This window comes from Micromonospora sp. NPDC049366 (genome assembly GCF_044466625.1).
GTDB lineage: Bacteria > Actinomycetota > Actinomycetes > Mycobacteriales > Micromonosporaceae > Micromonospora.
Window position 1 is genome coordinate 56,823 of the sequence record NZ_JBITMV010000005.1, and the last position, 57,294, is coordinate 114,116.

The window sequence follows — 57,294 nt, forward strand, 5'->3', positions numbered from 1 at the left end:
AGCTCCCGCCAGGCGGGCGGCGTCAGCGTCGCCGGGTCGATCGGCTCACCGGTGGCCACGGCCAGCAGGTGAGTCCACGCCCGGGGCACCGCCTCGACCAGCGCGTAGCCACCGCCGCCGGTGGCCACCCAGCGGCCCTCGCAGAGTTCGTCGGCGAGCGCCCGCAGCGCCAGGTAGGTGGCGCGCTGACCGTCCACGGAGAGGTGCAGGTCGGCGAGCGGGTCGAGCCGGTGCGCGTCCGCGCCGCACTGGCTGACCAGCACCTGCGGCCGGAACGCGCGCAGCACGGACGGCACGATCGCATGGAACGCGCGCTGCCAGCCGGCGTCGTCGGTGCCCGGCGGCAGCGCCACGTTGACGGCGCTGCCCTCGGCGCCGGGCCCACCGGTCTCGTCGGGGAAGCCGGTGCCCGGGAAGAGGGCGAGCGGCGTCTCGTGCACGCTGACCGTCAGCACCCGCGGGTCGTTCCAGAACACCTGCTGCACACCGTCGCCGTGGTGGACGTCCACGTCCACGTACGCGATCCGCTCGGCACCGAGGTCGAGCAGGCGGGCGATGGCCACGGCGGGGTCGTTGTAGACGCAGAACCCGGCGGCGCGGGCCGGCATGGCGTGGTGCAGCCCGCCGGCCACGTTGACCGCCCGTCGGGCGTCGCCCCGCCAGACCGCCTCGGCGGCGGCCACGGTCGCGCCGACGATCAGCGCGCTGGCCTCGTGCATGCCGGGGAACACCGGGTTGTCCGAGGTGCCCAGCCCGAAGCCGGCGAAGAGCGGATCACCGGGCGCGGCGCGGACGGCGTCGAGATAGCGCGGGTCGTGGACCCGGGTGAGCAGCGCGTCGTCGGCCGGCTCCGGCTTCACCAGGCGTACGCCCGGCCGGTCCAGGACACCGAGCTCGCGGGCGAGCGCGAAGGTCAGCTCCACCCGGACCGGGTCGAGCGGATGGTCACCCATGTCGTAGGCGAGCAGCGACTCGTCCCACACCACGACCGTCTCGTCGGACATGCGCCCATCGTCGCACGTGGACCGGGGGGCCACAGCGCAGGCGCTGGTCACGCCCCGGGTGTCGCCCCGGTGTCCACCGGTCGAGCGGGGTCGGCGACCCAGTTGCTCCACGACCCGACGTAGAGCGCCGCGTCCGGTCGACCCGCGAGGTGCAGGGCCAGCACCGCCTGCGCGGCCGTCACGCCGGACCCGCAGTACGCCCCGACCGGCGCGTCCTCGGCGACCCCGGCGGCGGTGAACCGCTCGCGCAGCGCCGCCGCGGCGGGGAAGCGGCCGTCGGTCACGTACTCCGGGGCGGGCAGGTTGACCGCGCCGGGAACGTGCCCGGCCACCGGGTCGACGGGCTCGGTCTCGCCCCGGTAGCGGGGAGCCGCGCGGACGTCCAGGAGCACCCCGGTCTCCGCCGCCGCCAGTCGGGCGGCCTCCCCGGCGTCCAGCACCGGCAGCCCACCCGGGCGGACCGTCACGTCGCCCGGCTCCGGCTCGGGCACGTCGACGGTCACCGGCAGGCCCGCCGCCACCCAGGCCGGGTAGCCACCGTGCAGCAGGCGGACCGCCCGGTGCCCGGCCCAGCGCAGCGTCCACCAGGCGCGGGCTGCGGCCATGCCGTCGCCACCGTCGTACACGACGACGGGGTGGCCGGCGCGGACGCCGGCGGCGCGCAGCGCGGCCTCCAGCGCGGCCGGCTCGGGGAGCGGGTGCCGGCCGGCGGCGCCGGGCGCCCCGCAGAGGGCGGTGTCCAGGTCGACGAAGATCGCGCCGGGCAGGTGACCCACGGCATAGTCGTCCCGGCCGGGCGGCCCGACCAGACGCCAGCGGACGTCGAGCAGCGTGGGCGGGACGGCGGTGTCGAGCTCGGCGGCGAGCCGGTGGGGCTCGACGAGCAGCTCCTCGGGACCGGACATGTCGTCCAGTCAACACCATCCGGGAAACAGCACCGCGGTTCGGCTTCGGTCGTTACGCCTGCGGCGCGGTAGCATCGATCACTGGAGGGCCGCTGATTTGAAACATGATCTTGTCGACACGACAGAGATGTACCTGCGCACCATCCTCGAGCTCGAGGAGGAGGGGGTGCCGCCGCTGCGTGCCCGGATCGCCGAGCGGCTGAAGCAGAGCGGCCCCACGGTGAGCCAGACGGTCGCGCGGATGGAGCGCGACGGGCTGCTCACGGTCGAGGGTGACCGGCACCTCACGCTGACCGCCGAGGGCCGGGCCGCCGCCGTCTCCGTGATGCGCAAGCACCGGCTCGCCGAGCTGCTGCTGGTGAACGTGATCGGCATGCCCTACGAGGAGGCCCACGACGAGGCCTGCCGGTGGGAGCACGTGATGAGCGACGCGGTCGAGAAGCGGGTCTACGACCTGCTCAACCGGCCGACCCGCTCGCCGTACGGCAACCCGATCCCGGGTCTCGAGGAGCTGGGCTCGCCCGCGACGGAGAGCGCCGCGGTGGTCGTCGAGGGTGAGCGCAACCTGGCGTTCCCCGGCCTCTCCGGCCCGGTCGTGGTCCGCCGGATCTGCGAGAGCGTGCAGACCAACGCCGACGTGCTGCGCCAACTGCACGCCGCGGGGGTTGACCCGGGCGCCACGGTGACCGTCGCCCAGGAGCGCGACGGCGTGTCGATCGACCGGTCGGGGGACCGGGTGCGGCTGCCCCGCGAGGTCGCCTCCCGGGTCTTCGTCGCCGCCGCCTGACCCGGCGGGCGCCCCGACGGGACCGCCACAACGACACGACGGCCGGCGCCACGATGGCGCCGGCCGTTTCGCGTACCCGCCCGACGCCGTGCTCAGAGCGCGCGGGTGTTGACCTTCTTGCCGAGCGCCGCCAACTCACCAGCCACCTTGTCGACGGCCGTCTTCGCGGTGCCCCGCGGGCTGGTCCACTCCAGCGTGGCCAACCGCCCCTCGGCGGTGAGCCACCCCACCTCGGCGACCGGGCCGTGCCCGGCCGAGGCGGCGACGGTCCGCCGGTACGCCTGCTGCCCCAGACCGGACACCTTGCTCGCCGAGTCCGGCACCACGTCGGCGGAGAACGTCGTCTTGTCCACCGACGCCTTCGTCACGGCGAGGGTCAACTCCGGCAGGATCGCGTCCCCGGCCCGCACCACGCAGGTGTGCGTCTCCCCCCGCTGGCTCGCGGCGGCCACGTCGAACCGGACCTTCAGGTGCTCCTCGATCACCGCGAAGTCCAGCAGCCGGCAGGCACCGCCCGAGGAGGCGGCGGCCACATCGACCGCGATCGGCGCCGGCGGCGGCACGGCCACCGGTTCCGGCTCCGCCGCGCATCCGGACACCGCCATCACGGCCAGCCCGGCGACCACGATCCGCCCGCGCACGCGCCCACCCTCCGCTCGTCGACGGCGGGGCGCCGCCCGCCGGAGATCCGTCGGACACCGTACGGGTAGGGCCACCCCCGACGGAAGCCCCTCAGTCGTCGCTTCGCTCCGCCGTCAGGTCGGCGCCGCCGGGCGGATCATCGACGTACGGGCAGTGCCGGCAGCCGCGACCGCAGCAGGTGCCGCGCCGGGCCAGGAAACCGGCACTGAGGACGAACAGACCGGTCGCCGGGTCGAGGTAGCCGGCCTCCCCCGCGGCCAGGGCGGCGGCGTGCGCGGCGAGGATCCGCTCCCGGTCGGGATGCTCGGAAGGCAGCCGCGACGGATGCGGCTCGGTGAGCGGCCGGCCCGCCAGTGGTCGTCGCTCCCCGGTCACCGACGCAGTCTAGGAACCCGCGTCGCGGGTCAGCGGAACCGGGCCAGTGCGGTGGCGAGCGCGTCACCGAGCCGATCGCCCCGTACGTCCGGGATAAATGCCGCGCCCGGCCGCCGGCCGCGCCGGTAGGGTCCCCGGGCCGGCGTCGGCGACCGCCCCGCCCCGCGATCCTCTCGCCGGACACACCAGGTCCCGCACAGACAGGCACGCACGTGAACCAGCACGTCGCCGCTCCCCCGGCAGCCACCACCGCCGCACCGTCGTCGCTGCTGCGGAGCCGGAACTTCCTGCTGCTGTTGAGCGGCCAGACGGTGAGCGAGTTGGGCACCCGGGTCGCCGGCGTCGCGGTCCCCCTGCTCGCCGCCGACACGCTGCGGGCCAGCGTTTTCCAGGTCTCGCTGCTCACCTTCCTGGCCTGGCTGCCGTACCTGCTGGTGTCGCTGCCGGCCGGCATCATCGCCGATCGGGTGGACCAGCGCCGCCTGATGATCGCGTGTGACCTGGGTCGGGCGGCGCTCATGCTGTCGCTACCGGTCGCGGCGCTGATGGGGCAGCTCACCCTCGGCTTCCTGTACGCGGTGGTCGGGCTCGCCGGTGTGCTCACCGTGCTCTTCACCGTGGCGTACAAGAGCATGCTGCCGCGGCTCATCCCCACCGGACAACTGGTCGACGGCAACGCCAAACTCACCATGAGCCAGGACGCCGCCGAACTCGTCGGCCCGACGGTCAGCGGCGTGCTCATCGGGCTGGTCGGCGCCGCCCGTACGTTCCTCGTCAACGGTCTGGCCTTCCTGCTCAGCGCGGTGACGCTGCTGCTGATCCGGGAGGCGCCACGGGCGGAGCCCGCACCTCGCGAGCGGGTGCCGCTGCGGGTGGAGATGACCGACGGGCTGCGCTTCATCCGCCGACAGCCGATCCTGGTCAGCATCCTGGCCTGCACGACGACCTCGAACTTCTTCGTCATGGCCGCCGGCTCGATCGAGGTCACCTTCATGCTGCGCGAGCTGCACGCCTCGTCCGTCCAGGTCGGTCTGGTCTTCTCGGTCAGCGCCGTCGGCGGCCTGGTGGTCGGCGCGCTGGCCGCCCGGCTGTCGGCCTGGATCGGCTCGGCCCGGGTGATCTGGATGGCGATGACCGTGCCCGGCCCGCTCTACCTGCTGATGCCGCTGGCCCGACCGGGCTGGGGGGTGCTGCTCTACGGTGTCGGGCTGGCCGCCTTCTCCGCCAACGCGGTGCTGTTCAACGTGGCGGCGATGACGTACCGGCAACGGATCACCCCGTCGGCGATCCTGGGCCGGGTCAACGCCGCCTTCCTCTGGATCTGCTTCGGGGTGATCCCGCTCGGCGCGCTGGTCGGCGGCGCCCTCGGTACGACGCTGGGACTGCGCCCGGCGCTCTGGATCTGCGTACTCGGCACCTGGAGCGCCTGCCTGTTCCTGCTCTTCTCGCCGCTGCGGACCATGAAGGACATGCCCGAAGCGGCGTCGTGACCGGTCAGCCGAACCAGGTCACCGCCTGACCGTGCCCGCGCGTCCAGGCCAGTGGCCGCCCGTCCAGCGCCAACACGTTGTACGACGCGTCCCCCGGGGGCTCCGGCAGGTCGGGGTGGGGCAGCACGTCCGGGTCCTCGTTGGCGAGCCAGTGGCCGGGCAGGTCGCGGACGAGGTCGACGAACGCCGCCCGCCGGGGCGCCGGCACCTGATACAGCACCGACGTGTGGAAGACCACCAGCGTCGCGTCGGCGGGGGCCTGCGCGGCCAGCGCCGGCAGGTCGTTCACCAGGTCGCCGCGGAGCAGCAGCGGCGGGTCGGCGGCGGCGACCGCGGCGGCGGCACGCAGCCGGGCACGACGGTGCGTGTGCTCCGGCCAGATGAGGGCGTCGAGCCAGGCGACGTCCGCCGGTTCGGTCACGTCCAACGGGTTGAGGTCCAGGCCGGCCCGCCAGACGACCCGCGGCAGGGAGGTCGGCAGCGGCGCCCCGGTCGCCGCGCAGTCCAGCACCGGCGCCCCGGTGCCGATCCGCCGGTCGCCGTAGCGGTAGGCGTACCGGTCGGGATAGAGGCAGAGCCCGGCGGACGCGCCCACCTCCAGCAGCGCGAGCGGCTGCGGCAGCGCGGCGAGCGCCGGCAGCAGCACGGCACAGCGCCCGGCCTCGTTGGTCTGCGTCGCCCGTACCCGCATCTCCGCCGCGACCGTCGGCCAGTGCGCCAGCGTGAAGTCGTGGAACTCGGCCGGGTCGTCGACCGGGCCGCCGAGCAGCCGAACCACGCCGAACAGCAGGTTCGGCTGCCGCTTGGTCGGGGGCAGGGTGTCGATCAGGTCGAGCAAGTCCCGGTCGTGGGACACCGCGAGCGACAGCCGCTCGTACGCCGGCGACAGGCCGCGCGTCTCGCGGATGGCGAACTCCCGGTACGCGGCGGCCGTCGTCATCCCCCGATGATCGCAGCGACCGCGGTGGATCGGCGGCCCCGGGGAACGTGACGGTCAGCACCTCCGGTCCGGTCCGCGCCGGTGCGCGAAGGGCGACGACGCTCGTCCACTGTTTGGGCCGACGCCACCCACCCGCCCCGGCCCGCCCGCACCGCCGCCTAGAGTGCTGCGTCGGCCGGGACCTGGAGCAACAGCTCAACCGGCCGTTGTCGACTGCGGAAGGAACTGGTCGTGCGAGGTGCGGGTCTGCGGGTCCTGATCGTCGGTGGTGGTGTCGCCGGGCTGGCGACGGCCGCCGCGTTGCGAAGCTGGGGTGCCACGCTGGACGTGGTCGAGCGCACGGCCGTCCCCGACGAGGCCGGCACCGGCATCTACCTGACCGGCAACGCGACCCGGATGCTCGACGTGCTGGGGGTGCGGGAGCCGGTCGCGGACCTGGCCGTGGAGATCAAGCAGCAGCGCAGCACCAACCGGCAGGGGCGTGCACTCTTCGACATCGACGTGGCCGGCCTCTGGGACGGCGTCGGCCCCTGCGTGTCCCTGCGCCGCCCCGACCTGCACCGGGCCCTGCTCGCCCACGTCGCGGACGTGCCGATCCGGTGGGGGCGCCGGCCGGTCACGCTCGCCCAGGAGGGCGAGCGGGTCGCCGTCGGCTTCGACGACGACACCACCGAGCGGTACGACCTGGTGGTCGGCGCGGACGGGGTCAACTCGACGGTGCGGCGAGTCGCCTTCGACGGTCACGCGGCCCGCACCCTCCCCCAGTACGCGTACCGCTGGCTGGCCCCCCGGCTCGACTCCGAGCCGGTCTGGTCGGTGCTGCTCGGGCGCGGCACCCAGTTCCTCACCATCCCGGTCAGCGACGAGCAGACGTACTGCTACTACAACGACGGCGCGGTCGCCGACCGGCCGGGTTGGCGCGACGAGCTGCGCGCCGGGTACCCGGAACGGGTCGGCACCCTCCTCGACGCCCTCGACGCGGATGGCGCCGCCCCGCACGCCGGCTGGAACCAGGAGGTCGACCTCCGCTCCTGGTCGCGGGGGCGGGTGCTGCTGATCGGCGACGCCGCGCACGCCACCTCGCCGAACATGGCCCAGGGCGCGGCGATGGCCCTGGAGGACGCCGTCGTGCTCGCCGAGTCGCTCACCGCCGCCGGGAGCGTCGGCGAGGCGCTGCGGGCGTACGAGACGCGCCGCCGCCCGCGCACCGACTGGGTGCTCGCCCAGACGCACCGTCGGGACAAGGCCCTGGGACTGCCGGCGGTGCTGCGCGACACGGTGATGCGGCGCCTCGGCGAGAAGATGTTCCGGTCGAACTACGGGCCGCTGTTCGCCCAGCCCTAGCCTCCTGCTCAGATCACTCGCGCGGTTTCCTGCGCCGGCTGATCTCCTCCAGATGCTGTCGCTGGTGCTGTCGCACCATCTCGTCCCAGGCTTCCTGGTCATAGTCAGGGCCCGGCGGGATCCACCGATGAGAGCCGTCGCTGTAGTGGAACCGCTCGTCGCCCCGGCGGATCACGCTCACCGGATCCAGCCCAGGAACCGGTGGTGCAACAGCCCAGCGGGCACCCAGGTCAGATCCTCGGCGGCCCACGCCAGGTAGGAGCCCATGTAGAGGGCCAACGACACGGGAGCGCCGTCGAACTCGGTGCGCCGGGTCCGGCACGGCCAGGGGCCGTTGCAGCCACCACAGGTCCAGAGCGGAAGGACCGGCCCGTGTGTGGTCATGCCCGTCCATCCAGGAACCGGCGGGTCGCCGCCCGGGCGTGCCAGCGACATGCCCATTCCGCCTGATAGCAGGGGTACGGCGACAACCGTCCCCACCACCACCGGCAACCGACGCAGAACCCGTCGCCGCCGGCCAGATGAACCGACAGGATCCGCTCGACCTGCTCCTGCCTCATCGTTCGTCCTCCCCTGGCCAGTGGCGTCGTCCGATTGGAATCCGGTGCCGGGTCCGACACGGCAGGTCGCCCCCGCAGCGACAGACCCGGCGCCACCGCCGCCACGACCAGACCGGCCGATGCCTGCGAGCGAGGGTCAGCGCCACCGCGAGCAGGTAGTCGTCGTACGCCAGGTGCTGACCCATACGCACCTCTCACAACTTGGGTTCCTGTTTCAGGAGTGCAAACAGGCTAAAAGTTGGACTCCTATTTTGGAAACCCCATAACGGCGTGTCGCCGCATCCCGCCCGGGTCAGGCGATAATCGGCCGATGGTCAACCCGACGATCCAACGGCGGCGGCTCGGACTCGCACTGAAGCGCGCCCGCGAGCGCGCGGGCAAGACTCAGGACGAGGCAGCCGTCGTGATCGACGCCGCCGCGAGCAAGATCAGCCGCATCGAGCTTGGACAGTCCGGTATCAAGCTGACAGATCTGGGCCTACTACTCGATCTCTACGGGGTGCGCAACGACGAGGCCGAGTCGCTGCGCGAACTCGCCCGCGCGGGGCGACAGCGGGGCCGTTGGAGCAGCTACCGGAACGCGGTCCCTGATTGGTTCCGTCAGTACCTCGACTTGGAGGGCGACGCGTCGGAGATCCGCTGGTATCAGCCAGAGGTCATCCCCGGCATCCTCCAGATCGAGCCGTACATACGAGCGATGAACGCAACTGCTCACGCCCGTTCGGCCACTGAGGACACAGATCGACAAGTCACCGTGCGCCTCGAACGGCAGTCCATCCTGCGAGACACCGGTCCTGAACTCGGGTTCATCCTCAGCGAGTCGGCGCTCCGACGGAACATCGGGGACCCTGACATCATGCGCAGCCAACTCATGCACTTGGCGGAGGTCGGCAAGCAGGCAAACGTGACAATCCAGGTTTACCCGTTCGGCGCGCAAACCTACGAGACCGCTTCCTTCAATTTCATCATCTTGCGTTTCGGTGAGGACTCTTCGTCAGACGTCATCTACGTCGAGACCTTCACTGACGCCGACTACCTTGACCGACCAGACGCCGTACGGGCCTACACTCGGCTGTGGGACCGACTCCGTGCAGCCGCCCTCGGACCGGTAGAGTCGCGCAGGCTCATCCTGCGGATGGCGGGCGACCTGAAACGGCAACAGACCTGAGAGAGCTGACCATGGACACCCCGGATCACGTGATCTGGCGCAAGTCGAGCTACAGCGACAACAACGGCGGCGCATGCGTCGAGCTGGCTACCAAGGGCGCCGACATCATGGTCCGGGACAGCAAGAACCCAGGCGGTGCCGTCCTGCGCTTTCACAGCAATGCCTGGAACGCGTTCGTCCGTGGCATCAAGTTCGACTGACTCTTCGCCGCGCCGCTTTCGCCCTGCGGGTCTGTCGCCCACCGACTCGGCCGGATTGACGATGCGCACTATCCGTCCAGCCCTGACCGGGACGGGCTCGTCGCTACCGCGGCACCTGTCGGATTGAGCCGTATGACTGAGCGTCATTAATATGCCGCTGAGTCATACCCGTTCCGCACCTTCCGGCCCCCGGGTGAGGGACAGGACGCCCGGGACGCCGCATACCCCGATACCGTCGCCCACGAATGGGGATGGCTCCGGGCTGCAACCACCGATCACCGCAACTCGACCTCGATCTGATCCTGGGCGAGCCATCGAAGGATCTGGTCGAACTCGGCAGTCAGATGAGTACGGGCGACCTCGGCGTGGTTCCAGACCAGACGGAACGGCCACTGGGCACCCCACCCGCCAGTCACACAGTCGTGGAGCGCGTCGCCGTTCCAGCCGAAGTAGCCGCCAGGACCATTGATGGCCTCACCGATGGCGCAGTAGAAGCCTTCGATGTCGGTGACGTGGCGCCCGTCGAGCTGGTAGGTGCTGCCGGCTGGCTTGTCAGCCGCATCGGCCCGGTGGTGAGCCAAGGCCGCTCCGGACCAGAGATGTCGGAGCTCACGTCTATAACCTGCCCAGAGGCCCGGTTCGGTCGGGCCGCCAGTCTGCCACAGCTCCCAGATGGGCCGCGCCGAGCTCGGCAAAGGCTCGGAGATCGCGCTGCCCAGGGTGACATCGACGAGGCCAGCAGCCAGGACCGAGGGACGGACTTCGGTCACTGATGCTCGCAGGTAGGAGCCGATCACGCGGTTGACTATGCCGTTCCGGTCCACGCTGTAGAGCGTCGCGTCGATCGACCGACGATGAAGAGCGCCACCTGGGTTGCCCGTCCCCGTGGCCAGTGCGTCCAGAGCACGGCGCAACGGCAGGTGGGGCATGCACCCGAGAAGCGTCGTCTCTCGCACCCTGGACGGCGAATCGATGAATAGTCCTTCGATGTCAGCGCACGCCGCGATCACGGCGTCCGATTCTCCCATGGCGGATTCATCGACCAATTGCCAGCGAAGCGGGACGTCCTCGTCCCAGTGCCATTGCTGGTCCTGCGGACTCGTCTCCTCACCGGGCACGTGGATCCTCCGCCAGCATGACTAATGCCGAGCCGAGGTCGAGTGGGTTGATGCCGACCGCCGGGTCGTACGGTGGGGTCGAGACTGAGATCTCCGACACGGTCACCGCTCCTCTCGTACCGCAAAAGTAGATGCCTCCCACCCGGAATCGGGTGGGAGGCATCCGTTGTAGGTCTTCACCAGGAGCGATGTCTACCAGCGATTCCTCTTAGGAGTCACGCAGGAGACATGCACCAACTTCCCGGTTTCAGCTGCAGCCGCTGGTGGAGCCGCAGCCCTCGCAGACGTAGCAGCTACCGGCGGGGCGCATCTTCGTGCCGCAGGTGAAGCAGAGCGGCGCGTCGGCGGCCTTGCCGATCACGGCCTCCAGCAGCTCGGTGCTGGAGCCGACGGACGGCGCCGGCTTGGCGGCGGCGACGTCGGCGACCTCCAGCGCGGGCTGGGCGACCGGCCCGGTCTTCGGCTCCTCCGGCTTGGTCTCGACCGGGGCGGAGGCGGCCATCGCGGCGAGGTCCGCGCCGCTCTCCGCCTCCGCCTCGGCCCGAAGCTGGGCGGCCCGCTCCGTGGCGGTGAAGATGCCCAGCTCCGCGCGGCGCTCGTACGGCAGGAAGTCCAGCGCCAACCGACGGAAGATGTAGTCCATCACCGAGGCGGCCATCCGCACGTCCGGGTCGTCGGTCATGCCGGCCGGCTCGAAGCGCATGTTGGTGAACTTGCTGACGTACGTCTCCAGCGGGACGCCGTACTGGAGACCGATGGAGATGGCCACCGAGAAGGCGTCCATCACGCCGGCGAGGGTCGAGCCCTGCTTCGACATCTTGAGGAAGACCTCGCCGAGGCCGTCGTCCGGGTAGGACGACGCGGTGAGGTAGCCCTCGGCGCCGCCGACGGAGAAGCTGACCGTCTGCGACGGGCGCTTCTTCGGCAGGCGCTTGCGCACCGGGCGGTACTCGACGACCTTCTCGACCACCTTCTCGACCTCGGCGGCCGGGGTCTCGGTGGCCTTGTTCGGCTTCGCCGCGGACAGCGGCTGACCGACCTTGCAGTTGTCGCGGTAGATCGCCAGCGCCTTGAGGCCGAGCTTCCAGCCCTCGAAGTAGATCTTCTCGACGTCCTCGACGGTGGCCTGCTCCGGCATGTTCACCGTCTTGGAGATGGCGCCGGAGATGAACGGCTGGACGGCCGCCATCATCCGCACGTGGCCCATCGGGGCGATGGACCGCTCGCCCATCGCGCAGTCGAAGACCGGGTAGTGCTCCGGCTTCAGGCCGGGGGCGTCGACGACGTGGCCGTGGTCGGCGATGTGCTCGACGATCGCCTCGACCTGCTCCTCCGGGTAGCCCAGGCTGCGCAGCGCCCGCGGGACCGTCTGGTTGACGATCTGCATCGAGCCGCCGCCGACCAGCTTCTTGAACTTGACCAGCGCCAGGTCCGGCTCCACACCGGTGGTGTCGCAGTCCATCATCAGGCCGATGGTGCCGGTCGGCGCGAGCACGCTGGCCTGCGAGTTCCGCCAGCCGTTCTTGTCACCGATCTTGTTGCCGAGGGTCCACTGCTTGGTGGCCTCCCGCTGGATGGCGGTGGCCACCGTGCCGGCGGGCTTGATCTCGTCGTTGGCGGCAGCGTGCTTGCGCATGACCCGCTTGTGCGGCTCGGCGTTGCGGGCGTAGCCGTCGTACGCGCCGACGATGCCGGCCAGCTCCGCGGAGCGGCGGTAGGCGGTGCCGGTCATCAGCGAGGTGATCGCCGCGGCGACCGAGCGGCCCTGCTCCGAGTCGTAGGGCAGACCGGAGGCCATCAGCAGGGCGCCGAGGTTGGCGTAGCCGATGCCCAGCTGCCGGTAGGCCCGGGTGGTCTCACCGATCTTCTCGGTCGGGAAGTCGGCGAAGCAGATCGAGATGTCCATCGCGGTGATGACGAACTCGACGGACTTGACGAACTTCTCCACCTCGAAGCCGCCGTCGGCGCGGAGGAACTTCATCAGGTTGAGCGAGGCCAGGTTGCACGAGGAGTTGTCCAGGTGCAGGTACTCCGAGCACGGGTTCGACGCGGTGATCCGCCCGGTCTCCGGGCAGGTGTGCCAGTCGTTGATCGTGTCGTCGTACTGGAGGCCGGGGTCGGCGCACTCCCAGGCGGCCTGGGAGATGGTGCGGAACAGCTTCTTGGCGTTGATCGTCTCGATCACCGCGCCGTCCAGCCGGCCACGCAGGTCGAACGGGCCGTCGGTCTCGACCGCACCCATGAACTCGTCCGAGACGCGGACCGAGTTGTTGGCGTTCTGGTACTGGACGCTGACGATGTCGGCGCCGCCGAGGTCCATGTCGAACCCGGCGTCGCGCAGCGCGCGGATCTTGTCCTCCTCGCGCGCCTTGGTGACCACGAACTCCTCGATGTCCGGGTGGTCGACGTCGAGGATGACCATCTTGGCCGCGCGCCGGGTGGCGCCGCCGGACTTGATGGTGCCGGCCGAGGCGTCGGCGCCGCGCATGAAGCTCACCGGGCCGGACGCGGTGCCGCCGGAGGAGAGCAGCTCCTTGGAGGAGCGGATCCGGGAGAGGTTCACCCCGGAGCCGGAGCCGCCCTTGAAGATCAGCCCCTCCTCCTTGTACCAGTCGAGGATCGAGTCCATCGAGTCGTCGACGGCGAGGATGAAGCACGCGCTGACCTGCTGGGGCGAGGGCGTGCCCACGTTGAACCAGACCGGCGAGTTGAAGCTGAACACCTGGTGCAGCAGCATCCAGGTCAGCTCGTGGGCGAAGATCTCCGCGTCCGCGGGGCTGGCGAAGTAGCCGTACTCCTCACCGGCGGTGCGGTAGGTGGTCACCACCCGGTCGATCAGCTGCTTGAGCGACCACTCGCGCTCCGGGGTCCCCACCGCGCCCCGGAAGTACTTGGTGGTCACGATGTTCGCCGCGTTGACGCTCCACGACTCGGGGTACTCCACCCCGCGCTGCTCGAAGTTGATCGAGCCGTCGCGCCAGTTCGTCATGACGACGTCCCGACGTTCCCAGGTGACCTCGTCGTACGGGTGGACCCCCTCCGTCGTCCAGACCCGCTCGACCTTCAGGCCCGCGCCCGCCTTGTTCCGTGAACGGCTCGTTGTCACGCCGTTGCCCCCCTCGTCTGCGCGGTCACCCACCGCGCGTCCAATCTTGCGAAAAACTGCGAAGTATCAGCTGGTGCGGCCGGCGGCCTCGACCGCGTCGGCCCCGCCGTGCTCCCGGGCACGGGCCGCGGCCCGCAACGTCTCGATCTCGCGCTCGAAGTCGGCGAGCGAGTCGAAGGACCGGTAGACGCTGGCGAACCGCAGGTAGGCGATCTCGTCCAGGTCGCGCAGCGGGCCCAGGATGGCCAGCCCCACCTCGTGGCTGGGGATCTCGGCGGCCCCCTTGGCCCGGACGGTCTCCTCGACCCGCTGCGCCAGCAGCGCGAGCGAGTCGTCGTCCACCGGCCGGCCCTGGCACGCCTTGCGCACCCCGCCGATGATCTTCGTCCGGCTGAACGGCTCGGTCACCCCGCTGCGCTTGACGACCGCGAGGACGGCCTCCTCCACCGTGGTGAACCGCTTGCCGCACTCCGGGCACGACCGCCGACGCCGGATGAGCTGGCCGTCGTCGGCCTCCCGCGAGTCGACCACGCGGGAGTCGGCGTGCCGGCAGTACGGACACCGCATCACTGACCTCCTCGATCGACCACGGCCGCCCCGGGCACTCCGGGCACGGCCAACCACGGCGGCACCATCGCCCGATGGCGGCCCGCCGGTTGACGGTACGGGAGTGCGGTCGGTAGTCGGACCCAACCTGTAGGCAACTTACGCCCATGTGACTACTACATCTAGGGGTCGACCGTATGCCGCCAGCCGACCGGGGTCAAGTTGGGCGGCGTGTCCGGCGCGTCACCTGCCTGCCCGGTCGTTTCGCCCCGCCCGACCCGACCGAGGCCGGCGACCGACTCGCCGGTGAGCCCAACGGGCGGACCCCGTCCGGGTTACCGCCCGAACCGGGGCGGGTCACCCGAGCGCCCGATCCTTCGAACACGCGTACCAACCGACGTACCATTTATCAGAACAGGCGTACGACCGACCAGCTTTTCGGCGCGACACGCCGGTGAGAGGTCGTACAGATGTTTGAAAATGACCGATCCCACCTATACGGTCAGGAACAACCGGTCGCGGTGGATCATCATCCGCACCGGCAGCGCACCACCATATCCACCGCACGCACCACGAGCCGCCAAGGCACCCCAGCGCCGACCAGGGAGGACGGACGTGACCGAGGACCGGGCCAGCCGGCCGAAGAACCCGCAGCAGATCGCCGAGGCGGGTCCACCGGCCGCTCGGCGTCGGGGCAGCGCCCGCAGCCGGACGGGTCAGCCCGCCGTGCGCGCCGTCACCCCGGTGGTCAGCACCTTCCCCGACCCGGCGTCGGTCGACCTGACCGCCCGCCAGCGGCGCATCCTGGAGTTCATCCGCACCTGGGTCGAGCGGCACGGCTACCCGCCGAGCGTCCGCGAGATCGGTGAGGCCGTCGGCCTGGTGTCGCCGTCCAGCGTCGCCTACCAGCTGAAGGAGTTGGAGAAGAAGGGCTTCCTGCGGCGCGACCCCAACCGCCCGCGCGCCGTCGACGTCCGCGCTCCGAGCGACGTGGTGGACGACGAGCTGAGCCGGGCCCAGCGCCCCACCCCGGCCTACGTGCCGATGCTGGGTCGGATCGCCGCCGGTGGCCCGATCCTCGCCGAGCAGGCCGTGGAGGACATCTTCCCGCTGCCCCGCGAGCTGGTCGGGGAGGGCGAGGTCTTCATGCTCCAGGTCAAGGGCGACTCGATGCTCGACGCGGCGATCTGCGACGGCGACTGGGTGGTGGTTCGCCAGCAGCCGACCGCTGAGTCCGGCGACATCGTCGCCGCCATGCTCGACGGCGAGGCGACGGTCAAGACCTACCGCCGGCGGGATGGGCACGTGTGGCTGATGCCGCAGAACCCGGCCTTCGACCCGATCCCCGGCGACGACGCGACCATCATGGGCCGGGTCGTCGCCGTCCTCCGCCGCATCTGACGGTGCCCGGGTGGCCGCCGTCTCCGACGGTCACCCGCTCACCCACCCGGCCGCTCGCGGTCAGCGTGTGCGCGCACTCAGCCCGCCCTCGTGCGCGGCGGCCCGGGGAACGACCCCGGGTTCAGTAACGGTCGCCGCGGTGGCCCCGGCCACCTGGGTACTGGCCGTACGGGTCGCCGTCGTCCTCGCGCCGACGACCGGCGAGCTGCCCCCGATAGTCCGGCTCCGGCCCGCCGCGCCGCGGAGGTTCCGCGCGCCCGCCGCCGTAGCCGCCGGCAGGCTGACCGCCCCCGTAGACACCGCCGCCCGGCCGTCCGCCGCCCGGTGGGCGACCTCCGCCACCACCGGCACCTCCGCCGCCACCGGGGCGTCCGCCACCCCCGTACACCCCGCCACCGGCGGGCCGGCCGCCACCGCCGCCGGGGGGCCGGGCACCGTAGACACCGGCGCTCGGGGCCGCGGCCGGCCGGCCACCGCCGTAGACGCCACCACCGGCCGGCTCCGCGCCGCCGCGTGCCGGGCCACCGTAGACCCCGCCACCGGCCGGCGCGCCGCCGTAGACGCCACCGCGCGGCCCCGGCGCCTCGTCGTCGGTGCGGCCGCCGGGCCGGGCGCCGTCCCGGCGTCCGTCCGCCTCGTCGTCGTCCACGACCGGGTTCCGCCGGGCGCGCAGGATGCCGAAGATGCCAGCGCCGACCAGCAGCGCACCGACGACGCCGACCGCGCCGATCAGGTACGTGATGTCGGTGAGGTCGAGCGAGTCGAACCAGGACGCCTTCGCCGCCGCCGGCTTCTCGGCCGTGTCGCCGGAGATCGGCGCGGCCGTCGAGGTGGAGGGCGTGTACGCGAGGATGTCGATCGGGTCGTCCTCGCTGAACTGCCCGCCGTCGGAGACGGTCAGAAAGGTCTTGCCGTCCGGCGTGTAGGTGATGGCCTCGCCGAACGGGTCGCTCAGCGGCGTCACCCGGGGCTTTCCGGTGGTGAGTGCCCCGACGATGTCACCGCCGGTGACGTCGAACTCGAAGGCGTCGGCGTACGTCCGCAGGACCACCCGGCTGCCGTCGGGTGAGCGCGCCGCCCCGGTGATCGCCACCCGGCCGAACGTGTTGAGCGGGTTCTCGGTCTCGGTCTTGGGCAGCGAGATCTCGCCGACCTTCTCCATCGGGACCGGCTCGGTGTCGCCGTTCTTCAGCCGCGCCGTCGGGCGGTAGATCTCCGCCTTGCCCGTCGTCACCTTCGTGATGATCAAGGGCAGGTTGTCGTCACCGATCAGCAGCGCCTCGGCGTCGTGCGGCTTCTTCTCCGGGTAGGAGAGGCGGTGCAGCAGCGGCTTGCTGGCGCCGGTGACCGGCATCGTCCAGACGGCCACCCGTTCCCGGCGGTCCTTGGCGGTGACGTTGTCGCCGATGTCGGCGATCCAGAGCGTCTTCCCGTCCTTGGACAGCGCCAGGTCCTCGGTGTCGTACGGGCCCGAGCCGCTGTAGGCCACCGGAGTCTTGGAGATCTTGCACTTGGTGTCGAGGAAGAAGACCCGCTTGCGGGCCTCACTCTCGGTGCTGTCGTTGATCACTACGTAGCCGTTGGCCGTGGCTACCAGGCCGGAGAGCTCACGGAGCCGCTCGTCGGTGACCGTGCACCGCTTCTTGCCCGGGACGGGGGCGGAGACGGCCGTGGCGGGACCCGAGGCCGCCGTGGCGGGACCCGACGCGGCCAAGGCGGGAGCCGCCGCGGCGACTCCGGTGAACGCCACGGTCGCCCCCAGCATTCCGAGGGCGACCGTGACCGAGGAAACAGCGCGGCGCATTGCGTCAGTGTCGCATGCCTCAGGTTTCGGCCGGGTGACGCCGGGACGGCTCACGCGCCGGCGGCGAACACCCGCTCCTGCGCGTACGGGGCCAGCTCGGCGGCGATCGCCTCGCTCACCCGCACGTGCAGCAGGGTGCCCTCCGGCAGGTGGGCGGTGCTGAGCACCTCACCGAGCCGGTGCACCCGGGCGACCAGGTCACCCCGGTCGTACGGCAGGACCGCCCGGCACTCCACCGCCGGCCGCGGCAGCCGCGCCTCGATGGTGGCGCGCAGGTCGTCGACGCCCCGACCCGAGTGGGCCGACACGAAGACCGCCTCCGGCCAGAGCCGCTTCAACCGCAGGAGCGTCTCCTCGTCGGTGGCGTCGGTCTTGTTGACCACCAGCAGCTCGGGCAGCCGGTCGGCGCCCACCTCCGCGAGCACCTCGCGGACGGCCCGCACCTGCTCCTCCGGGTCGGGGTGCGTGCCATCGACCACGTGCACCACCAGGTCGGCCTCGGCGACCTCCTCCAGCGTCGAGCGGAACGCCTCGACGATCTGGTGCGGCAGGTGCCGGACGAACCCGACCGTGTCGGAGAGCGTGTAGAGGCGACCGTCCGCGGCGGTGGCCCGCCGGGTCGTCGGGTCGAGGGTGGCGAACAGCGCGTCCTCCACCAGCACACCCGCCCCGGTGAGCCGGTTGAGCAGGCTGGACTTGCCGGCGTTGGTGTAGCCGGCGATGGCCACCGCCGGCACCGCGTTGCGGCTACGCCGGGAACGCTTCGTCTGGCGTACCGTGCTCATGCTCTTGATCTCGCGGCGCAGCCGGGCGATCCGGTGCCGGATGCGGCGCCGGTCGGTTTCGAGCTTCGTCTCACCCGGACCACGCACACCCACGCCACCGCCAGCGCCGCCGCCACGGCCGCTACCACCGGTCTGCCGGGAGAGCGTCTCACCCCAACCACGCAGGCGCGGCAGCAGGTATTCGAGCTGCGCCAGCTCGACCTGCGCCTTACCTTCCTTGCTCTTCGCGTGCTGCGCGAAGATGTCCAGGATCAGCGCGGTGCGGTCGACGACCTTCACCTTGGTGCGCTGCTCCAGGTTGCGCAGCTGCGACGGGGACAGCTCACCGTCGCAGATGACCGTGTCGGCGCCGGTGGCGCGCACCACACCGCTCAGGTCGTCGACCTTGCCCCGCCCGATGTAGGTCGCCGGGTCGGGACGGCCGCGCCGCTGGATGAGGCCCTCCAGCACCTGCGAGCCGGCCGTCTCGGCGAGCGCGGCGAGCTCGGTGAGGGAGTTCTCGGCGTCGCTCTGGCTGCCCTCGGTCCAGACGCCCACGAGGACGACCCGCTCCAGCCGGAGCTGCCGGTATTCGACCTCGGTGACGTCGCTGAGCTCGGTGGAGAGGCCGGGGACCCGACGCAACGCCTGCCGCTCCGACAGCTCGAACTCGCCGGTGGTGGCCTCGAGCTCCTCATCTTCGAAGGAAACGACGACGGTGTCCTGGTCTCGCAAGCTGATCTCCTGTCCGTTCTGTCAGTTACCGAGCAATCCTGACATGTGACAACGCTCGACGCACCTGTGTTATGCCCCCGGGGTCACGTACCCGTCGGTAGCGGGGCCGGATGCCGGTCAAGCTGGAAGGGCGGGTAGAAATGCGAGTCGAGCCGCTCAGCGCCGACGGAAGGAAACACGTGGCCATCACCCGACTGCCGAGTGCCGGATTCTCCATCACGATCCGGATCGCCGTACCGGCGGACGCCTCGTCGATCGGCCGGCTGACCACCTCCGTCGGGGAGGCCGGCGCGATCGTCACCGCGCTGGACGTCGTCGACTCCGACCCGACCCACGTGCTCGTCGACCTCACCTGCGACACCGCCGACGCCAGCCACGCCGACCAGGTCGTTGAGGCGCTCAGCGCGCTCGACGGCGTGGACGTGCGCAAGGTCTCCGACCGCACCTTCCTGCTGCACCTAGGCGGCAAGATCGAGGTCACCCCGAAGGTCGCGCTGCGCACCCGCGACGAGCTGTCCCGGGCGTACACCCCGGGGGTGGCCCGGGTCTGCATGGCGATCGCCGAGAACCCGGCCGACGCCCGCCGCCTCACCATCAAGCGCAACACCGTCGCCGTGGTCAGCGACGGCTCCGCCGTGCTGGGCCTGGGCAACCTCGGCCCGGCCGCGTCGCTGCCCGTCATGGAGGGCAAGGCCGCGCTCTTCAAGCGCTTCGGCGGGGTGGACGCCTGGCCGGTCGTGCTCGACACCCAGGACACCGACGAGATCGTCTCGATCGTCAAGGCCATCGCGCCCGCGTACGGCGGGATCAACCTGGAGGACATCGCCGCGCCGCGCTGCTTCGAGATCGAGGCCCGGCTGCGGGAGGCCCTGGACATCCCGGTCTTCCACGACGACCAGCACGGCACCGCGATCTGCGTGCTCGCCGCGCTCACCAACGCGCTGCGCGTCGTGGGCAAGCAGCTCGCCGACGTCCGGGTGGTCGTCTCCGGCGCCGGCGCGGCCGGCACCGCGATCATGAAGCTGCTGCTGCGTCAGGGCGTGGGCGACATCATCGCGTACGACCGCCAGGGCGCCCTGCACCGCGGTCTCACCGGGCTCAACCCGGCCTGGCAGTGGCTGGCCGAGAACACCAACAAGGAGAACTACTCGGGCGACCTGCCCGGGGCGATCGTGGACGCGGACGTCTTCATCGGGGTGAGCGCGCCGAACCTGCTCACCGGTGAGGACATCGCCAAGATGGCCAAGGACGCGATCGTGTTCGCGCTGGCCAACCCCGACCCGGAGGTCGACCCGCGCGAGGCGCGCAAGCACGCCGCGGTGGTCGCCACCGGCCGTTCCGACCAGCCCAACCAGATCAACAACGTGCTCGCCTTCCCCGGCGTGTTCCGCGGCATGCTCGACGCCCACGCCGAGGAGTTCACCGAGGAGATGGCCATCGCGGCCGCCCGGGCGATCGCCGACGTGGTCGGCGAAGACAAGATCAACCCGACCGTGATCGTGCCCAGCGTCTTCGACTCGCGGGTCGCCCCCGCGGTCGCCGCCGCCGTACGCGCCGCCGCGACGAACCCGTCCCCGGTCCCGGCGGCCGACCCCGGCCCGGCCGACCTCCCCGAGATCGCTGCCAAGGACGCCGCGACCCCCTGACCCACCCCGCGCGGCCGCCGCCCCTGCGCCGGCGGCCGCGCCCCCAGCCCTCGGCCCCCCGGCCTCGGCCCTCGGTCCCCGGTCCCCCGGCCTCGGCCCCGGCCGGTCCACGGCCCTCCGCACCCAGCGCACGAGCCTCGCGCGACCACTCCCCGCCGCCCACCGCTCCAGCATCCCGCGGCGCCTCGGGGCATCCCGTCACGCACCGCGAGATCTTGGTAGGAAAACGCCCCGAGAGGGGCACTTCCTACCAAGATTCACCACACCCGCGGCCCTCGCCGCCGCCGCTGCCGCCATCCCTGGCCGATCATGCAGTTGTGGTGCCTCACAAAAACGCTGAAAGCGGCCAAACCCGGCACCACAACTGCATGATCGCCGAAAGCGGGCCGGGGGCGGGGCGGGGGCGGGGCGGGGGCGGGGGCGGGGCGGGGGTAAGCCGGGCGGCTTGCGGTTAGGGGGTGGTGAGGGTGGTGGGGACGAGGGTGCCGGTGGCTACGAGGACGGCGGGGCCGGCGAGCCAGCAGGTGTCGTCCGTCACCGTGACCGTGAGGCGGCCACCGGGGACGTCGACCGCCACCACACCCGTGTCCCGGGCGGCGTCGCGCAGCGCCACGGCGGCGACCGCGCAGGCACCGGTGCCGCAGGAGAGCGTCTCGGCGGAGCCCCGCTCGTAGACGCGCATCAGCACGTGGCTGTCGGTGCCGTCGACGGGGGCGCCGGGAGCGGTGAACTCGACGTTCACCCCGGCCGGGAAGAGCACCGGGTCGAACTGGGGCGCCCGGGTGAGGTCCAGCTCCGGCAGGTCCAGCCCGGCGGGTAGCGGGCAGACCAGGTGGGGGTTGCCCACGTCCACGGCGGTGCCGGCGAGCGTCAGGCCGTCCAGGTTGGTGGTGGAGGCGTCGTACAGCCGGGGACGGCGCATCTCGACGGCGACGACGTCCCCCTCGACCCGCGCGCGCACGACGCCGGCCCGGGTGGCCACCGGGAGCGCCGCGTCGGTGACCGTGGCGAGCCCGGTGTCGAGCAGGTAGCGGACGAACACCCGGGCGCCGTTGCCGCACATCTCGGCGTACGAGCCGTCGGCGTTCCAGTAGTCCATGAACCACTCGGTCTCGCCGGCCAGGGCGGCGCCCTCGGGGTGCTTGGCGGACCGGACGACCCGCAGGACGCCGTCCGCGCCGATGCCCCGACGCCGATCGCAGATCGCCGCGACCAGACCGGGCGTCAGGTCGAGCGCCCCGTCCGGGTCGGGCAGGATCACGAAGTCGTTGCCGGTGCCGTGCCCCTTGGTGAACTCCACGCCTCCATCATCCCGCAGCCGCCGGGGTGCGCAGCGGGACACCCTGGACGGGGCGCCCCGGTCAGGAACGCGGCGGCCCGGGCGCGGGCGTCGGGGTCAGGCGCAGGGCGGCTTCGACCAGGTCGGGTGCCGCGGAGTCGAGCCAGTGGACGCGCGGGTCGCGGCGGAACCAGGAGCGCTGCCGGCGGACGAAGCGTCGGGTGGCGCGGATCGTCTCCTCGTACGCCTCGGCCTCGGTCAGCTCACCGGCGAGGTGACGCAGCACCTGCTGGTAGCCGAGGGCGCGGCTGGCCGTACGCCCGTCCGGCAGGCCGCGCCCGACCAGCTCGCGGGTCTCGGCGACGAGCCCGTCGGCCCACATCCGGTCGACCCGCAGGGCGATGCGCTCGTCCAGCAGGGCGGTGTCCAGGTCGACGCCGATCTGCACCGACGGGTAGTACGGCGTTGGTTCGGGCAGCGAGGCCGTGAACGGCGCCCCGGTGAGCTCGATCACCTCGAGGGCGCGGACGATCCGCCGACCGTTGCCGGGCAGGATCCCGGCGGCGGCGGTCGGGTCGGCGGCGCGCAGACGCGCGTACAGCGGGGCGGGGCCGCCCTCGGCGAGTTCCCGCTCCAGGCGCGCCCGCACCGCCGGGTCGGTGCCGGGGAACTCGAACTGTTCCAGCACCGCCCGCACGTACAACCCGGAGCCGCCGACCAGCAGCGGCACCCGACCGCGGCCCAGGATGTCGTCGACGGCCGCACGGGCCAGCCGCTGGTATTCGGCGACGCTGGCCGGCTCGGTGACCTCCCAGATGTCGAGCAGGTGGTGCGGCACGCCGTCCCGCTCGGCCGGGGTGAGTTTCGCGGTGCCGATGTCCAGGCCCCGGTAGAGCTGCATCGAGTCGGCGTTGACGACCTCGCCGTCGAGGGCGCGGGCGAGGGCGATGCTCAGCGCGGACTTGCCGGCGGCGGTCGGCCCGACGACCGCGACCACGGTCCCGGCCGGCGGGCGGCTGCCCCCGGCCGCGCCGGTCACGCCGGCTCCCAGGTGGCGACGAGGTAGGAGACGCCGTAGGGGGCGGTGTGGTGGCGCAGCTGGCCCCGCCAGTCGCCGCCGGTGGCGCGCGCGGCGGCGGCCAGCACCTGCCAGGACGCCCGCCCGGCGACCTTCAGCTCCGTCGAGAGCACCGGGTCGAGGCCGAGCAGGGTGTCGGCGTCCGCGGTGGCGAGGGCCGCGGCGACCCCCTCGTCGTACGGTTCGGCGCGCGGGTCGGCGTAGCCGGGTGACTTCTCGCCCCGGCAGGCCGACCCGTCGCCCAGCACCAGCAGCGCGGCCCGTGGACGGTGGTCCCCGACCTGGCCGGCGAGGTCGCGCAGGGTCTGCGGATCGGTGTCGGCGGCCACCTGGACCGCGGCGACCGGCACCCGCGTCTCGTGGCGGGCCAGCAGCCAGGCGCCGATGGTGAGGCTCAGCGGCAGCACCGCGCCACCGTGGGGCGCCGTCGGGTCGAGCGGCGCCGCGTCCTGGTCGGGCGGCGTCGGGTCGAGCGGTACGGCGAGGTCGACCCCCCAGGGTTGCAGCGTCCCGGTGGCCGGCGGGGTGATCCAGCCGGTGGCCGGTCCGTCGCCGACGAGCACCACGGCGTCCGGCGTGGCGGCGAGCAGCCCGGCGACGGCGGCGTCGCAGGCCGCCCGGAGGTCGTCCAACTCGGGTGCGGCGGCACCGGCCACCTCGGGCACGAGCAGGGGCGGGTGTGGGCAGACTGCGGCGGCGACCAGTGGCACCCGCTCACCGTATAGGGACTGCCCGGAGCGTCTGTGCGCCGATACGGTCATCCGGGCGGTAGGACACCGTATGGTCACGGTCGGCGATAGGCGCTCGACGGGGACCGGGTCGGACCTGTGACAATGCCGGGAGAAACTTGGCTGCGCCGTGGCGGCGATCGGAGACTGCTCCTCCGACGCCGGGAGAACGAGGATGGGCACATGAGCGACTGGACTGCCTTCGGACGGGTGGACGCGGACGGCACCGTGTACGTGAAGACCGCCGAGGGCGAGCGGGTGGTCGGATCCTGGCAGGCAGGAGCGCCGGAGGAGGGGTTGGCGCACTTCGCGCGCCGCTTCGCCGACCTGGTGACCGAGGTGGACCTGACCGAGGCGCGGCTCAACTCGGGTGCGGCGGACGCCGGCCACTCACTGAGCACGATCCGCCGGATCCGGGCCTCGCTCGCCGAGGCGCACGTGGTCGGGGACATCGACGGGCTGGCCACGCGGCTGGACCGCCTCGCGGGCGTCGCGGAGGAGAAGGCCGGGGAGGCGCGGGCGGCGCGGGACGCCGCCCGGGGTGAGGCGTTGGCCCGCAAGACCGCGCTGGTCGAGGAGGCCGAGAAGCTGGCCGCCGAGTCGACCGGTTGGAAGACGGCCGGTGACCGGCTGAAGGAGATCCTCGACGAGTGGAAGACCATCCGCGGCGTCGACAAGAAGGCCGACGGCGAGCTGTGGAAGCGGTTCGCCGCTGCCCGGGACGGCTTCACCCGCCGTCGGGGCGCCCACTTCGCCTCCCTCGACGCGCAGCGCAAGCAGGCGCAGTCGGTCAAGGAGGAGCTGGTCACCGAGGCCGAGAAGCTCAAGGAATCCACCGACTGGGCGGCCACCGCCAACCAGCTCAAGGAGCTGATGACGCAGTGGAAGGCCGCGCCGCGCGCCTCGAAGGAGGCCGAGCAGCGGCTCTGGGACCGGTTCCGGGCCGCGCAGGACGAGTTCTTCACCCGGCGCAGTGAGGTCTTCTCGGCGCGCGACAACGAGCAGCGCGCCAACCTGGAGCGCAAGCAGGCCCTGCTCGCCGAGGCCGAGGCGTTGGACGTCGACGGCGACCCGAAGGGCGCGCAGGCGAAGCTGCGCGACATCCAGGCGCAGTGGCACGAGGCCGGTCGGGTGCCGCGGGAGGCGGCCGCCGGTCTGGAGCGGCGGCTGCGCGCGGTCGACGACAAGGTCCGCGAGGTGATGGACTCGGCTTGGCGTCGGACCACCAAGGAGGACAACCCGCTGCTGGCTCAGATGCGGGCGCAGGTGGCCGAGGCCGAGGAGCGGCTGTCCCGGGCCCAGGCCGCGGGTGACGCCCGCCGGATCCGTGAGGCCGAGCAGGCGCTGGCCTCGAAGCGCCAGTTCCTCCAGCTCGCCGAGCAGTCCAGCTGACCTGTTCGATGCCGGAGCCCCGGTCCCCTTCGGGGGCCGGGGCTCCGTCGCGTCCGCTGGCGAGCGGGTGTCGGTCAGTGCGCGGCGCAGCCGCCGACCGGGGCCGGCGCCGCGGCCGGCGCGCCGATCGTCGGCAGTCCGAGCAGCACACCGGGGGTACGCGGGGAGCGTCCCGCCTCGGCCGCGTCGCCGGCCCGGGTGCGCCGGTGCGACAGCGGCTCGCCGTCGGCGTTGAGGTGGTGCGGGGCCGCGTAGGTGACGGTGGTGTGCACGATGTCGCCCGGGCGGATCTGCCCGGCGAACGAACCGGCGTCGAAGTGGACGAGGCGGCCGTCCCGGGCCCGGCCGGACATCCGGCCCGTACGCTCGTCCTTGCGCCCCTCGCCGACGGCGACGAGCACCTCGACGGTCTCCCCGACGAGCCGCTTGTTCTCCGCCCAGGTGATCTCCTCGACGGCGGCGATCAGCCGCTCGTAACGCTCCTGGACGACCTGCTTGGGCAGCTGGCCGTCCATGGTCGCGGCCGGGGTGCCGGGGCGCTTCGAGTACTGGAAGGTGAAGGCGGAGGAGAAGCGGGCCTCGCGGACCACGTCGAGGGTGCGCGCGAAGTCCGCCTCGGTCTCGCCGGGGAACCCGACGATGATGTCGGTGGTGATCGCCGCGTCGGGCATCGCGGCGCGGACCTTCTCGATGATCCCCAGGTACTTCTCCGACCGGTACGAGCGGCGCATCGCCCGCAGCACGTCGTCGGAGCCGGACTGCAGGGGCATGTGCAGCGAGTGGCACACGTTGGGCGTCTCGGCCATCGCGGCGATCACGTCGTCGGTGAAGTCCTTCGGGTGCGGGCTGGTGAACCGCACCCGCTCCAGGCCGTCGATGTCGCCGCACGCCCGCAGCAGCTTGCCGAACGCGTACCGGTCGCCGAACTCGACGCCGTAGGAGTTGACGTTCTGCCCGAGCAGGGTCACCTCCAGCACACCCTCGTCGACCAGGGCCCGCACCTCGGAGAGGATGTCGCCGGGGCGGCGGTCCTTCTCCTTGCCGCGCAGGGAGGGCACGATGCAGAACGTGCAGGTGTTGTTGCAGCCCACCGAGATCGACACCCAGCCGGCGTACGTCGACTCGCGGCGGGTGGGCAGCGTGGACGGGAACACCTCGAGGGACTCGAGGATCTCCACCTCGGCGGCCGTGTTGTGCCGGGCACGCTCCAGCAGCACCGGCAGCGAGCCGATGTTGTGCGTGCCGAAGACCACGTCGACCCAGGGGGCCTTGCGGACGATGTCGCCGCGGTCCTTCTGGGCCAGGCAGCCGCCGACGGCGATCTGCATCCCCGGGTGCCTGTCCTTCACGGGGCGCAGATGACCGAGGTTGCCGTAGAGCCGGTTGTCGGCGTTCTCCCGGACCGCGCAGGTGTTGAACACAACCACGTCGGGGTGCTCGTCGGCCTCGGGCGCGCGGACGTATCCGGCCTGTTCCAGCAGCCCGGAGATGCGCTCGGAGTCGTGCACGTTCATCTGGCAGCCGTACGTCCGCACCTGGTAGGTGCGCGGGCTGCCCGCCGCTGCGGTAGTCATGACCAGGACAGCGTATCCGGGCCGACCGGATCGACCGGAACCGAGGAGGAGCCATGTGCCGGAGCATCAAGACCCTGCGTGAGCCGTACACCCCGGAGGTGACCGACACCGACGTGCAGGCGGCGGCGTTGCAGTACGTCCGGAAGATCTCGGGCTTCCGGGCGCCCGCCGCGCACAACGCCGCCGCCTTCGACGCGGCGGTGGCCGCCGTGGCGGAGGCCACCCGTACGCTGCTCGACCAGCTCGTGGTGCGCGGGGCGGCCGCCCCGCGCGGCGGTCAGGCCGCCGCGAGCGCCGGCGCGACCGTGTCGGGGGCCCACCTCGAGCGGTGACACTGTGACCAGCCGCGACAGCGGGGGTCCGCCTCGGTGCAGAGCCGCTGGTTGGTGAGCTCCTCGCCGTCGTCGGTCTCCCGGACGTCGAAGTGCACCGGACGGATCGTCCCGTCCGGCGAGACGAGCAGGTGCCGGCTCGCGTCGAGGGTGTCGTCGCGGAGCAGGCAGTTGCGGTCCAGCAGCCGCGCGAGCGCGGCGATGCTGGCGTGCTCGGGGAGCGTGTCGGGCACCCCGTAGCAGTCCACGATCGTGGCGAACTCGCCGGGCGCCTGCCAGACGTCGCAGATCACCGCGTATCTCGGCAGGTTCGCCGGGTCGGCGACGGCCAGGGGCATCACCACCCGACCGAGCGCCTCGGCCAACGCCGGGTAGACCTCCACGGGTCGTACCTGGTCGATTCTCCAGTTCCACAGCTCGGTCATGCCGCCTCCTCGCTGCGTTCGTCCCACCGGCCTTGGATCGGGCCTTACTGACGATGGTGGGGGGCATTTGACCCCAGCCGGGGGCAAGTTACCGGTCTGTGACCATTCCGGGCAAAATTTGCAGGGATGGCCTTCCGTCGACGAGCCGGAAGATGACAGTTTATCGGGTATGGTGCCGCTTTCCCCGGTGGGAGTAGGCCGTGTCCGACCTCCGACATTCACACCGGCGGGCCGCCGGCTCAGCGGATGACGACCAGGTGCTCGCCGCGCGGCTGCAACTCACCGACGATCGGCGCGCCCGGCACCTCGCCCGCGACGAGCAGGCCGCCCGAGGTCTGCGCGTCGGCCAGCAGCAACCGCTCGTCCTCGCCGGCGGCGCCGAAGTCGGTCCACGGGGTCACCCAGTCCAGGTTGCGCCGGCTGCCGCCGCTGACGTAGCCGTCGCGCACCGCCTCCCGCGCCCCGGCCAGGTAGGGCACGCTCGCCGCGTCGATCGCCACGGTCAACCCGCTGGCCCGGCCCAGCTTGGAGGCGTGCCCGAGCAGGCCGAAGCCGGTCACGTCGGTGCCGCAGCGGACGCCGGCGGCGACCGCCGCCCGCGCGGCATCCCGATTGAGGGTGCTCATCGCGGCCACCGCCTCGGGGAACGTCTCGCCGGTGGACTTGTGCCGGGTGTTCAGCACTCCCACGCCGAGGGGCTTGGTCAGCGACAACGGCAGACCCGCCCGTCCCGCGTCCAGTGTGATGAGTTCCTCCGGACGGACCACGCCGGTCACCGCCAGCCCGTACTTGGGGCCGTCGTCGTCGACGCTGTGGCCGCCGGCCAGGTGGCAGCCCGCCTCCCGGGCGACGTCCTGCCCGCCGCGCAGCACCTCGCGCGCCAACTCCAGCGCTAGCACGTCCCGCGGCCAGCAGAGCAGGTTCAGCGCGACCAGCGGGGTGCCGCCCATGGCGTACACATCGGACAGCGCGTTGGCCGCGGCGATGCGGCCCCAGTCGTAGGCGCCGTCCACCACGGGGGTGAAGAAGTCGGCGGTGCTGACCAGGCCGGTGCGCTCGTCCAGGCGGACGACCGCGGCATCGTCGCCGTGGTCCAGACCGACCAGCAGCTCGGCGGCGCCGGTGGCCGGGCCGAGGCCCGCCACCATCGCCTCCAGCTCACCCGGAGGGATCTTGCAGGCACATCCGCCGCCGCGCGCGTAGCGGGTGAGGCGTACCGGTTCGGTCATAGCCTCATGATTGCGGCGCGGACCGCCGCGCGCCACCGTCGCGGTCTTTTCGCGGTCGAATTCGGACTCCCGGCGGGGATCACCGGTGGTGTTACCGCTCCGTGACCAACTGAGTTGCGTTCCGCCACATCCCCCCGCCTACAGTTGCCCCCAACCGGGGGCATCCGACCCCGACCCGTAGACGACAGGGACGGTGGACGACGTGACGACGGGCGAACCGCTCATCGTGCTGGATTCGGTCAACAAGTGGTTCGGGCCGCTGCACGTGCTGGACGACGTCTCACTCTCGGTCGGCCGCGGCGAGGTCGTCGTGGTGATCGGCCCGTCCGGCTCCGGCAAGTCGACGCTCTGCCGCACCATCAACCGACTCGAGCCGATCAACTCCGGCACCATCACCTTCGACGGGCAGCAGCTGCCCGCGGAGGGCAAGGCCCTCGCCAGGCTGCGCAGCGAGGTCGGCATGGTGTTCCAGTCGTTCAACCTCTTCGCGCACAAGACCATCCTGGAGAACGTCGCCCTCGGGCCGATTAAGGTCCGCAAGGAGAAGCCGGCGGCGGCCCGAGAGCGTGGCCTCGCCCTGCTCGACCGGGTCGGCATCGCCAACCAGGCCGACAAGTTCCCGGCCCAGCTCTCCGGTGGTCAGCAGCAGCGGGCCGCGATCGCCCGGGCCCTGGCCATGCAGCCCAAGGCCCTGCTCTTCGACGAGCCCACCAGCGCGCTCGACCCGGAGATGGTCGGCGAGGTGCTCGACGTGATGACCTCGCTCGCCCGGGAGGGCATGACGATGGTGGTGGTCACCCACGAGATGGGCTTCGCCCGCCACGCCGCCAACCGGGTCATCTTCATGGCCGACGGGCAGTTGGTGGAGGACGCGCCGCCGGCGGAGTTCTTCGCCAACCCGCGCAGCGAGCGGGCCAAGGACTTCCTCTCCAAGATCCTCACGCACTAGTGCGTCCGTACCCGAAGCGCGTCGTCCCCCGGCGCGCTTCGTCGAAGAAGGAGAAGAGTATGCGTATGAAGCGCGTGGCGGCGGTTGCCATGATGGCCTCGCTCGCCCTCTCTGCCGCGGCCTGCGGCAAGGAGGGGAACCCGACCCCCAGCGCCGGTGGTAGCACCTCCGGCGGCGCCCAGTCCGACACCTGCACCACCTCCGGCGCGACCTTCACCCCGAAGGCGGACGCGGCGGTCGCCGGCAGCCCGACCTTCGACAAGATCAAGTCGGCCGGCAAGGTCGTCATCGGCGTCAAGTTCGACCAGCCGAACCTCGGCTACAAGGACGCCCAGGGCACCCGGTGCGGCTTCGACATCGAGATCGCCCAGTACGTCGCCAGCAAGCTCGGCGTCGACCCGGCGAAGATCGAGTACAAGGAGATCGCGTCCGCGAACCGCGAGACCGCGATCAAGGGTGGTGAGGTCGACTACTACGTCGGCACCTACTCGATCACCGACAAGCGCAAGAACGACATCTCCTTCGCCGGGCCGTACTTCGTGGCCGGTCAGGACCTGCTGGTCCGCAAGGACGAGTCGGCCATCACCGGCAAGGACGCGCTCAAGGGCAAGAAGGTCTGCTCCGCGACCGGGTCCACCCCGATCCAGAAGATCCGCGACGAGGGGCTCACCGAGCCGGAGAACATCGTCGAGTTCAAGACCTACTCCGAGTGCGTCTCGCAGCTGCTGGACAAGAAGGTCGACGCGGTGACCACCGACGACGCCATCCTCAAGGGCTACGCGGCGCAGAACCCGGACGAGCTCAAGGTCGTCGGCCAGCCGTTCAGCACCGAGAAGTACGGCATCGGCCTGCCGAAGGACGACAAGGCGCTGCGTGACTACGTGAACGACCAGATCGCGGCGGCGTTCACCGACGGCACCTGGCAGAAGATCTACGACGGCACGCTCGGCAAGTCGGGTTCGGCGGGCACCCCGCCGCAGCTCGAGCGGTACTGAGCGACAGTTCGACACATGACGCGACGCCGGGCGGGGTTCGTCCCGCCCGGCGTCCGCCCGAGGACTGAGAGCGAGGCATGGGCGAGTTCTTCCGCGTACTGACGGACAACGCGGACCTGTTCCGCGACGGGTTCATCAACACCGTCAAACTGTTCCTGATCGCCGGCGTCGGCAGTCTCGTCCTCGGCACGCTGCTCGGCGCGATGCGGGTCTCCCCCGTCCCGGCGCTGCGGGCCTTCGGCGCCACGTACGTCAACCTGGTCCGCAACACCCCGTTGACGCTGGTCTTCGCAATCCTGGTGTTCGGGGTGCCGAAGCTGGACATCAACATCGACTACTTCCCCAGCGCCTGCATCGCGCTGATCGTCTACACCTCGGCGTTCGTCTGCGAGGTGGTCCGCTCCGGCGTGAACACGGTCGCCGCCGGACAGGCGGAGGCGGCCCGGGCACTGGGCATGACCTTCGGGCAGGTGCTCACGCTGATCGTGCTGCCGCAGGCGCTGCGCGCCATGGTCCCGCCGATGATGAGCGTGTTCATCGCCATGCTGAAGAACACCACGATCGCGGCCGGCTTCTCCGTGCTGGAGGCGGGCGCCATCCCGGCGTACATGTCGGAGCGTGGTGAGCCGCAGTTCGCCGTGCTGCTCTGGATCACCATCGGCTTCCTCATCCTGATCCTGCCGCTGGTCGCGCTGCAGCGCGTCATGGAGCGCAAGTGGGCGGTGGCCCGATGAGCGCGCGAAGCGTACGGACGGATCGCACGGCGACGAACGGAGGGTGGCACGGATGAGCACGCAGGCCTCGGTCCTCTACGACCTGCCCGGCCCTCGGGCCAAGCGGCGCAACGCGCTGCTCGGCGTCGCCTCGACGCTCGCCATCGTCGCGCTGATCGCGTTCGTCGGCTACAAGTTCTACGACACCGGGCAGTTCGAGGCCCGCAAGTGGGAGCAGTTCCAGTACGTCTCGGTGCAGCGCGAGTTGCTCAACGGGCTCGGGGCGACGCTCAAGGCGGCCGGGATCGCCGCCGTCCTCGCGCTGCTCTTCGGCGCCGTGTTCGCGAGCGCCCGGCTGAGCGACAAGTGGATCCTGCGCAGCCCCGCCACCTTCGTCGTGGAGCTGTTCCGGGCCATCCCACTGCTCATCCTGATCTTCTTCGGCTACTACGTGCCGCTGCAGTACGGCTGGTCGATCGACAAGCTGTGGGCGCTGGTCATCGGGCTCACGCTCTACAACGGCTCGGTGCTGGCGGAGATCTTCCGGGCCGGCATCAACGCCGTGCCGCGCGGCCAGTCCGAGGGCGCGTACGCGATCGGCCTGCGCAAGAACCAGGTGCTGCGGCTGATCCTGCTGCCGCAGGCGGTGCGCTCGATGCTGCCGGCGATCGTGAGCCAGCTCGTCGTCCTGCTCAAGGACACCGCGCTCGGCTTCATCATCACCTACCCGGAGCTGCTGTTCGTCGGCAAGCAGATCGGCGGCCGACTGCCGTTCGGTCTGCCGTACGTGCCCACGTACCTGATCATCGCCGCGATCTACATCGCCATCTGCGGGATGCTGTCGGTCCTCGCCTGGTGGCTTCAGAAGCGGATGGGTCGGGCGCGCACCTCCGCGAAGCCGCTGCCGGCGGTCGAGACCGGCGGGGCGGCCGGGCAGACCGCCATCTGATCGCACCCACGACGAGGGGCGGGTGGCCATCGGCCACCCGCCCCTCTCTCGTCGCACCCGCGGCGCCTCAGCGGGCGATCTCGGTGACCCGGGACTCGCGGACCACGGTCACCCGGATCTGCCCCGGGTAGGTCAGCTCCTCCTCGATCTGCTTGGCCACGTCCCGGGCCAGCACGGCGGCACCGATGTCGTCGACGTCGTCCGGCTTGACCATCACCCGGATCTCCCGGCCCGCCTGCATCGCGAAGACCTTCTCCACGCCGAGCTTGCTCGCCGCGATCTCCTCGATCCGCTCCAGCCGCTTGACGTACGCCTCCAGGCTCTCCCGCCGGGCCCCCGGCCGCCCGCCCGAGCAGGCGTCGGACGCCTGGGTCAGCACCGCCTCGATCGTCTGCGGCGGCACCTCGTTGTGGTGCGCCTCGATGGCGTGCACCACGTCCTCGCTCTCGCCGTACTTGCGGGCCAGGTCGGCGCCGATGATGGCGTGGCTGCCCTCCACCTCGTGGGTGAGCGCCTTGCCGATGTCGTGCAGGAACGCCGACCGCTTGATGGTCGGCACGTCCAGCTTCAGCTCGGCGGCCATGACGCCGGCGATGTGCGCGGTCTCGACGAGGTGCTTGAGCACGTTCTGTCCGTACGACGTGCGGTAACGCAGCCGGCCGAGCAGGGTGACCAGCTCCGGGTGGATCTCGGTGATGCCGACCTCGACCAGGGCGTCCTCGGCGGCCCGCCGGCAGAGCTGGTCGACCTCCTGCCGGGCCAGGTCGTAGACCTCCTCGATCCGATGCGGGTGGATCCGCCCGTCGAGGACCAGCTTCTCCAGGGTGAGCCGGCCCACCTCCCGTCGGACCGGGTCGAAGCAGGAGAGCAGCACCGCCTCCGGGGTGTCGTCGATGATCAGGTTCACCCCGGTCACCGACTCGAAGGCGCGGATGTTGCGCCCCTCCCGGCCGATGATCCGCCCCTTCATCTCGTCCCCGGGCAGGTGCAGGACGCTGACCACGCTCTCCGCGGTCTGTTCGCTCGCCACGCGCTGGATCGCGTCGACCACGATGTGCCGGGCCCGCTGCTCGGCGGTGCTGCGGGCGTCCGCCTCAATGTCGCGGACCAGCAGCGCCGCCTCGCGCTTGGCCTGGGTCTCGATGGCCTCGACCAGCTCGGTGCGGGCGGCGTCGGCGGTCAGCCCGGCCACCCGCTCCAGCTCCCGTCGGCGCAGCTCCTCCGCTTCGGTCAGCTCCGCCTCCCGACGGGCGAGCGCGGCCTCCCGGGCGGAGAGCGCGGCGCTGGCGGCGGTGAGCTGACGCTCCCGCTCGGCGAGCCGCTCGACCTCCTCGGTGTGCAGCCGCTCCCGCTCGTCCATCCGGGCCGCGCGCCGTTCGACCTCGGCCGCCTGCTCCCGGGTGGTCGCGGCCAGCACGGCCACCTCCCGCTCGCCGCTGCGCCGGGCGGCCGTACGCAGCTGCTCCGCGTCGACCTCGGCCTGCTTGTGGGCCCGCTCCAGCACGGTGTCCGCCTCGGCGCGGGCGTCGTCGAGCACCCGTCGCGCCTCCGCGCGGGCCGCCTTCGCCTCGGCCTTCGCCGCGGCAGCCTCCGCACGGGCGGCGGCGGCCGCCGACTTCGCCACGTCGATGGTGCTGTTCGCCTCGTTCGCGGCGCTGCGCAGGGCGGCCAGGGACTGCTCCTGGCGGTCCTTCTCGGCGATGAACGCCGGGTCCTCAGCGGACGGCTGCGCCTGGAACCGCCGCAGCGCCCGGGCGCCCAGCACGACCGCGCCGACCACCACCGCCATCAGGACGAGGACGGCGACGAGGAGCGCCACGTCGAGGGCGCTCATGCCGGGACCCCATGTGGACCGCCCGTGAATCTGTGCCGCCCGGTCATGCCCGCCTCCCCTGAACGTGGGCGCCGCGGGAGCCGTGCCGACGGCATGGTCCCGCGACTCTGGACGCCCGACCGGAGCGGCTGGCCGTGAAAGGGTAGCTTTCTCCGCCGGCGGTGCCCTCGGGCATCGTCGGCGGCCGGGTGCAGTTGTCGCGGCCGCTCCGGACCGGCCTGTCCGGAGCTGTCGCCAGTGGCCGGAGAGTCGGCCAAAGTGATGCTGTTCTGTTACGCGATCTATGTTGTGCGCTTAGCCTGCGATGGTCGGGCAATGTGAACCTGTATGGCGAGGCTAGGTCTCCGAGGGCGGTCTGGTCAAGAACTCATGATCAAACCCCCCGAACGGAGAGAAGTTGGCGCGTCACTGAGCGCTGACCTCACGCCGGACACCAGCGGACAAACACCACCGCCTCCCGCCGAACGCCGGCCGGATGGGCCGGGTGGGGGCCCGGGCGGACCGGGTGGGGGCCCGGGCGCTGGGCGACGATCTGCCCGGCTGGGCACGCCTGGCACCGCCGTCGGCCGGGGGCGATCAGTCTGCCGTGCGGCTGTCCCGGTCCAGTTCGCCCTCCGCGTCGGCGAGGGCGTCGGCGTCGATGTGCTCGGCGAACTCGGCCGCCTCGGCGCTCTGCGCGGCGAGGGCGTCCTTCACCGCCCGGATCGCCACGCCGGGCGGGTAGCCCTTGCGGGCCAGCATCCCGACGAGGCGACGGAACACGGCGTCGGGCTCACCCCGGGCCGTACGCAGCTTCCGCTCCACCAGCGCCCGGGCGGTCTCCGCCTCGGTCTCCTCGTCCAGCTCGCCGAGCGCCTCGCTGGCTACCTCACCGTCGACGCCGCGCTGGCGCAGCTCGTTGGCGAGCGCCCGGCGGGCCAGCCCACGTCCCGCGTGCCGGCTCGACACCCAGGCACGGGCGAAGGCGGCGTCGTCGATGATGCCGACCTCGTCGTAGCGGTCGAGCACCTCCGCCGACACCTCGTCGGAGATGCCCCGCTTCGCCAGCGCGCCAGCCAGCTCGGCGCGGGTGCGCGGGCGGACGGCGAGCTGGCGGAGGCAGATCTCCCGGGCCACCTCGGCCTCGTCCCGTGGCGGGGAGGGCGCCTCCGGCTCGGCCTCGTCGGACCGGCCGCGTCGACCGCGGCGGGGTCGCGGCGGACCACCGGCGTCAGCCGCGCGGGGCGGGCTGGCATCCCAGCCTCGCCCCGTGCGGGCACGTCGACCTGCCACGGCTCAGATCAGAAGTCGACCGGCGGCAGCTCCGGGCCACCGGCCGCGTCGCTCACGCCGACCCCGACGCCGAGCTTCTCCAGGATCTTCTTCTCGATCTCGGCCGCCACGTCGGGGTTCTCCTTGAGGAACTCCCGGGCCTTCTCCTTGCCCTGGCCCAGCTGGTCACCCTCGTAGGTGTACCAGGCGCCGGACTTGCGAATGATCGCCTGCTCGACGCCGACATCGATCAGCGAACCCTCGCGCGAGATGCCCTTGCCGTACATGATGTCGAACTCGGCCTGCTTGAACGGCGCCGCGACCTTGTTCTTCACGACCTTGACCCGGGTCCGGTTGCCGACCACGTCGGTGCCGTCCTTGAGGCTCTCGATGCGCCGGACGTCGAGCCGGACCGAGGCGTAGAACTTCAGCGCCCGACCACCGGTGGTGGTCTCCGGGCTGTTGTGCACCATGACACCGTCGACGAAGTAGTTGTGGTTGCCCTCTACCTCGATGTCGAACCGGTTCATCGACCGGGTCTTCGGCTTGATGTGCACATCGATGATCCGAGCCGGAACCGGCGTCAGCTCGGCCGAGACGAACTGCGGCTCAATGCGACACTGGCCATGGAACCTCGGCAGGAGCTTCGACTCCATCGCTGCCGGCACATAGGGCGCGATCAGCTCATGGAAACGGGCCGATGCGGCGGTGGAGAAGATGATCGACGCCGTGCCACGGGAGCCTCGGGAAACCAGCTTCACATCCAGCCCGTAGGCGTCGCGCAGGTGCTCGGTCAGCCGGTCCCGACTCCCCTCGGCCATCGCCTCGACGCAGATCTCGATCCGCCCCGAACCGCCGGCCGTACGCTGCTGCACGCCCTTCGACCGAAGCGTGAAGCAACCGTCGTCCATGTACCACACGGCGAGCGCCAAGGGCGTGAGCGCCTTGAGGTAGTCCCAGCTGAGGTGCTTCTTACCGTCACCCAGGTAGACGGCTTGGCGCAGCTCGCCCAACTCGGGCAGCGGAGTGAAGTCGACGAACGTGGCGCCACGAGCGTCGGTGTGCCGCGAATGGTTGATGTTGCCGAGCAGGGAGACCTTCCAGTCGAGGTAGTCAACCTGCTGCGCGCCGTGCCCGAGACGGAGACGGACGCCGGAACGATCCTGGCGGTTCGGCGAGAGAGCGGCATCGCCCATCAGCGAGCCGAGCACGACCTGCCACTGCTGTTCGCTGAGCCGCCTCGGCTCCGCCAGCATGACGCGGTCACCGGCGACGAGTTCGCCGGCTTCCCGCCATCCCCCGGGCGTACGCACCAGGTGGTTGGCCGTGGCCGCGAACTGGGCCCGCCCGTTGCCGCCCGACTTGGCCACGGTGAACTGAAGGAACTCTTCCGCCGGGCCGTTGTTGAACCAGTTCACGATCCGCTTCGGCTCGACCCGGTCGGTCTCCGGGTTGTAGGAGAGAACCTCGACATCCATCCGCTGGTTGACGATCTTGCCGATCTTCTCCTGCGTGCCGTCGGCCAAGGTGACCCTGGTCGAGTACGACATGCACCCGAACATCACGCCGATCTTCTCGCGGAGCTGGTTGATGAAGATCGCCGTGGTGCCGGTGTGGTTGAGCACGCCGGTGATCTTCCGCAGCGCCTGGCTCATCAGCCGAGCCTGGAGACCCACGTGGCTGTCACCCATCTCGCCCTCGATCTCGGCGCGTGGCACCAGCGCGGCCACCGAGTCGATCACGATGATGTCGAGCGCGCCGGAGCGGACCAGCATGTCGGCGATCTCCAGCGCCTGCTCGCCGGTGTCCGGCTGGGAGACCAGCATCGCGTCGGTGTCGACGCCGAGGGCCTTCGCGTATTCCGGGTCGAGCGCGTGCTCGGCGTCGATGAAGGCGGCGATGCCACCGTTGCGCTGGGCGTTGGCCACCGCGTGCAGGGCGACCGTGGTCTTACCGCTGGACTCCGGGCCGTAGATCTCGACGACCCGGCCGCGCGGCAGACCGCCCACGCCGAGCGCCACGTCGAGCGCGATGGAGCCGGTCGGGATGATCGCGGTCTGGACGACCGGACGCTCCCCCAGGCGCATCACCGAGCCCTTGCCGAACTGCTTGTCGATCTGAGCGAGAGCAAGGTCGAGTGCCTTCTCCCGGTCAGGCCCTGCTGCCATGGTTGCCACCCCTGCCTTCGCCGGCGTCTTTGCTGAGCTTCGCGTCACGCGGACACGCTAGGCGCTGGGTCCGACAGAAAACCAGCCGACGGGCCGCGAGCTGTGGACGAGCACCCCGCTGTGGACAATAGCCGAACAGGTGTACGACTCGGCAAGCGACACGCGGATAGACCGAAAAGGCTGCTCAGCGTAGCCGCGCGGGCACCCGGTCGGGATAGGCGGCACAGACCGCCCGCCACACCACGTGCGTCTCCTCCCCCGCCGCGATGGCCTGTTCGATGGTCCGCCCGCCGAGCTGGGAGAGCACCTGGTCGGAGGCGATGCTGGCCGCGTAGCCGGGGCCGAACGCCTCCTCCAACCGGGTCCAGAAGTCGGTCAGCCGCACGTGATCATTCCTCCTCGTCCGGTGTCCCCGCCGACACCGGACGCAACGCTAGCGCCACCAGCGGCACCGTCGCGACCGCCGCGAGCAGGGTGAGAACCGGATAACCCGCCGCCCGCATGACAAACCCGCTGGCCGCGGCGGCCACCGCGCCGGCCAGCCCCATCGTCAGGTCCGAGAAGCCCTGCACGCTCGGTCGGACGTCCGACGGCACCGACTCGGACAGCAGCGTGGAGCCCGCCACCATGGTGCCGGACCAGCCCAGGCCGAGCAGGACCAGACCGACCGAGAGCCGGGGCGTGTGGTGCCCCGCGGTGCCGGCGACCGCGCACGCCGCGAGCAGCAGCGCGACCCCGGCGAGGATCACCGCGCGCCGGCCGAGCCGGTCGGTGAGCCAGCCCACCAGCGGCGAGAGCGCGTACATGCCGGCGATGTGCAGGCTCAGCACGACACCCACCACCCGCAGCACGTCGGCGTCGGAGTGCGACTCGCCGAGCCGCACCGGTGTCATCGACATGACCGCCACCATCACCACGTGGCCCACCGCCACGGCGACGATGCCGAGCCGGGCGGCCGGCAGGCCGCGTACGACCTGCCACGCCGCACGCATCCCCGCGCCGCGCCGGGCGGACCGGGCCGGCGGAGCGACGGCCTCGGCCGGTGGGCTGACGTCGGACCCGGCGGCCGCCGCGAGCCGGCGCGCGGTGAGCAGCGGGTCGGGCCGCAGCAGCACCAGGAGTACGCCGGCGGCGAGCACGAACGCCGCCGCGCTGAACGCGAACGGGCCGGCCAGCGGGGGCAGACCCCAGTCGCTGGTGGTGTGGTCGGCCAGCGCGGCGAAGTTCGGCGCGGCCACCGCCCCGATGGTGGTGGCCCAGACGATCAGCGAGAGCTGTCGGGCCCGCCGGGTCGGTTCGGCGAGGTCCACGGCGGCGTAGCGGGCCTGGAGGTTGGCGGCGGTGCCACCGCCGAAGAGCAGCATCCCGACGAACAGCAGCGGCACCCAGCGGTTGACCGTGGCGAGCACCACCAGCGCGGCGCCCACGGCACCGGCCAGGTACGCGACGGCCAGCCCCGGTCGCCGCCCGTGCCCGGTCATGATCCGGGTGACCGGAACCGCCAGCAGGGCCCCGCCCACCACGGCGGCGCTCTGCGCCAGACCGGCGACGGCGGTGCCGGCGACCCGGGCGGCGAGCAGCGCGCCCACCGAGATGCCGATGGTGACACCGATCCCGCCGATGATCTGGGTGCCGAAGAGCAGGCTCAGGGTGCGCCGCTGGATGGGCGCGACGTCCGGTGCGGCGACCGGCGTGGGCAGGACCGTGGCCATGGGGCGGCTCCGGCGGGAACGGGTGAGGAACGGGGAGGACCTGCCCATCCTCGCGCACCCGGCCCGTCCGGTGGCACCCGGTTTCGCCGCGGGCGCCGGCACCAGGCCCGTGTCGGCTACGCGGCGAGCGCGCGGGCGGCCACGGTGAGATCGGCGACCAGCCCCTCGTACGCGACCTCCTGGTTGTCGGCGCGCAGCACCGCCGAGGGGTGGATGGTGGCCAGCAGCCGGGCCTGCGGGACGTCGGCGGTCTTCCCGGCGCTGTCCACCGGCACCCGCTGGAAGTCCTCCGGGTGCTGGGCGGCGGCCGGCCAGGGCAGCAGCTCGCCCCGCTGCCTCGTGACCCGGAAGGCGGGGCCGAGCAGCGCCTTGGCGGCGGTGGCGCCGAGCACCACGATGACCTCCGGGTGCAGCCGGGCGAACTCCGCGACCAGCCACGGCCGGCAGGCGGTGATGTGCACCGCGTCCGGGGTCTGGTGGATGCGCCGCTTGCCGCGCAGCTCGAAACGGAAGTGCTTCACGGTGTTCGTCAGATAGATGTGCCTCGGGTCGAGGCCCGCGTCGTCGACCGCCCGGCGCAGCAGCCGACCGGCGGGCCCGACGAAGGGCAGCCCCTGCTGGTCCTCCATGTCGCCGGGCTGTTCACCGACGAAGACCAGCCGGGCGCTCTCGTCGCCGCGGCCGAACACCGTCTGCGTCGCGTCCCGGTAGAGCTCGCAGCCGCGGCAGCCACCGGCGGCGGCCCGCAGCTCGTCGAGGGTGTCGGCGTCGGGCGGGATGAACCGCTGGGCGCCGGGTGCGCTCTCGCTCTGCTGGGCCATGTCGACTGTTATATACGTCTTCGGGCGGCTGCGTCGGACCGCCGGCCGCCACTGGGCCGTCGCTCAGTACCCGCCGCCGCCTCCGCCCCCGCCGGACATCAGCGCAATGATCACGATGATGATCACGATCACCGCCACCGCGATCGCGATCCAGATGCCTCTCCTCGCCCCCGTGGACATGACCCACCTCCGACACCACGCATACCCACCCGGCACCCCACCAGACCTGTCCCGACCCACGGGTCAGGCGGTGAGGTGGGGTGGGGGCGCGGGGTGGAGGGCGCGGGTCAGGGCATCGGCCAGGGGCTCGATGTCGGCGTCCGCCAGGGGGCTGACGGTGATGCGCAGGCCGGGCGGCCCGGCGATGCGGTAGAGGGCGCCGGGCGCGACCGACCAGCCGGCGTCGCGCAGCGCGGTGACCGCGCTGGTCTCGTCGGGCACCGGCAGCCAGACGTTGATGCCGCTGCGGCCGCGCCCGACGAGCCCGCGCGTGGCCAGCGCCGCGAGCAGCGCCTGGCGCCGCCGGTCGTAGCTGTCGGCCGCGTGCGCGATCAGCTCGGTGACGCTCGGGTCGCGCCAGAGGGCCAGCACGAGCCGTTGCAGCACGGTGGACACCCAGCCGGCGCCGGCCCGGGCCCGGCCGGCGACCCGGGCCACCGTGGTCTCGTCGCCGGTCAGCACCGCCAGTCGCAGGTCGGGCCCGAAGGGTTTGCTGACCGAGCGGAGGAAGGCCCAGTGCGCGGTCGCCCCGGCCAGCGGGTGCAGCGGTACGCGGGCCAGTTCGGCGGCGTGGTCGTCCTCGACGAGGAGCAGGTCCGGCCGGCCGGCGAGGAGGTCCCGCAGCGCGGCGGCGCGGGCCGCGGTGAGCGCGGCGCCGGTGGGGTTCTGCGCGCGACTGGTCACGATGAGCGCCCGCGCACCGGCCGCCAGGGCCGCGGCCACGCCGGCGACGATCGGCCCCTCGTCGTCGACCGGTACGCCGATCGGGCGCAGCCCCAGGGCGGCGACCAGGTCGAGCAGGTTGGCCCAGCCCGGATCCTCCACGGCGACCGCGTCACCGGGGCTCAGGTGCGCGCCGAGCAGTCGCTCGATGCCGTCCAGCGCCCCGCCGGTGATGGTCAACTCCCCCGCCGGTACGCCGTCGGCGGCGAGCCGGGCCCGGGCCGCCTCGGCCAGCTCGGGCAGCACTCCGGCGCCCGAGTAGGTGATCGGTGCGCCGGCGTCGGCGGCGAGGGCGGCCAGGTGCGGGCCGAGCGGCGGCAGCAGGCGCGGGTCGGGTTCACCGGCGGAGAGGTCGCGCAGGCCGGGTGCGGGTGGCGGGCGCAGGGCACCGCGCCGGGCGGCGACCGGCGGGCGGGGCCGCACCCGGGTGCCGTGCCGCCCGGCGGTGGCGACCAACCCGCGTTGGCGTAGCTCCTGGTAGGCCCGCGCGACGGTGGCCGGGCTGACCGACAGCTCGGCGGCGAGAGCCCGGACCGGCGGCAGGGCCGTGCCCGGGGGCAGGGCGTCGGTGCGGATGCCGGACTCGATGCTGGCCGAAATCTCGACGGCCGTCGTCCCGGTGAGCTGATAGCGTGCTGACACAAATCGGAGATTGTACTAGAACAAAGGCGGTGGCGACATGCAACCCACCACGTTCCCCCGCACCCCGCGGACCACCGCGACGCGATCCCGCGACAAGATGAGCTACGACCGGGCCGCGGCCCACGCGATCCTCGACGAGGCGTACGACTGCGCGCTCGGGTTCACCGTGGACGGCGGGCCGCGGGTGCTGCCGACCCTGCACGTCCGCGTCGGCGACACCCTCTACCTGCACGGCTCCACCGGCAGCCGGCCGCTGCTCGCCGCCCGCGGCGACGGCCTGCCCGTCTGCGTGGCGGTCACCCTGCTCGACGGCCTGATCTACGGCCGGTCGCAGTTCCACCACAGCGCCAACTACCGCTCGGTGGTCGCCCACGGCACCGCCCACCTGGTCACCGACGAGCGGGAGAAGGCCGACGTGCTGACCGCCCTGGTGGAGAAGCTCGGCACCGGACGGGCCGCCGACAGCCGCCCGCCGAGCCGCCGCGAGCTGGCCGAGACCGCCGTGCTGGCCCTCCCGCTGCACGAGGTGTCGGTGCGGACGCGCGACGGCGGCGTACGCGACGAGGAGACCGACCTCGACCTGCCGCACTGGGCGGGCGTGCTGCCGCTGCGGCTGACCCCGGGCCGCCCCGAGCCGGCCCCGGGCGTGACCGCGCCCCTGCCGGCGTACCTGCGCCAGGCCCGGTCACCCTGGCACGAGCCGGTGGCGCTGCGCGGCGAGCACGTGCTGCTGGAGCCGCTCGACCTCGCGTACGCCCACGAACTGCACACCGCCACCGCCGACCCGGAGGTGTGGCGGCACCTGTGGCGTCCCCTGCCGACCGACGCCCCGGCCACGGCCGCGGTGATCGGCGAAGCGCTCGCCGCCCACCAGCGCGGCGAGCGGGTGCCCTGGGTGCAGCGCTGCGCGGTCACCGGCGCGGTGGTCGGCAGCACCTCCTGGTACGAGGTGGACCCGCAACGCCGGTCGGTGGCGATCGGCTACACGTTCCTCGGCCGGCCCTGGTGGCGCACGGGGATCAACACCGAGGCCAAGCTGCTCCTGCTCGGGCGGGCCTTCGACGACCTCGGCGCCGTGCGGGTGGTGTGGCACACCGACATCCGCAACACCCGCTCCCAGCGGGCCATCGAACGCCTCGGCGCCACCCGGGAAGGTGTGCTGCGGATGCACCGGCAACGCCCCGACGGCTCGTGGCGGGACACCGTCCAGTACGCGATGACCGTCGATGAGTGGCCGAACGCACAGGTCACGCTGCGGGAAAGACTTCGCCGGACGGCACCGGTGGGGCCATGATGTCCGACGTGCTGGGCATCACCGACCTCGGAACGTACGTGCTGGGCACCGTGGCGATCGTCCTGCTGCCCGGGCCCAACTCGCTCTTCGTCCTCTCCACCGCCGCCAAGCGTGGCGTGGGCGCCGGCTACCGGGCCGCCGGTGGCGTGTTCCTCGGCGACGGGGTGCTGATGTTCCTCTCCGCCGCCGGGGTGGCGTCGCTGCTCCAGGCGTACCCGCCGCTGTTCCTGGTGGTGAAGTACGCCGGCGCCGCGTACCTCGGCTATGTGGGGTTGACGATGCTGCGCGGTGCCTGGCGGCGCTGGCGCGACCGCAACGACCCAGCGGCGCCGCGCCTCATCGACGCCGCCGAGCCCACGGCGATGCGCAGCCCGTTCCGCAAGGCGCTGGTGATCAGCCTGCTCAACCCGAAGGCGATCCTCTTCTTCATCTCGTTCTTCATCCAGTTCGTCGACCCGAACTACGCCTGGCCGGCACTCTCCTTCGTGCTGCTCGGCCTGATCGCGCAGGTGACCAGCGCGCTCTACCTGACCGTGCTGATCTTCGCGGGCACGTTCCTGGCCGCCCAGTTCCGTCAGCGTCGCCGGCTCGCCGCCGGAGCGACCACCGGCGTGGCGGCCCTCTTCCTCGGCTTCAGCGTCAAGCTCGCCACCGCGAGCGTGTAAGCCGCGGTCCCGACCGGCCGGCGGCACAACTACCGGCCGGTCGGGACCGCGCTGACTCCGATCCGGGACGACCCGGCACCGCGCCGGACCCTCAGGTGCCGTCGCCGCCCCCGCCACCACCGCCGACCCCCGGCCCGCCGGCGGTGCCGCCCAGGCCGAACCCGGGCGGTACGGGCTCGTCCGGTGGCCGGCTGACGTGCGCGGACTCGGTGATCTGCGCCGACCAGTCGGCGTGCGCGGCGGCTGCCGCGTGCCGATTGATCGCCTCCCGGAGCCAACCGTCCACGGTGGCCACCCAGTCCCGCTGGTCGGCGCCCGTGTGCCAGACCCGGAACCGGCTGATGCTCTGATGGGTGACACCGGCCAGGGCCAGTCGGCGGTCCACCCAGAGGATCACCTCCAGCCCCGTCGAGTTGGCCACGAAGATCACCTCCAGCTCGGTCATCGGGCCGGCGTAGAGCGGGGCCGCCCAGTAGCCGAGCCGCTGGTGCAGCGGCAGCGTCTGCTCCACCCCGGGCAGCCGGGCGTCGACCAACCCGGCCTGGCGCATCGAGAAACCGAGCGTGTCCAACGCCGCCAGCACGTGCGCCTGGGTGGGCAGTGGATGCACGAAGACCGGCACCATGGCGCCCTGGTCCAGCCGCGGCTCGACCGCCACCTCCGTGCGCAGCGCCATCCGCAGGCTGAGCAGCGGCACCCCGCCGAAGATCGTCACCGGGGTCTCCCACGGCACGGGGAACTCGAACGGGATCGTCCGGCCCCGCCCGGCCCGCAGCACGAACGCCTCGGTCAGCGACGCGTCGTGGAACTGCACCAGGCGACGCGGTCCGGACGGGTCGTCCGGCTCGGCCGTCGTGACCAGGCCGAGCCGGACGTGCAACACCGGGACGTCCACCGAGCCGGCGGTGACCGTCACCCGGCCGGGCAGTGCCAGCCCCGGCCGGGTGCTCGGATTCGCCAGGGCCGTACGCACGGTCAGGCCCGTCCAGCCCGACTCCGGCGACACCCCCGTGACCCGCACCGGCACCCCTCCGTCCGCCCGCCCGACCTCAACTGTGGCGGACGGTACCGGGGGTTCACCCCGGTTCGCGGAAAGCCGCCGGCGCGGCCTCGGTCAGCGCATCCGCCGCCCGCGGGGCACCGTGTCGGTCTCGTCGTCGAACTCGCCGATGACCTCCTCAAGGAGGTCCTCCAGCGCCACGAAACCGATCGGCCGGGCCGGGCCGCCACCGTTGCGCACCAGCGCGAGCTGCGACTGCCGGGCCCGCATGGCGGCCACCGCCTCGGTCACCGACGCCGCCGCGGGCAGGGTGAACGCGGTGCTCATCAGGTCGCCCGCGGTGGCCGTCTGGGCCGTGGTGACCGCCCGCACCGCCTCCCGTACGTGCACCAGACCGCAGACGTTGCCGGCCGCGTCGAGCACGGCGAGCCGGGACCGGCCGCTGTCGCGGCTGACCTGCTCGATGTGCTCGGCCGTGTCGTCCCGCCGAACCGTCACCATCGTCGAGAACGGCTCCATCACCTGGGCCACGGTCGTGCCCTGCAACTGCAGCATGCTGGTCAGCAGCTGGTGCTGCTCGGCACCGAGCAGGCCGTGCTCGCGGGACTGCTCCAGCAGCATCCGCAGCTCGTCCGGCCCGTGCACCTGGGCCAGCTGGTCCTGCGGGTTGACCCGGGCCAGCCGCAGGATCGCGTTGGCCAGGGCGTTGAGCGCCGAGAGCACCGGCCGGGCCACCCGCGCGAACGCGCGGAACGGCAGGGCGAGCAGCATCGCGGAACGCTCCGCGTCGGTGATCGCCCAGGACTTCGGCGCCATCTCACCGATCACCAGGTGCAGGAAGGTGACCAGCCCCAGCGCGAAGACCAGCGCGACCGCGTGGCTCGCCGCGTCCGGCAGACCCACCGCGTGCAGCACCGGGCTGACCAGGTGCTCGATCGCCGGCTCGGCGAGCGCACCGAGGCCCAGCGTGCACAGGGTGATGCCGAGCTGCGCGCCGGCGAGCATGAGCGACAGCTCACGGACGCCGTCCAGGGCGGCCCGCGCGGCGCGACCGCCGCCGGCCGCGGCCTGCTCCAGGCGGTACCGCTTGCTGGCGACCAGGGCGAACTCGGCGGCCACGAAGAAGCCGTTCAGCGCGAGCAGCGCCACCGAGGTGAGCAGTGCGATGCCGGGACTCATCGGAACCGTCCTTCGTTCGCGACTGCGGGGCTCGCAAGCTCACTCCTCGCGCTCACGCTGAGCCGTCCTTCGTTCGCGACTGCGGGGCTCGCAAGCTCACTCCTCGCGCTCACGCTGACACCTCCGGGCGCTGGCCCGGCTCGGTCACCCGCAGCCGTACGGAGTCGGCCACGTGCCGGTCGACGGCGAGCACCTCGACCAGGGCTCGGCGGTCCACCTCGCCGTCCTCGCCGTCCGCCAACAGGTTGATCTCCAGCCGGTCCCCCACCTCGGGCACCCGGCCCAGCTCACGCATGACGAGGCCGGAGAGCGTGTCGTACTCGGGGGCCTCGGGCAGCGTGATGCCCGTGCTGTCGGCCACCTCGTCGATCCGCCAACGGGCCGGCACCACCCAGGAACCGTCGTCCTGCCGGGCCGGCGCCCGCTCCGGCGGGTCGTCCTCGTCCCGGATCGGGCCGACCAACTCCTCGGCGATGTCCTCCAGCGTGATCACGCCGGCGAACCCGCCGTACTCGTCAACCACGCAGGCGAGCTGGCGGTGGCCGGACCGGAGCCGGTCCAGCACCGTCGGCAGCGGCAGGGTCTCGGGCACCAGCAGCGGCGGTACGGCGATCGCGCGTACCGGGGTGGTGGCGCGCTGTCGGGGGTGCACCCCGAGCACGTCGGCGATGCCGACGACGCCGACCAGGTCGTCCACGCCCTCCGCACCGCGTACGGGGAAGCGGGAGTGGCCGGTGTCGAGCAGTTCGACGACGCGGCTGACCGGCTCGTCGGCGCGTACGGTGTGCACGTCGACGCGCGGCACCATCGCCTCGCCGGCGGTCAGCTCACGGAAGTCGAGCCCCCGGTCCAGCAGGTTGGACATCTCCGCGTCCAGGTGCCCCTCCTGGCGGGACTCGGCGATGATCTGCTCCAGGTCCTCCGGGGTGGCGCCGCTGGGCAGCTCCTCGATCGGCTCGATGCCGACCCGGCGCAGCAGCCGTACGGCGGCGCGGTCGAAGAGGCGGACCGCCGGGCCCGCCACCCGCAGGTACATCAAGGTGGAGCGGGACAGCGCCCGGGCCACCGGTTCGGCGCGGGCGATGGCCATGTTCTTCGGGGCCAGCTCACCGAGCACCATCTGCACGACGGTGGCGATGATCAGAGCCAGGGCGACGGAGAGCGGAAGGCTCAGCGACTCGGCGACCCCGGCCAGGCCGAGCAGGTCGGCGAGGCCGGCGCCCAGGTAGGGCTCGGCGACGTAACCGACGAGCAGGGCGGTGACGGTGATACCGAGCTGGGCTCCCGAGAGCATGAAGGAGAGCCGGCCGGTCACTTCGAGCGCACGGGCGGCGGCCTGGTCGCCGTCGTCGGCGAGCTGGCGCAGCTTGCCCCGGTCGACGGCGACGTAACCGAACTCCTGAGCCACGAAGTAGCCGGTGGCGGCGGTGAGAACGATGATCAGGACAAGGCCGAGGACGATCAACACGGGAGGCTCAGGGCTCCCCGGTACGGCGTCGGGGCCAGAGGATGCCGGGCACGACCCGGCTGGCTACTGCTGCCCTCCTGGGCAGAAGAGTCGATCATGCCGCCATTTTATCGGCGTCCGCTGTACGTCCGCTGAGGGTGGGACGAAGGCGTCCGGTGTCCGTTTCCGACCCGGCCCCGGCCGTCGCCGCCGGCCGGCTCGGCGTCGACGCGCCCGCCCGCCCGGCGTCGGCACCCGGCCAACTCGGCGTCAACGCTCGGGCCTGCCCGGCGTCAACGCCCGGCCAGCTCGTCGGTGTCGAGCAGGGAGCGGTCGACCCGGCCGGACCGGTACGCCGCGCGACCGATCATCTGCGCCGCCACCGGGGCCGTCGCCAGCTGGAACAACGCCACCAGCGCCACCATCCCGACGTCCGCCGGGGAGCGCAGGCGCAGCGCGACGCCGGCGAGCAGGAGCAGCACTCCGAGCGTCTGCGGCTTGGTGGCGGCGTGCATCCGGTCCAGCACGTCGGGGAAGCGCAGCACCCCGATGCCGGCGGCCAGGGCCAGCACCGCGCCGGCCAGCACGAACAGGCCACCCACCCAGTCGGCGATCGTACCCAGCATCACTGGTCCTCGCGTGCGGCGAACCGGACCAGCGAGACCGAGCCGATGAACCCCAGCAGCGAGAGCACCACCAGCACCGGCAGTGTGGTGGCGTGTCCGTTGACGGCGGCCTCCGCCCCGACCGCGCCGATCATGGTGGCGAGCAGCATGTCGGCGGCGACCACCCGGTCCAGCAGCGACGGCCCCCGGTAGAGCCGGGCCAGCGCGAGGAGCGCGGTCACCGAGAGCAGGCCGGTGAGCGCGACGGCGAGGAACGTGTTCACGGACGGTTCTCCTTCGGGACGGGGTCGGTCTCCACCTGGCGCAGCTCCGCGGCCGAGCCGATGGCGCGGACGATCCGCCGCTCGATCTCCAGGACACGCGCCCGGTTCTCGGCCAGGTCCTGCGGCCGGCGCACGTCCAGCACGTGCACGTAGAGGACGGCGTTGTCCCGGTCCACCTCGAGGATCAGCGTGCCGGGCACCAGCGACACCGCCTCGGCGGTGAGCGCCATGTTCAGGTCCGTACGCACCCGCAGCGGGACCGCGATGATGCCGCCGCGCGGCCGATAGCCGGGCTGCACCGCGATGCGGGCGACGTGGATGCTGGCGGCCACCAGCTCGACGATGAACCGGCCCACGAACGCCAGCAGCCAGCGCGGGCGCACCCGACCGCCGAAGGTGACCGGTGGCAGGGGGAAGAACACCAGCACCGCCCCGCCCACCAGCAGGCCGGCGGCCAGGTTGCCCCAGGTGAACTCGCCCCAGAGCAGATTCCAGACCAGCACCAGCCAGCCCAGCGCCAGGAACTGGTCGCGCCAGCGGCCCACCCGGACGCGGGGCGGCCGCGCCGGCTCGTCGGAGTGCGGTTCGGTGCTCACCACGGTCCGTCCTCGGGCAGGACGGCCCGCAGGTACGGGGTGCGGTCGCGCAGGTCGGTGGCGGCGTCGGCGGTGACGTCGAAGAGCGGACCGGCGACGACGGTCAGCGCCAACCCGAACACGACGAGCGCGACCGTCGCGCCGACCATCAGCCCGGGCAGCCGGACCGCCGGTTCGTCGGTGGCGATCTGCGGGGCGCGCCAGAAGGCGATGTTCCACACCCGGGAGGCCACGTAGAGGGTGAGGAGGCTGGTCACCGTGCCGGCCGCGACCAGCGCGCCGGGCAGCGCGCCACCGGCGGCGACACCGGCCTGGAGCAGCCCGAGCTTGCCGAGGAAGCCGGAGAACGGGGGTACGCCGGCCAGGTTCATCGCGGGCACGAAGAAGAGCACGCCGAGCAGCGGGGCCATCCGGGCCAGCCCGCCGAGCCGGCGCAGGTCGGTGCTGCCGGACCGCTCCTCGATCAGGCCGGCGACGAGGAACAGCGTCGTCTGGATGGTGATGTGGTGCACCACGTAGAAGATCGCGCCGGAGAGCCCGGCCACGGTGCTCAGTCCGACCCCGAAGATCATGTAGCCGATGTGGCTGACCAGGGTGAACGAGAACACCCGCTTGAGGTCGGACTGCGCCACCGCACCGAGGATGCCGACCAGCATCGTCAGCCCGGCCACCACCATCAGCAGGGTGCCCACCTCCCCGTCGGGGAAGAGCAGCGTCTCGGTGCGGATGACGGCGTACACGCCCACCTTGGTGAGCAGGCCGGCGAAGACCGCGGTGACCGGTGCCGGCGCCGTCGGGTAGCTGTCCGGCAGCCAGGCGGAGAGCGGGAACACCGCCGCCTTCACGCCGAAGGCGAGGAGCAGCATCAGCTGCAACGTCAGGCGGACGCCGTCCGGCAGCGCGTCCAGCCGCCGCGCGAGCTGGGCCAGGTTGAGCGTGCCGGTGGCCGCGTACACCAGGCCGACGGCCGCCAGGAAGACCATCGAGGAGAGGATGCTCACCACCACGTACGTCGACCCGGTGCGGATCCGGGCCTGCGTCCCGCCGAGGGTGATCAGCACGAAGCTCGCGGCGAGCAGGATCTCGAAGCCGACGAAGAGGTTGAACAGGTCCCCCGCCAGGAACGCGTTCGTGACGCCGGCGGTCAGCACCAGGTAGGTCGGGTGGTAGATGGTCACCGGGGCGGTCTCGCCGGTCTCCCCCCGCCCCTGACCGATCGAGTAGAGCAGCACGCACAGGGTCACCGCCGCCGAGACCACCAGCATCAGCGCGGCGAGCTGGTCGGCGACCAGCACGATGCCGACCGGGGCGGGCCAGCCGCCGATCGCCAGCACCACCGGCCCGTGCCGGTACGCCTCGACGAGCAGCGCCCCGGCGACCGCGAGGGTGGTGGTCAGCCCGACGACGCTGATGGTCCGCTGCACCCCGGGCCACCGGCCGAGCACCAGGGTGAGGGCCGCGCCGAGCAGCGGCACCACCACCGGCAACGGCAGCAGCCGGTTCACCGGGGGCCCCCGTCCCGGCGACGTCGTCCGTACGCCGTCATCCGACGCCGTCCCCACGGCGCAGCCGGCGGCGGGCCGGCTCCGGGTCGACCTGCTCCGGGTCGCCGTTCGGACCCTCGCCACCGAGGTCGGCGGTGACGGGCTCGTCGCGTTCGGCCAGCCGGATGATCTGCCGGTCCTCCTGGTCGTCCGGCACCTCGTCGTCGCCGGTCAGGTACCAGCTGCGGTAGCTCACCGCGAGCAGGAACGCCGTCAGCCCGAACGTGATCACGATCGAGGTCAGCACCATGGCCTGCGGCAGCGGATCGCTCATCCGGTCCTCCGGGGCGGTGCCGACGACCGGGGCGGCGCCGGAACGCCCGCCCAGCAGGATGAGCAGGTTGACCCCGTTGCCCAGCAGGATCACGCCGAGCAGGATCCGGCTGAGGCTCCGTTCCAGAAGGAGGTTCACGCCGCAGGCGACCACCACGCCGACGGCGACCACCAGCACCAGCGTGGGGTTCGACCCGCTCCCGCTCACGGCCGCTCCCCCGGCTCCGCGGCGAGGCCCCGGGTGGCCGTGCCCGCGGTCTCGATGTGCCGGTCCACCTCCGCGCCGAGGCTGCGCAGGATGTCCAGCATCAACCCGACCACGACCAGATAGACACCGATGTCGAAGAAGACGGAGGTGACCAGGTAGAAGTGGCCGATCAACGGGAGATAGAGGTCGACCCGCGCGCTCTGGAGAACCGATCCGCCGGCGAGCAACGCGATCACACCGGTGCCGACGGAGACGGCCAGGCCGGCGCCGAGGACCGTACCGGCACCGATCGGGGCCGACTCGGCCAGCTCGTACCGGCCGCCGGCGAGGTAGCGGACGACCAGCGCGAGGCTCGCCACCAGTCCGCCGCTGAAGCCGCCGCCCGGCGCGTTGTGACCGGAGAAGAGCAGGAACAGCGAGAACAGCACCACCGTGTGGAAGATCAGCCGGGTGACCACCTCCAACACGATCGACCGCCGTCGCTCCTCCAGGCGGGAGCCGCCGCGCAGCCAGATCGGCCGATCCGGCCGCGTCGGCCGGCGGGACGGCTCGGGGCGACGCGGGCGTGGCCCGGTGCGGGACCGCTCGAAGATCAGGCTGGCCACGCCGGTCGCGGTCACCACCAGCACCGCCATCTCCCCCATCGTGTCCCAGGCCCGGATGTCGACCAGGGTCACGTTGACGATGTTGCGGCCGTACCCCTCCTCGACCGACAGCTCCGGAAAGGCGGCCGAGATGGACGGCGCCTCCCGCGCACCGGCGGCGGTGAAGGCCAGCCCGGCGGCGACGACGCCGACCGCCACCGCGAGCGTGCGGCGCAGCCAGCGGGCCCGCCGCAACGGTCGCACCGAGAACCGCTCCGGCAGCCGGCGCAGCACCAGCACGAACACCGCGATCGTCGCGGTCTCCACCAGGAACTGGGTCAGTGCCAGGTCGGGCGCGCCGTACAGGACGAAGAGCATCGCCGTGCCGTAGCCGGTCACCCCCACCAGCAGCATCGCCGTCAGCCGGCGACGGGCGCCCACCGCGAGCACCGCCGCCACCGCGAGCACCAGGGCGACGACCAGCTGCACCGGCGTGCCCCACGAGGTGACGCGCTCCTCCCAGGGACGGGCCGCGAGCATCGCCCCACCCGGCAGCAGCACGAGCACGATCAGGATGGTGGCCAGATACTGCGGCAGCGACCCGCGCTGCGTGACGCTGGTGACCTCCACCGCCAGCCGGTCGAAGCGGCCGATCACCCACTCGTAGCCGGTGTTGCCGCTCACCGGGGCCCGAAGCCGGGCCAGCACCGGCGCGAGCGGGCCGCGCAGCGCGAACAGTCCGCCGCCCGCGACCAGCACCAGCGCGGAGAGGCCGAGCGCGGGGGTGAGCCCGGGCCACAGCGCCAGGTGCGCGTGGGCGGTGCCGAACAGGTCGGCGTACGGGCGGAGCAGCCCGTCCACGCCTGCGGCGAGGGGACCGACGACCAGCCCGGCGACCGCGAGCACCGCCGCCGGCACCAGCAGCGACGGCGCGATCCGGTCCAGCGGGGTCTGCTCCACGCCCGGCCGGTCGGCGAACGCGCCCCACAGGAACCGCACGCTGTAGGCGACGGTGAGGACCGTGCCCGCGACCAGCCCGGCGAGGATCACCGGCCGGTCGATGAACGCGGCGAACACCGCCTCCTTGGCGACGAAGCCGAACAGCGGTGGCACGCCCGCCATGGACGCGGCGGCCAGCACCGCGACGCCGACCAGCGGGCCGGAGCCGTGCCGCAGACCCGAGAGTTCGCGCAGGTCCCGGGTGCCGGCGCCGTGGTCGATGATCCCGACGACCAGGAAGAGCGCCGCCTTGAACAGGGCGTGCGCGAGCAGCATGGCGACCCCGGCCAGCGCGGCGTCCGCGGTGCCCGCCCCGGTCAGCACCACCAGCAGGCCGAGCTGGCTCACCGTCCCGTACGCCAGCAGCAGCTTCAGGTCGGTCTGCCGCAGCGCGGCCCAGCCACCGACCAGCATGGTGGCCAGGCCGGCCACGATCGTCACCGGCCGCCACGGGCCGACCGCCGCCAGGACCGGCGCGAGCATCCCGATCAGGTAGACGCCGGCCTTCACCATGGCCGCCGCGTGCAGGTACGCGCTGACCGGCGTGGGCGCCGCCATCGCCACCGGCAGCCAGGAGGTGAACGGCAGGATCGCCGACTTGGACAGCGCCCCGACGAGAATGAGCACCACCGCGGCGACCAGGTAACCGCCGCCGGGCAACGGCTGCGCCGCGATCTCCGACCAACGGTAGGTGCCGGCGTGCACCCCGAGCATGATGAAGCCGATCAGCATCGCCAGCCCGCCCAGCGTGGTGACCATCAGGGCCTGGGCCGCCGCCCACCGGCTGGCGCGCCGCTCGGTGCTGTGCCCGATCAGCAGGTACGAGAAGATGGTGGTCAGCTCCCAGCCCACGTAGAGCAGCAGCAGGTCGTCGGCGAGGACCAGGAGGAGCATCGCCCCGGCGAACGCCACCAGCACGGCGGTGAACCGACCCAGACCCACCGAATCCGCCGTGAAGTAGCGGGCGCAGTAGACCAGCACCAGGGCACCGACCCCGCCGACCAGCAGCGTCAGCAGCCAGGACAGGGTGGTCATCCGCAGCGCCACGTCGAGGCCCAACTGCCGGATCCACGGGTACGTCTCGACCACCGCGCCGCCGTCGCGTACGGCCGGGGTGCGGGCCAGTGCCCAGACGAACGCGGCGGCCGGCGCCACGGCCAGCGGATAGCAGGCGCGCGGACCCCACCACCGGACGAACAGCGGCGCGAGCAGTGCCACCACGAGGTGAAGGATCAGCAGTACGAGCACCCGCACTCCCGGTCGAGGTGGCAGCGGCGGACGCCTCCTGCGGGGGTCGGCGCCTAGCTGCGATCACACGCCAGTTCACGCCTCGGCGTCCCGGTTTTCCGGAAATCGCCTCTTCCACTCGGGATCAGTGATGTCGCGGTATCCAGCCGGCCCGGACACCGCGACATCACGGAAACGGAGTCGATCACCAACCGGGGACCGTCCGGCGGGCGTCAGTCGGCGGCGGCGCGGCGGTGGTCGGCGGACGCGGGTGGCGTGGACCGGATCAGGGTGGCGCGGTCGCAGTGCGACGGCTCGGCGAGGAGGTCGGCCCGGCCGAGCTGGCGGGCGACCCGGTCGATGATCCGTTCGGCCGCAGCCAGGGACCGCACCGACAGCAGCCGGCCTCGGCTCTCGCGGCGCAGCACGAAGTAGTGCACCGCCGCGCGGACCTGCCCCCGGTCGGCGGCGCTGGCGTGGGCGGTGGAGATGACCAGCTCGCGCAGGCAGCGGGCGAGCCGTTCGGCGAGCTCCAACTCGGGACCGTGCAGGCCCACCCGGACGGCGGCGAGATGACTGTCGACCTTGCGGATGAGCACGTCGGTGCCGGGCTCGCCCCTCCGCTGCTCGACGGCCATCCGATCCCCTCCACCCCGGTCCTCGTCGCGAGTGAAGTTACTTTATGTTGCACGTCACAAGCAAGCAGTTAAGTGAGACTTAACGCCGCAAGCGCCATATCCGCCGCGTAACCGCTGTTGCCGGACACATTTGGCGTCCGGCCGTCGGCAATTGTCACAGGGGCGCGGCAGGATTGACGGGTGGCGGATGTGACGACCGGCCCCGACGCGGGCGGCGCGGATGTGCTGGCCGGCTTCGGTCCGGCGACCCGGGAGTGGTTCACGGCGGCCTTCGCCGCGCCCACCGCCGCCCAGGCCGGGGCGTGGCGTTCGGTGGCCGCCGGCAACAACGCTCTGGTGGTGGCGCCGACCGGGTCCGGCAAGACGCTCGCCGCGTTCCTCTGGTCGCTGGACCGCCTGGCCCGGGAGCCCGCGCCGGCCGACGCGCGGCAACGCTGCCGCGTGCTCTACGTGAGCCCGCTGAAGGCGCTCGCCGTCGACGTGGAGCGCAACCTGCGCGCCCCGCTCGCCGGCATCCGCCAGGCCGCGACCCGGCTCGGCGTCACCCCGCCGGACATCACGGTCGGCATGCGTACGGGTGACACACCGGCCGACGAGCGACGCGCCTTCGCCCGCACCCCACCGGACATCCTGATCACCACACCGGAGTCGCTGTTCCTGCTGCTGACCTCCGCCGCCCGCGACTCGCTGCGCGGCGTCGAGACGGTCATCGTCGACGAGGTGCACGCGGTGGCGGGCAGCAAGCGGGGCGCCCACCTGGCCCTCAGCCTGGAGCGTCTCGACGAGCTGCTGCCCGCCCCGGCCCAGCGCATCGGCCTCTCCGCGACCGTCCGCCCGATCGACGGCTGCGCCCGGTTCCTCGGCGGCGCCCGCGCGGTCGACGTGGTGCAGCCACCCACCGCCAAGACCATCGAGGTCAGCGTCCAGGTCCCCGTGGAGGACATGACCCGCCTCGACGAGCAGGAGCAGTCGATCGAGGACGACCTGGGCGGCCCGGGGCCGCGCCGCGCCTCGATCTGGCCGGCCGTCGAGGAACGGGTCTTCGCCCTGATCCAGGCACACCGCTCGACCATCGTCTTCACCAACTCCCGGCGCAGCGCCGAGCGGCTCTGCGCCCGGCTCAACGAGCTGGCCGCCGAGGAGCGGGAGGCGTCGGCCGCACCGGACGGCGGTGGCGTGGCCCGCGGCGGGGAGCCGGTGAGCCTATCCGAGCTGCTGGCCGGCGACGACGGCCCGGCGGACGGCGACGGCGGCCTGGCGGACGGCGACGATCCGGCGTGGCCGCGCGACGCGGGGGCGTTCGGCAGGCCGGCAGGACCGCGCGACGCGGGGGCGTTCGGCAGGCCGGTGGGGCCGCTGCGGGCCCCACGCCAGCCGGCCGAGGTGATGGCCCAGTCGGGAGCCGCGACCGGCGCGCCCCCGGTGATCGCCCGGGCGCACCACGGCAGCGTCTCCCGCGAGGAGCGCAAGCACATCGAGGAGGCGCTCAAGTCGGGGCAGTTGCCCGCCGTGGTCGCCACCTCCAGCCTGGAGCTCGGCATCGACATGGGCGCGGTCGACCTGGTCGTGCAGATCGAGGCCCCGCCGAGCGTCGCCGCCGGCCTGCAACGCGTCGGCCGGGCCGGGCACCAGGTCGGGGCCGTCTCCCGGGGGGTGGTGTTCCCGAAGCACCGCGGTGACCTGCTCTCCTGCGCCGTCGTGGCGGAGCGGATGACCGACGGCGCGATCGAGGAGCTGCACTTCCCCCGCAACCCCCTCGACGTTCTGGCCCAGCAGATCGTGGCGATGGTGGCCCTGGAGCCGTGGCGGCTGGGCGACCTGGCCGTCCTGGTGCGCCGGGCCGCGCCCTTCGCCGAGCTGCCCGACTCCGCGCTGCACGCGGTGCTCGACATGCTCTCCGGGCGCTACCCGTCGACGGCCTTCGCCGAGCTGCGACCGAGGCTGGTCTGGGACCGGGCCACCGACCTGCTCAGCGGCCGACCCGGCGCGCAGCGGCTGGCGGTGACCAGCGGCGGCACGATCCCCGACCGGGGCCTCTTCGGCGTGTTCCTCGCCGGCGCCGAACGCGCCGCGCGGGTGGGCGAGCTGGACGAGGAGATGGTCTACGAGTCGCGGGTCGGCGACGTCTTCCTGCTCGGTTCCTCGTCCTGGCGGATCGAGGAGATCACCCCCGACCGGGTGCTCGTGTCGCCGGCGCCCGGCCAGGCGGCCCGGATGCCGTTCTGGAAGGGCGACCAGCTCGGGCGCCCCGTCGAGCTGGGCCGCGCCATCGGCGCCCGGGTCCGCGCGCTGCTGCGGCAGAGCGACGAGGCGGCGGTCGCCGCGCTGCGCGACGGCGGGTTGGACGACTGGGCGGCCGGCAACCTGATGGCCTACCTGCGGGAGCAGAAGGAGGCCACCCGGTCGCTGCCCGACGACCGGACGATCGTGGTCGAACGGTTCCGCGACGAGCTGGGCGACTGGCGGCTGGCCGTCCACAGTGTGCTGGGCGCCCGGGTCAACGGGCCCTGGGCGCTCGCCATCGGGCGTCGGCTGGCCGAGCGCTACGGGGTGGACGCGCAGGTGATGCCCTCCGACGACGGCATCGTCGTACGCCTGCCGGACACCGCCGACGACCCACCCGGCGGCGACGTGGTGGCCTTCGACCCGGAGGAGATCGCGCAGCTGGTCGAGGAGTCGGTGGGCACGTCGGCCCTCTTCGCCTCGCGGTTCCGCGAGTGCGCCGCCCGGTCGCTGCTGCTGCCCCGCCGCGACCCGCGCCGCCGGCAGCCGCTCTGGCAGCAGCGGCAACGGGCGGCGCAGCTGCTCGACGTCGCCCGCGAGTACGCCGACTTCCCGGTCACCCTCGAAGCGGCCCGCGAGTGCCTCCAGGACGTCTTCGACCAACCCGCCCTGGCCGAGCTGATGCGCGACCTGGCCGCCCGCCGGGTCCGGCTGGTCGAGGTGGAGACCAGCCAGCCGTCACCGTTCGCCCGGTCGCTGCTCTTCGGCTACGTCGGCGCGTTCCTCTACGAGGGCGACGCACCCCTCGCCGAGCGTCGGGCCGCCGCCCTGGCGCTGGACTCGGCCCTGCTCGGCGAACTGCTCGGCCGCGTCGACCTGCGGGAACTGCTCGACCCGGCGGTGCTCGCCGAGACCGAACGGCAACTGCGGTGGCTGACCGACCAGCGCCGTCCGCGGGACGCGGAAGACGTCGTCGAGCT

51 protein-coding genes and 2 pseudogenes (2 of these 53 running past the window's edge) are annotated in these 57,294 nt (G+C 72.5%); 16 read left to right on the forward strand and 37 right to left on the reverse strand.

Translation table 11 applies throughout. From position 1 onward, the window contains the following. Window positions 1-1,004: the 5' portion of an acetoin utilization protein AcuC gene (locus ACIBTV_RS09495; protein WP_396703558.1), read on the reverse strand. Its footprint begins 178 nt before the window's first position; the window shows 1,004 of its 1,182 coding nt (coding positions 1-1,004); its start codon is at window positions 1,002-1,004; the stop codon falls past the left edge of the window. Between the two features lie 47 nt (window positions 1,005-1,051). Continuing rightward, window positions 1,052-1,909, reverse strand: coding sequence for a sulfurtransferase (locus tag ACIBTV_RS09500; protein WP_396703559.1), 858 nt, complete (start codon window positions 1,907-1,909; stop codon window positions 1,052-1,054). Window positions 1,910-2,006: 97 nt separating this feature from the next. Here ACIBTV_RS09500 and ACIBTV_RS09505 point away from each other — a divergent pair, with 97 nt between their 5' ends. Beyond that, a complete protein-coding gene (locus tag ACIBTV_RS09505; RefSeq protein ID WP_396703560.1) occupies window positions 2,007-2,696 on the forward strand; it encodes a metal-dependent transcriptional regulator in 690 nt (229 codons plus the stop codon). A gap of 92 nt (window positions 2,697-2,788) precedes the next feature. Here the strand turns inward: ACIBTV_RS09505 and ACIBTV_RS09510 are convergent, their stop codons facing one another. Continuing rightward, window positions 2,789-3,337 carry a hypothetical protein gene (locus tag ACIBTV_RS09510; protein WP_396703561.1) on the reverse strand — a complete coding sequence of 183 codons (549 nt, stop codon included), beginning with the start codon at window positions 3,335-3,337 and terminating at the stop codon, window positions 2,789-2,791. Window positions 3,338-3,428: 91 nt separating this feature from the next. After that, window positions 3,429-3,713 carry a DUF5522 domain-containing protein gene (locus ACIBTV_RS09515; protein ID WP_396703562.1) on the reverse strand — a complete coding sequence of 95 codons (285 nt, stop codon included), beginning with the start codon at window positions 3,711-3,713 and terminating at the stop codon, window positions 3,429-3,431. Between the two features lie 212 nt (window positions 3,714-3,925). Between ACIBTV_RS09515 and ACIBTV_RS09520 the strand changes: the two genes are divergently transcribed. Then, window positions 3,926-5,203 carry an MFS transporter gene (locus ACIBTV_RS09520; RefSeq protein ID WP_396703563.1) on the forward strand — a complete coding sequence of 426 codons (1,278 nt, stop codon included), beginning with the start codon at window positions 3,926-3,928 and terminating at the stop codon, window positions 5,201-5,203. Window positions 5,204-5,207: 4 nt separating this feature from the next. Here ACIBTV_RS09520 and ACIBTV_RS09525 read toward each other — a convergent pair whose 3' ends face one another. After that, window positions 5,208-6,143 carry a DUF2332 family protein gene (locus ACIBTV_RS09525; protein ID WP_396703564.1) on the reverse strand — a complete coding sequence of 312 codons (936 nt, stop codon included), beginning with the start codon at window positions 6,141-6,143 and terminating at the stop codon, window positions 5,208-5,210. Window positions 6,144-6,374: 231 nt separating this feature from the next. On the opposite strand from ACIBTV_RS09525, the gene ACIBTV_RS09530 reads away from it, so the two are divergent. Then, the gene (locus ACIBTV_RS09530) at window positions 6,375-7,487 is read left to right on the forward strand and encodes an FAD-dependent monooxygenase (RefSeq protein ID WP_396703565.1); all 1,113 of its coding nucleotides are present in this window, start codon (window positions 6,375-6,377) and stop codon (window positions 7,485-7,487) included. A gap of 13 nt (window positions 7,488-7,500) precedes the next feature. Here the strand turns inward: ACIBTV_RS09530 and ACIBTV_RS09535 are convergent, their stop codons facing one another. After that, window positions 7,501-7,668, reverse strand: a complete 168-nt coding sequence (locus tag ACIBTV_RS09535) for a hypothetical protein (protein ID WP_396703566.1) — start codon at window positions 7,666-7,668, stop codon at window positions 7,501-7,503. Further along, entirely contained in the window at window positions 7,665-7,871 is a 207-nt protein-coding gene (locus ACIBTV_RS09540; RefSeq protein ID WP_396703567.1) for a hypothetical protein, read from the reverse strand. Before ACIBTV_RS09540 ends, ACIBTV_RS09535 begins: the two co-directional genes overlap by 4 nt. A gap of 486 nt (window positions 7,872-8,357) precedes the next feature. Here ACIBTV_RS09540 and ACIBTV_RS09545 point away from each other — a divergent pair, with 486 nt between their 5' ends. Both ACIBTV_RS09545 and ACIBTV_RS09550 read left to right on the forward strand, forming a co-directional pair. Further along, window positions 8,358-9,215 (forward strand): helix-turn-helix domain-containing protein, encoded by an 858-nt coding sequence (locus tag ACIBTV_RS09545; protein WP_396703568.1) that lies wholly within the window; start codon window positions 8,358-8,360, stop codon window positions 9,213-9,215. 11 nt (window positions 9,216-9,226) lie between these two features. Beyond that, entirely contained in the window at window positions 9,227-9,415 is a 189-nt protein-coding gene (locus tag ACIBTV_RS09550) for a DUF397 domain-containing protein (protein WP_396703569.1), read from the forward strand. 275 nt (window positions 9,416-9,690) lie between these two features. Here ACIBTV_RS09550 and ACIBTV_RS09555 read toward each other — a convergent pair whose 3' ends face one another. From ACIBTV_RS09555 to nrdR, 3 genes are all read right to left on the reverse strand, one after another. Beyond that, a complete protein-coding gene (locus ACIBTV_RS09555; protein ID WP_396703570.1) occupies window positions 9,691-10,533 on the reverse strand; it encodes a barstar family protein in 843 nt (280 codons plus the stop codon). A 247-nt stretch (window positions 10,534-10,780) separates the two neighbouring features. After that, window positions 10,781-13,672 carry a vitamin B12-dependent ribonucleotide reductase gene (locus ACIBTV_RS09560; RefSeq protein WP_396703571.1) on the reverse strand — a complete coding sequence of 964 codons (2,892 nt, stop codon included), beginning with the start codon at window positions 13,670-13,672 and terminating at the stop codon, window positions 10,781-10,783. Window positions 13,673-13,705: 33 nt separating this feature from the next. Then, entirely contained in the window at window positions 13,706-14,206 is a 501-nt protein-coding gene (nrdR, locus tag ACIBTV_RS09565) for a transcriptional regulator NrdR (RefSeq protein ID WP_396703572.1), read from the reverse strand. Window positions 14,207-14,800: 594 nt separating this feature from the next. On the opposite strand from nrdR, the gene lexA reads away from it, so the two are divergent. Beyond that, window positions 14,801-15,586 (forward strand): transcriptional repressor LexA, encoded by a 786-nt coding sequence (gene lexA, locus ACIBTV_RS09570; RefSeq protein ID WP_091590741.1) that lies wholly within the window; start codon window positions 14,801-14,803, stop codon window positions 15,584-15,586. 121 nt (window positions 15,587-15,707) lie between these two features. Here lexA and ACIBTV_RS09575 read toward each other — a convergent pair whose 3' ends face one another. Beyond that, entirely contained in the window at window positions 15,708-17,390 is a 1,683-nt protein-coding gene (locus ACIBTV_RS09575; protein WP_396703573.1) for a hypothetical protein, read from the reverse strand. Window positions 17,391-17,440: 50 nt separating this feature from the next. Next, window positions 17,441-18,895 (reverse strand): GTPase HflX, encoded by a 1,455-nt coding sequence (hflX, locus tag ACIBTV_RS09580; protein WP_396703767.1) that lies wholly within the window; start codon window positions 18,893-18,895, stop codon window positions 17,441-17,443. A 173-nt stretch (window positions 18,896-19,068) separates the two neighbouring features. On the opposite strand from hflX, the gene ACIBTV_RS09585 reads away from it, so the two are divergent. Beyond that, window positions 19,069-20,535, forward strand: a complete 1,467-nt coding sequence (locus tag ACIBTV_RS09585; protein ID WP_396703574.1) for an NAD-dependent malic enzyme — start codon at window positions 19,069-19,071, stop codon at window positions 20,533-20,535. 451 nt (window positions 20,536-20,986) lie between these two features. On the opposite strand, the gene dapF is transcribed toward ACIBTV_RS09585, so the two are convergent. The 3 genes from dapF to ACIBTV_RS09600 all read right to left on the reverse strand — a co-directional run bounded on the left by dapF (window position 20,987) and on the right by ACIBTV_RS09600 (window position 23,653). Next, the gene (gene dapF, locus ACIBTV_RS09590; protein ID WP_396703575.1) at window positions 20,987-21,835 is read right to left on the reverse strand and encodes a diaminopimelate epimerase; all 849 of its coding nucleotides are present in this window, start codon (window positions 21,833-21,835) and stop codon (window positions 20,987-20,989) included. Window positions 21,836-21,896: 61 nt separating this feature from the next. Continuing rightward, on the reverse strand, window positions 21,897-22,865 hold the full coding sequence (gene miaA, locus ACIBTV_RS09595; RefSeq protein ID WP_396703768.1) for a tRNA (adenosine(37)-N6)-dimethylallyltransferase MiaA: 969 nt from the start codon (window positions 22,863-22,865) through the stop codon (window positions 21,897-21,899). Beyond that, window positions 22,850-23,653 (reverse strand): class III extradiol dioxygenase subunit B-like domain-containing protein, encoded by an 804-nt coding sequence (locus tag ACIBTV_RS09600; RefSeq protein WP_396703576.1) that lies wholly within the window; start codon window positions 23,651-23,653, stop codon window positions 22,850-22,852. The genes miaA and ACIBTV_RS09600 overlap by 16 nt, the downstream gene beginning before the upstream one ends. 150 nt (window positions 23,654-23,803) lie before the next feature. On the opposite strand from ACIBTV_RS09600, the gene ACIBTV_RS09605 reads away from it, so the two are divergent. Continuing rightward, window positions 23,804-25,012 (forward strand): DUF349 domain-containing protein, encoded by a 1,209-nt coding sequence (locus ACIBTV_RS09605; RefSeq protein ID WP_396703577.1) that lies wholly within the window; start codon window positions 23,804-23,806, stop codon window positions 25,010-25,012. Window positions 25,013-25,086: 74 nt separating this feature from the next. On the opposite strand, the gene miaB is transcribed toward ACIBTV_RS09605, so the two are convergent. Beyond that, window positions 25,087-26,586 (reverse strand): tRNA (N6-isopentenyl adenosine(37)-C2)-methylthiotransferase MiaB, encoded by a 1,500-nt coding sequence (gene miaB, locus ACIBTV_RS09610; protein ID WP_396703578.1) that lies wholly within the window; start codon window positions 26,584-26,586, stop codon window positions 25,087-25,089. A gap of 53 nt (window positions 26,587-26,639) precedes the next feature. Here miaB and ACIBTV_RS09615 point away from each other — a divergent pair, with 53 nt between their 5' ends. After that, entirely contained in the window at window positions 26,640-26,918 is a 279-nt protein-coding gene (locus ACIBTV_RS09615; protein ID WP_396703579.1) for a DUF2277 family protein, read from the forward strand. Here ACIBTV_RS09615 and ACIBTV_RS09620 read toward each other — a convergent pair. Both ACIBTV_RS09620 and selD read right to left on the reverse strand, forming a co-directional pair. Next, entirely contained in the window at window positions 26,864-27,343 is a 480-nt protein-coding gene (locus ACIBTV_RS09620) for a hypothetical protein (protein ID WP_396703580.1), read from the reverse strand. The two genes, ACIBTV_RS09615 and ACIBTV_RS09620, sit on opposite strands and share 55 nt — an antisense overlap. A 239-nt stretch (window positions 27,344-27,582) precedes the next feature. After that, the gene (selD, locus tag ACIBTV_RS09625) at window positions 27,583-28,572 is read right to left on the reverse strand and encodes a selenide, water dikinase SelD (RefSeq protein ID WP_396703581.1); all 990 of its coding nucleotides are present in this window, start codon (window positions 28,570-28,572) and stop codon (window positions 27,583-27,585) included. Between the two features lie 193 nt (window positions 28,573-28,765). Between selD and ACIBTV_RS09630 the strand changes: the two genes are divergently transcribed. The 4 genes from ACIBTV_RS09630 (at window position 28,766) to ACIBTV_RS09645 (ending at window position 32,178) form a co-directional block, all read left to right on the forward strand. Next, window positions 28,766-29,521, forward strand: a complete 756-nt coding sequence (locus tag ACIBTV_RS09630; protein ID WP_396703582.1) for an amino acid ABC transporter ATP-binding protein — start codon at window positions 28,766-28,768, stop codon at window positions 29,519-29,521. A 59-nt stretch (window positions 29,522-29,580) separates the two neighbouring features. Continuing rightward, window positions 29,581-30,516: a glutamate ABC transporter substrate-binding protein gene (locus ACIBTV_RS09635; RefSeq protein WP_396703583.1), complete on the forward strand. Its 936-nt coding sequence runs from the start codon at window positions 29,581-29,583 to the stop codon at window positions 30,514-30,516. 77 nt (window positions 30,517-30,593) lie between these two features. Continuing rightward, window positions 30,594-31,250: an amino acid ABC transporter permease gene (locus tag ACIBTV_RS09640; protein ID WP_396703584.1), complete on the forward strand. Its 657-nt coding sequence runs from the start codon at window positions 30,594-30,596 to the stop codon at window positions 31,248-31,250. 52 nt (window positions 31,251-31,302) lie between these two features. Next, window positions 31,303-32,178, forward strand: coding sequence for an amino acid ABC transporter permease (locus ACIBTV_RS09645; RefSeq protein WP_396703586.1), 876 nt, complete (start codon window positions 31,303-31,305; stop codon window positions 32,176-32,178). Between the two features lie 67 nt (window positions 32,179-32,245). Here the strand turns inward: ACIBTV_RS09645 and rny are convergent, their stop codons facing one another. The 9 genes and pseudogenes from rny to ACIBTV_RS09690 form a co-directional block, all read right to left on the reverse strand. Next, the gene (gene rny, locus ACIBTV_RS09650) at window positions 32,246-34,012 is read right to left on the reverse strand and encodes a ribonuclease Y (protein ID WP_396703587.1); all 1,767 of its coding nucleotides are present in this window, start codon (window positions 34,010-34,012) and stop codon (window positions 32,246-32,248) included. 576 nt (window positions 34,013-34,588) lie between these two features. Next, window positions 34,589-35,284, reverse strand: coding sequence for a regulatory protein RecX (locus ACIBTV_RS09655; RefSeq protein ID WP_396703588.1), 696 nt, complete (start codon window positions 35,282-35,284; stop codon window positions 34,589-34,591). Window positions 35,285-35,292: 8 nt separating this feature from the next. Further along, complete coding sequence (locus ACIBTV_RS09660; protein ID WP_396703769.1) at window positions 35,293-35,793, reverse strand: hypothetical protein; 501 nt, start codon at window positions 35,791-35,793, stop codon at window positions 35,293-35,295. 171 nt (window positions 35,794-35,964) lie between these two features. Continuing rightward, window positions 35,965-36,519: pseudogene (locus ACIBTV_RS09665) on the reverse strand (LAGLIDADG endonuclease); the annotation flags it as partial. 60 nt (window positions 36,520-36,579) lie between these two features. Beyond that, window positions 36,580-37,431, reverse strand: a pseudogene (gene recA / locus ACIBTV_RS09670) (recombinase RecA); the annotation flags it as partial. A gap of 184 nt (window positions 37,432-37,615) precedes the next feature. Then, complete coding sequence (locus ACIBTV_RS09675) at window positions 37,616-37,816, reverse strand: DUF3046 domain-containing protein (protein WP_091590778.1); 201 nt, start codon at window positions 37,814-37,816, stop codon at window positions 37,616-37,618. Between the two features lie 4 nt (window positions 37,817-37,820). Beyond that, window positions 37,821-39,143 carry an MFS transporter gene (locus ACIBTV_RS09680; RefSeq protein ID WP_396703589.1) on the reverse strand — a complete coding sequence of 441 codons (1,323 nt, stop codon included), beginning with the start codon at window positions 39,141-39,143 and terminating at the stop codon, window positions 37,821-37,823. 116 nt (window positions 39,144-39,259) lie between these two features. After that, on the reverse strand, window positions 39,260-39,964 hold the full coding sequence (locus ACIBTV_RS09685) for a UdgX family uracil-DNA binding protein (protein ID WP_396703590.1): 705 nt from the start codon (window positions 39,962-39,964) through the stop codon (window positions 39,260-39,262). A 243-nt stretch (window positions 39,965-40,207) separates the two neighbouring features. After that, on the reverse strand, window positions 40,208-41,548 hold the full coding sequence (locus ACIBTV_RS09690) for an aminotransferase class I/II-fold pyridoxal phosphate-dependent enzyme (protein WP_396703591.1): 1,341 nt from the start codon (window positions 41,546-41,548) through the stop codon (window positions 40,208-40,210). Window positions 41,549-41,585: 37 nt separating this feature from the next. Here ACIBTV_RS09690 and ACIBTV_RS09695 point away from each other — a divergent pair, with 37 nt between their 5' ends. Both ACIBTV_RS09695 and leuE read left to right on the forward strand, forming a co-directional pair. After that, window positions 41,586-42,842, forward strand: a complete 1,257-nt coding sequence (locus ACIBTV_RS09695) for a bifunctional pyridoxamine 5'-phosphate oxidase family protein/GNAT family N-acetyltransferase (protein ID WP_396703592.1) — start codon at window positions 41,586-41,588, stop codon at window positions 42,840-42,842. Beyond that, window positions 42,839-43,507, forward strand: a complete 669-nt coding sequence (leuE, locus tag ACIBTV_RS09700; RefSeq protein WP_396703593.1) for a leucine efflux protein LeuE — start codon at window positions 42,839-42,841, stop codon at window positions 43,505-43,507. Before ACIBTV_RS09695 ends, leuE begins: the two co-directional genes overlap by 4 nt. A gap of 91 nt (window positions 43,508-43,598) precedes the next feature. Here the strand turns inward: leuE and ACIBTV_RS09705 are convergent, their stop codons facing one another. The 10 genes from ACIBTV_RS09705 to ACIBTV_RS09750 all read right to left on the reverse strand — a co-directional run bounded on the left by ACIBTV_RS09705 (window position 43,599) and on the right by ACIBTV_RS09750 (window position 54,091). Further along, window positions 43,599-44,528, reverse strand: a complete 930-nt coding sequence (locus ACIBTV_RS09705) for a sporulation protein (protein WP_396703594.1) — start codon at window positions 44,526-44,528, stop codon at window positions 43,599-43,601. Window positions 44,529-44,621: 93 nt separating this feature from the next. Next, the gene (locus ACIBTV_RS09710; RefSeq protein WP_396703595.1) at window positions 44,622-45,686 is read right to left on the reverse strand and encodes a hemolysin family protein; all 1,065 of its coding nucleotides are present in this window, start codon (window positions 45,684-45,686) and stop codon (window positions 44,622-44,624) included. 109 nt (window positions 45,687-45,795) lie between these two features. Further along, the gene (locus tag ACIBTV_RS09715) at window positions 45,796-47,154 is read right to left on the reverse strand and encodes a hemolysin family protein (RefSeq protein WP_396703596.1); all 1,359 of its coding nucleotides are present in this window, start codon (window positions 47,152-47,154) and stop codon (window positions 45,796-45,798) included. A gap of 272 nt (window positions 47,155-47,426) precedes the next feature. After that, window positions 47,427-47,759 (reverse strand): monovalent cation/H(+) antiporter subunit G, encoded by a 333-nt coding sequence (gene mnhG / locus ACIBTV_RS09720; RefSeq protein WP_396703597.1) that lies wholly within the window; start codon window positions 47,757-47,759, stop codon window positions 47,427-47,429. Next, window positions 47,759-48,022, reverse strand: a complete 264-nt coding sequence (locus tag ACIBTV_RS09725; protein WP_396703598.1) for a monovalent cation/H+ antiporter complex subunit F — start codon at window positions 48,020-48,022, stop codon at window positions 47,759-47,761. The genes mnhG and ACIBTV_RS09725 overlap by 1 nt, the downstream gene beginning before the upstream one ends. Beyond that, the gene (locus tag ACIBTV_RS09730) at window positions 48,019-48,618 is read right to left on the reverse strand and encodes a Na+/H+ antiporter subunit E (RefSeq protein WP_396703599.1); all 600 of its coding nucleotides are present in this window, start codon (window positions 48,616-48,618) and stop codon (window positions 48,019-48,021) included. Before ACIBTV_RS09730 ends, ACIBTV_RS09725 begins: the two co-directional genes overlap by 4 nt. Beyond that, window positions 48,615-50,123: a Na+/H+ antiporter subunit D gene (locus ACIBTV_RS09735; RefSeq protein ID WP_396703600.1), complete on the reverse strand. Its 1,509-nt coding sequence runs from the start codon at window positions 50,121-50,123 to the stop codon at window positions 48,615-48,617. Before ACIBTV_RS09735 ends, ACIBTV_RS09730 begins: the two co-directional genes overlap by 4 nt. A gap of 37 nt (window positions 50,124-50,160) precedes the next feature. Beyond that, window positions 50,161-50,643, reverse strand: a complete 483-nt coding sequence (locus ACIBTV_RS09740) for a Na(+)/H(+) antiporter subunit C (RefSeq protein WP_396703601.1) — start codon at window positions 50,641-50,643, stop codon at window positions 50,161-50,163. After that, window positions 50,640-53,474 (reverse strand): Na+/H+ antiporter subunit A, encoded by a 2,835-nt coding sequence (locus tag ACIBTV_RS09745; RefSeq protein ID WP_396703602.1) that lies wholly within the window; start codon window positions 53,472-53,474, stop codon window positions 50,640-50,642. The genes ACIBTV_RS09740 and ACIBTV_RS09745 overlap by 4 nt, the downstream gene beginning before the upstream one ends. A 212-nt stretch (window positions 53,475-53,686) precedes the next feature. Continuing rightward, complete coding sequence (locus ACIBTV_RS09750; protein ID WP_396703603.1) at window positions 53,687-54,091, reverse strand: hypothetical protein; 405 nt, start codon at window positions 54,089-54,091, stop codon at window positions 53,687-53,689. Window positions 54,092-54,271: 180 nt separating this feature from the next. On the opposite strand from ACIBTV_RS09750, the gene ACIBTV_RS09755 reads away from it, so the two are divergent. Then, window positions 54,272-57,294, forward strand: the 5' portion of a protein-coding gene (locus ACIBTV_RS09755; RefSeq protein ID WP_396703604.1) for a DEAD/DEAH box helicase. Its footprint extends 1,750 nt past the window's final position; only the first 3,023 of its 4,773 coding nucleotides appear in the window; its start codon is at window positions 54,272-54,274; its stop codon lies off the right edge, out of view.

Bases quoted from the DNA above. Each gene is read 5' to 3' on its own strand.
- ACIBTV_RS09500 (WP_396703559.1), bottom strand. From the start codon at position 1,909: ATGTCCGGTCCCGAGGAGCTGCTCGTCGAGCCCCACCGGCTCGCCGCC.
- ACIBTV_RS09525 (WP_396703564.1), bottom strand. From the start codon at position 6,143: ATGACGACGGCCGCCGCGTACCGGGAGTTCGCCATCCGCGAGACGCGC.
- ACIBTV_RS09540 (WP_396703567.1), bottom strand. From the start codon at position 7,871: ATGACCACACACGGGCCGGTCCTTCCGCTCTGGACCTGTGGTGGCTGC.
- ACIBTV_RS09545 (WP_396703568.1), top strand. From the start codon at position 8,358: ATGGTCAACCCGACGATCCAACGGCGGCGGCTCGGACTCGCACTGAAG.
- ACIBTV_RS09550 (WP_396703569.1), top strand. From the start codon at position 9,227: ATGGACACCCCGGATCACGTGATCTGGCGCAAGTCGAGCTACAGCGAC.
- nrdR (WP_396703572.1), bottom strand. From the start codon at position 14,206: ATGCGGTGTCCGTACTGCCGGCACGCCGACTCCCGCGTGGTCGACTCG.
- ACIBTV_RS09575 (WP_396703573.1), bottom strand. From the start codon at position 17,390: ATGCGCCGCGCTGTTTCCTCGGTCACGGTCGCCCTCGGAATGCTGGGG.
- ACIBTV_RS09600 (WP_396703576.1), bottom strand. From the start codon at position 23,653: ATGACCGTATCGGCGCACAGACGCTCCGGGCAGTCCCTATACGGTGAG.
- ACIBTV_RS09605 (WP_396703577.1), top strand. From the start codon at position 23,804: ATGAGCGACTGGACTGCCTTCGGACGGGTGGACGCGGACGGCACCGTG.
- miaB (WP_396703578.1), bottom strand. From the start codon at position 26,586: ATGACTACCGCAGCGGCGGGCAGCCCGCGCACCTACCAGGTGCGGACG.
- ACIBTV_RS09615 (WP_396703579.1), top strand. From the start codon at position 26,640: ATGTGCCGGAGCATCAAGACCCTGCGTGAGCCGTACACCCCGGAGGTG.
- ACIBTV_RS09620 (WP_396703580.1), bottom strand. From the start codon at position 27,343: ATGACCGAGCTGTGGAACTGGAGAATCGACCAGGTACGACCCGTGGAG.
- selD (WP_396703581.1), bottom strand. From the start codon at position 28,572: ATGACCGAACCGGTACGCCTCACCCGCTACGCGCGCGGCGGCGGATGT.
- ACIBTV_RS09635 (WP_396703583.1), top strand. From the start codon at position 29,581: ATGCGTATGAAGCGCGTGGCGGCGGTTGCCATGATGGCCTCGCTCGCC.
- ACIBTV_RS09640 (WP_396703584.1), top strand. From the start codon at position 30,594: ATGGGCGAGTTCTTCCGCGTACTGACGGACAACGCGGACCTGTTCCGC.
- ACIBTV_RS09645 (WP_396703586.1), top strand. From the start codon at position 31,303: ATGAGCACGCAGGCCTCGGTCCTCTACGACCTGCCCGGCCCTCGGGCC.
- rny (WP_396703587.1), bottom strand. From the start codon at position 34,012: ATGAGCGCCCTCGACGTGGCGCTCCTCGTCGCCGTCCTCGTCCTGATG.
- ACIBTV_RS09660 (WP_396703769.1), bottom strand. From the start codon at position 35,793: ATGAACCGGTTCGACATCGAGGTAGAGGGCAACCACAACTACTTCGTC.
- ACIBTV_RS09680 (WP_396703589.1), bottom strand. From the start codon at position 39,143: ATGGCCACGGTCCTGCCCACGCCGGTCGCCGCACCGGACGTCGCGCCC.
- ACIBTV_RS09685 (WP_396703590.1), bottom strand. From the start codon at position 39,964: ATGGCCCAGCAGAGCGAGAGCGCACCCGGCGCCCAGCGGTTCATCCCG.
- ACIBTV_RS09695 (WP_396703592.1), top strand. From the start codon at position 41,586: ATGCAACCCACCACGTTCCCCCGCACCCCGCGGACCACCGCGACGCGA.
- leuE (WP_396703593.1), top strand. From the start codon at position 42,839: ATGATGTCCGACGTGCTGGGCATCACCGACCTCGGAACGTACGTGCTG.
- ACIBTV_RS09710 (WP_396703595.1), bottom strand. From the start codon at position 45,686: ATGAGTCCCGGCATCGCACTGCTCACCTCGGTGGCGCTGCTCGCGCTG.
- mnhG (WP_396703597.1), bottom strand. From the start codon at position 47,759: ATGCTGGGTACGATCGCCGACTGGGTGGGTGGCCTGTTCGTGCTGGCC.
- ACIBTV_RS09750 (WP_396703603.1), bottom strand. From the start codon at position 54,091: ATGGCCGTCGAGCAGCGGAGGGGCGAGCCCGGCACCGACGTGCTCATC.